Source organism: Cloacibacterium sp. (genome assembly GCF_047601505.1).
In the GTDB taxonomy this organism is placed as follows: Bacteria; Bacteroidota; Bacteroidia; order Flavobacteriales; family Weeksellaceae; genus Cloacibacterium.
Map to the genome: position 1 here is coordinate 1,786,010 of NZ_JASGJD010000001.1, position 57,671 is coordinate 1,843,680.

The following is a 57,671-nucleotide window of genomic DNA, read 5'->3' on the forward strand; positions in this document are numbered from 1 at the left end:
TTGGTAGAAGATTTTTTAAATTGACAGAATGTTGTAAATCTACTTTGAAATCTTTTAAGTTTCGGTTGTTAATTCCCACTAAATCTATTTCAGAATTAAAATGTTTCAGTTCTTCTTCGGTGTGAATTTCTAACAAAACCTCCAAATTCAGTTGATGAGCCAATTCAGTAAATTCCTGAACTTGACTTGGAGAAAGACACGCTGCAATTAACAAAATAACATCTGCTCCGATGGATTTAGCTTCATAAAATTGATATTCATCTATCATAAAGTCTTTCCTTAAAATCGGAATGTTTACAGAATTTCTAACGCTTAAAATATCCTCGAAACTGCCTCCAAAAAAATCTTTATCCGTCAAAATCGAAATTCCACTTGCTCCAAATTCTTCGTATTTCGTTACAATTTCTAAAGGCAAAACTTTATTGTTGATAATTCCTTTTGAAGGCGATTGTCTTTTAAATTCGGCAATAATTCCGTTTCTGGATTTTACCGATTCTTTCAAAGAAAAAGTTTTTCTTCCGAAAAATTCTGAATCTTTCAGCTGCTCTACAGAAATTTTACTTTTTGAAAGAGCAATTTCTTCTTTTTTTCGAGCTATTATTTTGTCTAATATATTCATTTCATTAATTTGTAAAATGTATTAAGTACAAAGTATAATGTATTTTTTTATTTGAAATACATTGTACATTTTACACTGTACTTTGTACAAGTTTATTCAAACATTCTAGCGCTTTTCCACTTTCTAAACTATCTTTTGTGGCAGCCAAACTTGTTTCATAATTTTCAAATTTCCCTGTGTTTTGTAATGCTTTTGCAGCATTAGCAAGAACTACAGCTTTTTGTTCGTACGTTCCTTTTCCTTCTAAAATATTTCTGAAAGTTTTTGCAGCTTCTTCTTTGGTGCTACCTCCGAAAATGGTTTCAGGGGCAATATTTCTGAATCCTAATTCTTCGGCAGAGAAAATTTCTTCACCATTTTTATTGAAAATTTTAGAATCGCTTGTCAAAGAAATTTCGTCGTAACCGTCTAAAGCGTGAACTAACATGAAATCTTCGTTATTTTTTTGCAAAATATATTGATACAATCTCGCAATTTCTAAACTGTAAACTCCAATCATCGAAAATTTTGGTTTTGCAGGATTTACCAACGGACCTAAAAGATTGAAAAATGTTCTTAATCCCAAACCTTTTCTCAACGGAGCAACAGATTTCAACGCGGGATGAAAAAGCGGAGCATGAAGAAAACAGATATTGGCTTTTTCTAAATCTTTCTTTAAATCTTCTTGATTATTTTTGAATTGATAACCCAATTCTTCCAAAACATTAGAAGAACCAGAAATTGCCGAAACACCATAATTGCCGTGTTTAGCTACTTTTTGTCCGGTTCCAGCCACGATAAAACTCGCCAAAGTAGAAATATTAAAGGTGTTTTTTCCATCGCCACCAGTTCCTACAATGTCCACCAAATCGTGCGTTCCTAAATCTACTTTCACCGCCAAATCTAGCAATGCCTCTCGGAAGCCTTGCATTTCTTCTAGCGTAATGCTACGCATCATAAAAACGGTGATAAATGCTGAAACTTCTGTTTCGTTGAATTTATTTTGTGCAATTTCAATCATAATAGCCTTTGCTTCTGCTTTGGTTAAAGTTTGATGATTGAAAAGGTATTGTAATATTTGTTTCATATTTTGTTGTCCGAAGTCAGATGTCCGAAGTCGGAAGCTTTTTTTGGTTATATTTATTCTTCTGACTTCTGACTTCCGTCTTCCGACTTTAAGAAATTTTCTAAAATCTGTCTTCCATTTGGTGTTAAAATACTTTCAGGGTGATATTGAACAGCGTGAACATCGTATTCTTTATGTTTCAAACTCATTATCATTCCAGAATTATCAACCGAGGTAATTTCTAGTTCTTCAGGGAAATCTTCGGGATTTACTGCCCAAGAATGATAACGCCCAACTTCTAAAATTTCGGGTAAATTTTCTAGAATTTTATGAGGTTTTACTTGTTTAGCTTCGGTAGCAACACCGTGATAAATTTCAGAAAGATTGATTAAACTTCCACCAAAAGCTTCGGCAATCGCTTGTTGACCAAGACAAACTCCGAAAATTGATTTTGTAGGTGCGTATTTTTTAATGACTTCTAACAAAATTCCTGCTTCTTCGGGAATTCCTGGTCCTGGAGAAAGAATGATTTTATCATATTGATTGATGTCTTCCAAAGGAATTTCATCATTTCTAAAAACATCTACTTTTTCCCCTAAAATTTGTTCTACAATTTGAACAAGATTGTAGGTAAAACTATCGTAATTATCGAAGACCAGTACTTTAGTTGATGGTTGATGGTTGATAGTTGATGGTTCTTTTATATTATTTTTCATTATTTATTTTTGTAATAATTTATAAATCCGTTTAATAATTTTTTGCAAAGTATAACTTGAGATAGAATATTTTCAAACTCTTCTTTTTTAATGTAATTTTGATCAAGTGATAAATAAAGTTGAGTTTCTAATTCATAAATGGAACCTCTTGAAATAAATAGAAAATGTATCGTTTCTTTAGAAGTGTTTCTTCCGCAGCCTTCTGCAATGTTAGAAGGAATAGAAACTGCACATCTTCTAATTTGGTTTGTTAATCCAAAAATCTCTTCTTTTGGATAATTTTTAGTTAAATCATAAACAAGTTTTGTAAGTTTTCTTGCTTCAATCCAAACATCAAGGTTTACATATTCCATTTTTGTGTTTTTTATTTCTATCAACCAACAACTATCAACCAACAACTAAATTTTTGTTGCTTTTTTTACTGCCATTTTCAAGGCATTTAATTTGTTATTTACTTCTTGCAACTCGCTTTCTGCGGAAGATTTGGCTACAATTCCAGCGCCAGCTTGATAGAAAAGAGTGTTGTTTTTGCTTAAAAATGTTCTAATCATAATCGCTTGATTGCAACTTCCGTCAAAACCTACAAAACCGATGCAACCACCGTAATAACCACGAGAAGATTTTTCGTAAGCGTCTATTAATTCTAGCGCTTTGTATTTTGGAGCGCCACTTAAAGTGCCTTGAGGAAATGTGGTAGCAATCATTTCATAAGGATTGGTGGTTTTTTCTAATTCTGCGGTAACTTCTGAAACCATGTGAATTACGTGCGAAAACAACTGGATTTCTTTGAGTTTAGAAACGGTTACATTTTTTCCTAATTTGCTCAAATCATTTCTTGCTAAATCTACCAACATGGTATGTTCGGCGTTTTCTTTTGGGTCTTTTTTTAAAGTTTCTACCGATTGTAAATCTTTTTCGGTGTCGCCAGTTCTGCGGAAAGTTCCTGCAATTGGATGAATTACAGCTTTTTGATTTTGAATAATCAACTGACTTTCTGGACTTGAACCCATTAATTTGTAATCTCCGTAATCAAAGAAAAATAGGTAAGGAGAAGGGTTGATGTTTCGCAAAGCTCTGTAAACATTGAATTCGTCGCCTTTGAACTTTTGCTCGAATCTTCTGCTGAGAACCAATTGGAAAACATCGCCACGGAAACAGTGTTTTTTTGCCAATTCTACCAAATTTCTGTATTCTTCATCAGTTAAATTTGACGATTCTTCGTCTATTTTTTCGAAAGGATAGAGTGCAACATCTTTGTTTTGAATCATATTTTCAATTTCTGAAATTTCAGATTTCAAACCCTCGATTTTATTTTCGATAAGAAACATTTCATCGTTAAAATGATTGATGGCAACCACGTATTGATACAATCTGTAACGTAAAAAAGGAATTTCTACTTCTTTGCTTTGAGGTTTAAATTTGATGGTTTCGAAGAACTGAACTGCATCAAAACTGGTATATCCAAATAAACCTTGTGCCATTTTTTCAACTGGATTTTTCGCTGTTTCGCATTCAAAACTTTTAGAAAAATTCTCTAAATATTCTGTAATGCTAAAGTTTTCTGGGATTGCAGATTTTTCGGGTGCTGTTAATGGAAATTTTACTTCCATTTCTTGTAGATTTTTAATTTCTACACCTGCAATTGCATTAATGGCGATGTAAGAAAAACTATTGTTATTTACGTTATGGTCTGCACTTTCCAAAAGAATGGTATCTCTGAATTTATCTCTTAATTTCAAGTAAATTCCCATTGCGGTATGAAGGTCTCCCATCAAAGACTTGGAAGAAGTTTTTATTTTTAGTTTTGAGTTTTGCATTTTTTTAATAATCAAATTTTTTATAATATTAGGTTTGCTTCGCTATGCTCGCAATGACAAAAAAAAGACTTCAACGGATAAATCGCTGAAGTCTTCTTTTATGAAATTAATTTACGTAGAACGTTTCCATAGCAGTTTAGCTTAGACTCAGCGAAGAGTATAAGTGCCACCACCAGTTTTTGTTCATTGTTGATTTCATTGGTACAAATATATAAAGTATTTTAATTCTTGCAAATATTTTTAAGCATTTTCTGAATTTAATTTGCTGTGTTTTTTTCCGTAGAAGAAATAAATTCCTAGTCCGATGATAAACCACAGACCAAACCAAAACCAGTTGTTATGCGTCATTCCGGTTAAAAGATAAAGACAAGAACTCAATCCTAGAAGCGGAATTAAAGATAAATTTTTAAGGTAAGAAATTACTACCAAAATTAAATTAATAATGATGTAAATAATGATAGAAAGTCTGAATTCGCCTTGTTTTTCATCTGAAATATTCCATAAATCGTGGAAAAATTGAGGTTGCCAAAAGTGAAAACCTATTAATCCTCCGATAAACAAAACAGGGAAAATGTATTTTGAATTGATGTATGGAAGATGGAAATTTCCTTTTACTTTTTCTCTTGCTGGCATCAATAATATTCCTCCGTTTACCAATACAAATGCGAAAATAGTTCCGATACTTGTAAAATCTAAAATGAAAGATTTATCGGTAAATAAAATTGGTAAACCTACTGCTACACCTGTAATGATGGTAGAGAAACTTGGGGTTTTGTATTTTGGGTGAACTTCTGCGAATTTTTTAGGTAAGAGACCGTCTCTACTCATGCTCATCCAAATCCTTGGCTGTCCCATTTGGAATACTAAAAGTACTGTTGTAATGGCAATAATTGCAGTTACGGAAACGATAAATTCCATCCAAGGGATATTTCCGTTTTGAGGTGCAAAAATAAATGAAAGAGGGTCTCCAACGCCTTCAAATTTTCTATAATCTACAATTCCGGTTAATACCAATGTTAAAACCATATAAACCGCTGTACTTAATACCAAAGAAAGAATCATTCCTTTTGGAAGTGTTTTTTCTGGATTTTTGGTCTCTTCTGCGAGAACACTTATGGCATCAAAACCAATATAAGCGAAGAAAACACCGCTTACAGCAGCCATTACTCCTGCAAAACCATTTGGCATTATAGATTTTACTCCTTCATTATTAGTAGGAACCCAATTGTCTGAATTAATATAGAAAACTCCAACGGCAATAATTAACAGAATTACAGCTAATTTCATTATAACTAAAATATTGTTGAAATTTCTACTTTCTTTAATACCTATGTAAACCAACCATGTAATTAATGCATTAATAACCAAAGCAGGAATATCTATAATAAATTTAAAGCCAGCAATAATGGGAGCTGTTTTCCAAGCGGTTATTAATTCTTTATTTTCTGAACTAGAAAGAAAAGCTTTTTTGGCTTCTGTATAACTTGTGGTAAGAAAATCTGGTATGTCAAAACCTATTCTTTCTATAAATGAGGTAAAATAATCACTCCAAGAAAAGGCAACATAGATATTCCCAAAACTGTATTCCATAATGAGAGCCCATCCAATAATCCAAGCGATAATTTCTCCGAAACTAGCATAAGCATAAGTATATGCACTACCTGCAGTAGGAATTCTGGTTGCAAATTCGGCGTAAGACATTGCGGTAAATCCACAAGCTATACCACAGATAATGTAAAGAGTAATAACACCAGGTCCGCCTCTAAAAATTGCTTCGCCTAAGCTACTGAAACTTCCAGCTCCAATAATTGCGGCTAATCCAAAAAATACAATATCCCAAAGTCCTAAAGCTCTTATTAACCCAGAATCTTTTTTGTTAGTGAAAGTTTTCTTTCTAAAAAGTTGGCTCATTAATTAAGTTTTTTGTCAATCAAAGTCACAAATGTAATCATTTTTGTGCTTAAGTGCTGTTTTAAATGGGGGTAAATGTTTAAATTTTTATTTTCAAGAAGAATTTTAGTTCTAGTTGTATTTCCAAATAAATTATTACAAGTCTAAAAACTTGTTTCTACAATAAGTTTTTGTTATTTTCGTTCTAAATAAAGCATTTTAATTCATCCTCAACCAATGAATAGTACACAAAAATTTATATTGCTTTCTGCAATTTCAGTTTGTGGCGTTTCTGCCGCCCAACAATCTCAATTTTTCGCAGACCAAGAACTTTATCGATATAATTTAGCTGAAAATCTTTATCAAAATAAAATTTATGCAGCATCACAATACGAATATTCCAGACAGTATTTTTTTAATCAAAATCTGGAAAATTCTAAGAAAGAAGCCGCGTTGTTTTTCAGTAATGTTATAGGCGTAATTCTTGGGCGAAATCATGCAGAAGAAGGTTTAGATGCCTTTATTAAAGAATATCCAAAATCTGCACTTTTTGCACAGGCAAATTTACCTTTGGCAGATTATTATTTGGCAAAAAAAGATTTTCCTAAAGCGTTGGAAACCCTGCAGAAAGTTAATCAGTATCAACTCGATAAAGAAGAAAATACGCAGTATATCTTAAAATTGGGTTATGCCAAGTTTATGACGGGAGATTCTAATGGAGCTATTGAAGCGCTGGAAGAAGCGTACAAAACCGCCGAAGATAAAGGTGATATTGCGTATATGCTCGGACATTTGTATTATGCAAACCAACAAAGTGATAAGGCTTTTCAGTATTTTGATGAAATTAAAAATCAAGAAAAATATGCCAAATTGGTAAAACCTTATTACGTGCAATTGTATTTTAACCAGAAGCAATATTCACAGGCAATTTCTGAAGGAAACGACTTATTAAACGAAGATATTTCGGCAGATTATAAAGCCGAGGTTCATAAGATTATTGGCGAAAGTTATTTTATGCAAAAACAATATTCTGAAGCATATCCTCATTTGAAAGAATATTTGCAAACTCAACAAAATCCTTCTGAAAGTGATTTATATGAAATGGGTTTTGTAGCTGCAAATCTTCAAAAGTTTGATGAAGCTATTTCTTACTTCAATCAATTGCTAAATTCTCAATCTGCATTGGCGCAAAATGCTTATTATCAGTTAGGTAATGCTTATTTGGAAGTTGGTAAAAAGCAAGAAGCTTTGGCGGCGTTTCGTTCGGCGAAAGAAATGACTTATGATAAAAATGTCTCAAAACTAGCACACGAACAATATGCAAAATTGAGTTACGATATTGGTAATCCTTTTGAAAGTCCGCAAATTGCCATCAAATCTTACCTCGAAAAATATGGTTATTCTAAAGAATTAGAACAACTTTTGGTAAAATCTTACTTGTATTCTGGCGATTACAAAGGTACGATAAAAGCGATTGAAGAATTAACTGGCGTTGATTCTCAAACGGAAAAAATCTACCAAGAAGTGTTGTTTTTATACGGAACGGAGCTTTTTAACAAAGGCGAATTAGATGCTGCGGAACAAAATTTCAAGAAAAGTTTAAAATATAATCTTAATAGAACGTTCAACTTAAGAGCTCAATATTGGTTGGCGCAAACGTATTATCAAAAAGGAGATTATGCTACTGCAATTTATGGTTTTGAAAAGTTGGATAGAAATGCAGAAGAATTTCCAGAGAAGCAACAATTGAGTTATGATTTGGGTTACGCTTATTTCAAATCGAAAAATTTTGTAAAAGCTAAAGAATATTTTAAAGAATATCTTAAAAATCCAAAATCTGAATTTAAAAACGATGCAGAATTGCGTTTGGCAGATACCTATTACGCGGGTAATGAATTGAATGAAGCTATTGCAATTTACAATAAAACAGAAGGTGCAAACGATTATACTCAGTTTCAAAAAGCAATGGCAATTGGTTTCAAAGGAGATACAGAAGCAAAAATTGTAGAATTAAAGAAATTGATTTCCAATTTTAAAAATTCTGAATATCAAGATGATGCGTATTATGAATTGGGAACGGCTTATGCTTCGATAGACCAATATCAAAATTCTAGCGATGCTTTTTCTCAAGTAATCAAATTGAGTACGGATAAAGATTTGGTTGCCAATGCTGAAATCTACAGAGCGCAGAATTATGAAGATTTAAACCAACCTGAAAAAGCTTTATCTGAGTTGAAATCTCTCGGAAATAAATATAAAAATACGGCGTATGCAGAGAAAATTGTTGCTGCTGCAAAGCCTATTTATCTAAAAAATGGCGATTCGGTTGGGTATCAAAATTTTGCCAGAAATTTAGAAATCAATATTTCTCAAACAGATTTAGATGAAATTAATCTTTCTTTGGCTCAACAACAATTTGCAAAGAAAGAATACGCAAAAGCAATACCGAATTACGAGAAGTTTTTAACTCAAAATCCTACAGGAGAAAAATTCTACCAAGCGCAATATGAATTAGGCGAAAGTTATTATCAAACCAAAAATTTAACGAAAGCGAAATTGGTTTTGAATGAAGTTGCTAATGCTCAAAACGATTATCAGGAAGATGCTCAAGTGAGGATTTCTCAGATTTTGTTGAGTGAAAATAACACTTCGGAAGCTAAAATTTATTTGGAAGGACTTGCAAATTCTTCGAATGTAAATATTAAGAATTTTGCTAGTTTGGAATTGATGAAGATTTATGCTGAAGAAAAGAATTTCTCTCAAGCAGAAAAATTTGCGAACGAAGTTTTGAAAAATTCTAAAAATTCTGCTGCGGTTTTAGAACAAGCGAAAGTGATAAAAGCCAGAAGTTTGATGAATCAAGGTAAAGATAAAGACGCGCAAACGGCTTATTCTGCATTAGAAAAATCTGCAAATACAGAAGTTGCAGCAGAAGCACTTTATGCAAAAGCTTTTTATCAAAACAAAGGAAAAGCCTTCAAATCTTCTAACGAAACGATTTTTAAACTCGCAAATAATTATGCTTCGGAAGAGTTTTGGGGCGCAAAAGCTTTGGTGTTGATGGCTAGAAATTATTTGGCGCTGAAAGACAATTATCAGGCAAGTTATACTTGTGACCAAATTATAGAAAACTACCAAGATTTTCCAGAAATTGTTTCAGAAGCGAAGGAGGTGAAGAAGTTGATTAAATAATCCTGTTGGATGATTGATGAAGGATGCTGGAAGTTTGAAAATTTTGCTCCGTAGGAGCAAAAGGTTTGTAGAAATCATTTTGTAATATTAAAAAAAGCTCCGTAGGAGCGAAACTCTCGTAACACAAAAAAAATGAACAAAAACATAAAAATATTATCTCTCGTTTTAGTAGGAATTTCGCAGTTTTCTTTCTCTCAAATTAAAGAAGAAAGACTGATTTTGGATAGAAAACGCGAACCTGAAGTAAAGAAAATCGAAAAGAAAAAAACTTCTGTTGAAACAGAGAAAAATTATCCACCAAAAGAAAAATCTCAAGAACCTGTAGAGTACAAAATTACCAATGTTCCTGCGGTTTCAGATTTCAAAACTTCTACCATTCAAGGAGAAGATATCTCTCCGAAATTCAATAATGACAGTCAGAGGAACTATTTTCAGGCGGGTTTTGGTAATTATTCTAAATTTTTAGCAGATGCCAATATCTCTTATGAAATAGATGATAAAACGGAAGTTGGTGTAGATTTGCATGGCTTAACAACCAATGGTTTAACTAAAGATTTTTCTTGGAATTCTAAAAGAAGCGATTTCAATGCTGCTGCGTTTTTAAATTCGTTTTCGGATAAAGGAAAATTGAATATTACCGCAGATTGGGGCAATCATAATTATAATTATTACGGAATTTATGCTTTGCAACCGTCTTCTGATATTGATTTGAAGCAAAGCTATAACCAATTGAAAATTAATGGTTTTTATGATTTTTACAACAATGATATTTTCAATAATGTAAAATTCAAATCATCGTTACTAACAGACCATTTCGATGCGAGAGAAAATCTAGGTTCGGCAGAACTTAACCTTTCAAAATACGATTTGCCGTTTTTTTCGGCTAAAGACATGAAAATAAATGCTGATTTAGGCGTTAATTTAAGCACTCAAGATTCTAAATTTTCTTTGTTAAATGAAAATCAATCTAACTTTTTATTAACGAGTTTAAAACCGAAAATTTCTTTCTACAAAGGCAATTCTTATTTAGCAATTGGTTCAGATTTTTCTTTTGTAAATGCTAAAATTTGGGACAAGAATACGCCAGAAGCCAAAACGAATGATTTCAAGTGGTTTCCTTTTGCGGAAGTGCTTTTTGAAGCTACAGAACAATACAAATTCTATGCAGGAATTGATGGCGGTGTACAGTTGAATTCTTATGCCGATTTGTTGCAACAAAATCCTTATTTGGTTTCGGATGTTATGTTGAAACCTACAGAAACTAAATATCATTTTTATTTTGGTTTGAAAGGAGATATAGACCAAGAGTTGAAATATGATGTAAAAGCTGGTTTTAGCGATTTGAAAAATGCACAATTTTTCCGAGCGAATGATTTGTTTGATTATAATAACACGTTGAATCGTTCTGCGTACAATTTTGCCAATACTTTTTCTGCGATTTATGATGACGGAACTTTGAGTGAAGTAAAAGGAAGTTTGCAGTATTTTCCGTTGCAGAATTTGGTAATTGATGCGGAACTTCACTATATGAAATTCAATTTGAAAAACTTGAACGAAGTGTATTATAAACCCGTTTTACAATCTACTTTCGGGGCGAAATATTCTTTATTAGACAGAAAGTTAAATCTAGGTTTTAAAGGAATTTTTGTTGCTGAAAGAAAGACTAATGCTTATCAAATTGATATAGATGGAGTAGTGCCAAATCAATTTACTTCTACTGAAAATGCCAAAAAATCTCTTCCAGCATATTTGGATTTAAACCTTAATACAGATTATAAAATCAATAAAAACTTTACGGTTTTTGTGATGGGAAATAATCTTTTGAACAAAAAATACGAACATTATTTAGGCTACAAAGTTTTGGGAGCTCAGGTTTTAGGTGGTATTAGAATTGCTTTTTAAAAGGAAACCATTATTTTTGTAATCTAAAATTTAAAATCATAAATCGTAAATCAAAAATAAAACAGGCTGTATAGTTTAACGGATAGAACTACGGATTTCGGCTCCGTCAGTGAGGGTTCGAATCCTTCTGCGGTCACAAAGCTTCCTTCTTGGAAGCTTTTTTTTGTTTATAATTTTAATTTTTAAAGGGGTTTTGGTTGAAAAAATAACTTTTTTATTAAAATTATTTAAAAATATAGGGGTTGTGTTTTAAAAATTATTACTTTTATTTAAAATTACCTATTTTTTAATAGGGTTTAAAACATAAGTGTATGATTTTTGAAGATTTTAATAGAGCTTATTGCAGGTCTGAAAACGTTTGGGATGAAATGTTTTCGCAAGAAGGGGTAAGAGAGCATTACGCACTTTTTCTTAATGGTTTAAAACAGATGGGAAAAGAAGAATTGGCAAATCGAAATGAATTGGCTAAGAAACTCTTTATGACCCAAGGAATTACTTTTACTGTTTATGATAATGGAGAAGGTATAGAAAAGATATTTCCGTTTGATGTAATTCCCAGAATCATTCAGCAAAGAGAATGGAAAACTATTGAAGAAGGTATAAAACAAAGACTTAAAGCGCTTAATATATTTTTAAAAGACGTATATCACGGGCAATTTATTATAAAAGATGGCATTATTCCTGCGGAATTGGTGTATTCGTGTCCTTATTTTCTCAAGCAAATGGTAGGAGTAGATGTTCCTTACAATGTTTATACTCACATTGCAGGTGTAGATTTAATAAGGTCTAGCGATGGGCAATATTATGTTTTGGAAGACAATCTCAGAACGCCTTCAGGTGTTTCTTATATGCTGGAGAATAGAAATATTAGCAATAGAATATTTCCTAATGCTTTGAGGAATAATAAAGTGCAACCGGTAAGAAATTATCCGGATTTGTTGCTCAAGAATTTACTAGAACTTTCTAATCTTCAAACCAGTAAGCCAGAAGTGGTTTTGCTTACACCAGGAATTTACAATTCTGCATATTTTGAGCATTCTACTCTTGCAAAATTAATGGGAATAGAATTGGTAGAAGGTAGAGATTTGGTGGTAGATAATCTGAAAGTGTACAAAAAAACAACCAAAGGTTTGGTGCAAGTAGATGTAATTTACAGAAGGGTAGATGATGAGTTTTTAGACCCATTGGTTTTCCGTCCAGACAGTCAGTTGGGAGTTGCAGGTTTGTATTGGGCATATAGAGCGGGAAATGTAAATATTGTAAATGCAATAGGGAACGGTGTTTCAGATGATAAAGCAATTTATGCTTACGTTCCAGATATGATTAGATATTACCTTAATGAGACACCTATTCTTAATAATGTGCCAACATATCACATGGAAAACGAAGACTACAGAGAAATGGTTTTTGGTAAAATGAACAACATGGTGATTAAACGTACCAACGGAAGTGGAGGTTATGGAATGTTGATAGGAAATAGTGCTACAGATAAACAAATTGATGATTTTAAAAAAGCAATTACAGAAGCACCAAGAGATTTTATCGCACAGCCAATTATTAATCTTTCTTCTTCGCCTTGTTTTATTAATGATGAGCTTTCGCCTCGTAGAGTAGATTTGAGACCTTTTGCGCTGTACGGTCCGAGAGGAATTGATATTGTACCTGGAGGATTAACCAGAGTTGCTCTAAAAGAAGGTTCCTTGGTGGTGAATTCTTCACAAGGTGGCGGCAGTAAAGATACTTGGGTTTTGAGTGATTAAAAAAATGCAAAGTACAAAGTATAAAGTACAAAATACAAAGTAACAATTATCAAATCATTAATTAGATTTAAACTAAAAATATGTTAAGTAGAGTAGCAGATTCTATTTTTTGGATGTCCAGATATATGGAACGTACCAAATCCGAAATAAAATTATTGCAAACCAATTATGTAGCATTGCAAGATAATGCCATAAAAGACAATTGGAAATTTATTGTAGAACAATACGGTAGCAAAGATGTTTTAAAAAATGATGAATTAAACGATTGGACATATTCTGATGCTTTAATTTATCTCATTACAGACAAAAATAATCCTTCGTCTATCATTAATAATATTTTCTACGCCAGAGAAAATGCCAGAGCTACGCAAGACCACATAACCAAAGAAATGTGGCAAACGCTTAATAATTTTTATCATTTTGTTCGGAATGATAAAATTAACAGGCAATTGAAGTATCAAGATTCTGTAGAAGTGATGGATGCCATTATGCAACAATCTGTTCTGTATATCGGGATGATTAGTACTACAATGGATAGAGGCGTTGGTTATTCTTTTATGAGTATTGGCAGGCATATAGAACAAGCTTTGCAAACCTTGAAAATCCTTTCGGTTAAAATTAAAGAAATAGATTACAACATTACCAACGAACACGAAGTCAATTCCTTTAGATATCTTTTGTATTCGCTTTCTGGTTATGAATTGTACAATAAAACTTACCGAGGCGAACTCACTTTGCAGAATATCATTCATTACGTTTTGTTCAATCCTATTTTTACAAATTCGGTGTATTATGCACTCAACAGAATTAAAACAAGATTAGAGCGAATAAGAGAAGATTCTACCGCCGAAGCCTTCAATACCGTTCAGTTTGAAGTAGGTAAAATTTTAAGCAAGTTTCAGTATTCTAAACCAGACTTGCAAGATGGCAGAAAGTTGCTTCTTTATCTGGAAGATATAGAAAAAGACATCAGTTATTTATCCAATTTATTTTCTAAATTCTATTTCGGTTATTTATAAGTTATGGCAAAGTACAAAATAAAACACATCACACATTATTTTTATAATTCTCCGGTTTACGAATCTATCAATCAAATTATGCTTTATCCGATACAAGATTTGCATCAGACTTTGCATTTTCAGTCTATAAGAATTACAGATTCGCCAAGTATAGAAGTTTTTAAAGACCATTATTTTAATCAGTTGGGGATTTTTAATATTCTAAAACCTCATTCAGAATTAAGCATACAATCTAATATTGTGGTAGAAGTAGTTCCTATAGAAATTCCAAATCTTGAGATTTCCATAGCACAACAGTGGGAAGAAATAGAATTGTTGAAGAAAGATTTTACCTTGAAAGATTTCCTCGAATTAGAAGAATTTAAAGCTAAAGAAGAGATTTCTAACGTTGTAAAATCTCTTATTGATAAAGAAAAATCTGTTTTTGAGAACGCTTTTAACGTTTCTAAATTTATTTTTGAAAATTTCACGTATAAACAAGGGGTTACCACCATAGAATCTGATATTGATGAAGTTTGGAGTTTGAAAGCAGGCGTTTGTCAGGATTTTGCACATTTGCTGTTAGAGATGCTTCAGATTGCAGAGTTGCCATCAAGATACGTAAGTGGTTACATTTGCCCGAAAAATCACGATTTAAGAGGCGAAGGCGCTACGCACGCTTGGGTGGAAGTTTTCTTGCCAACCTACGGTTGGATAGGCATAGACCCTACTAATAATTGCCTTGTTTCAGATAGGCATGTAAGATTGGCAGTTGGTAAAGATTTTCACGATTGTACCCCTGTTAAAGGGATTTATAAAGGAAGTTTAGAACACAGATTAGAAGTTACCGTGGTAGTAGAAAATACAGACAGTCATATTTCTACACTTTATAATGATTTTTTCAATGATAGAGTAGAAAAGCCGTCTTTTGTAAGCATTAATGAGATTCCTGAAGATGTAGAAAGTAACAATTCTTATTGGCGAAATATGCAAATGCAACAGCAACAACAGCAATAGAGCGGTTTTTTCTGTTTTTTATGGAGTGATAATTTTCATGTTTACACTAATGAAATAATTCGTTAACTTTAATGTATTAAACAATTTAAAATTTTAAAGTCATGGAAAATCACACTATTACTCAAGAATTTCCTGAATATGCTGATAAAATCTCAGAGCTAAAAATTTCAGATGCACAGTTTTTAAAATTATTTGTTAATTATGAAGAAGTGAATGCTTTGATTTTGCATTACGAAGACGGAGAACAAAGCCATACCACAGATGAACATCTGACGGATTTAAGGAAAAAAAGAGTACATCTAAAAGACGAAATTTATCAGTATCTACATCTTAATTAGTTAATTTATAGTACAATAATACCAAAAGCGACCGATGAGGTTGCTTTTTTTTATGGGTTTGTATTTTATTATTTTTTTATTAATAATTAATTATCCTTGTTTAATTTATAATAATGATTATCTTTGAATAAAGCTAGAATCATTTACTATAAATATATATCATGAGATTAAAAATTATTTTCTTTGCCTTTGTCGCAAATATTTCGGCGATAAAAGCACAAGAATCTGTTAATCCTTCTGGAGGAAATTATTCAGGATCTTCTGGAGGAGTTACCTATTCTATAGGGCAGGTTTTTTATGAGACACTTTCGTCTCCCAATAATGCAAGTATATTGCAAGGGGTACAGCATTCTTACGAGATTTCAGAAACTTTGGGGAGTAATGCTTTTGAGATAAGTTTAAACTTAAAAGTGTATCCAAATCCTACTACAGACGAATTGAACTTAAATCTAGATTTAAGCGATTTCGCAAAATACAGCTATGAGTTGTATACTAATTCTGGGAAGCTTTTAAGCGCTAAAAAAATCAATTCTAAGATAACCAGTATTAATATGGTTTCTTATCCGGCATCTATTTATCTATTAAAGGTAATTAAGGATAACGGACGTGTTAAAGTATTTAAAATTTTGAAAAAATAATTAAAAAACAATGAAAAAAATCTATTTTCTATTCAGTATTCTATTTTCAATGGTGCTATTAGCTCAAACTCCAGAGGCTTTTAGCTATCAGGCAATTATTAGAAATTCAAGCGGTGAGCTTGTTAAAAACCAAAACGTAGGCTTTAAATTTTCTATTTTAAAAGGCTCTGTTAGCGGTGCAGTTGTTTATTCTGAATCTCAAAATAAACTTACAGATGTTAATGGATTAATTACTCTAATGATAGGGGCGGGAAGTCCTATATCAGGTTCTATGTCTTCAATAGATTGGAGTACCGATATTTATTTTATGAAATCTGAAGTTGATGTAGCAGGAGGTACATCTTATACAATTAATGGCACATCTCAAATGCTTAGTGTACCTTATGCATTATATGCTAAAACATCGGGAAGTTCTATTCCTGGTCCAATGGGGCCTCAAGGTGTTACAGGTGCTACTGGGCCTCAAGGAGTTGGTTTTAGTAACGGAACATCAGGAGGGCAAGTTTACCTCACGTCTTCAGTGTCTCCATTTTCTCCTCAAGCACCTCAGAATTTAACTGGGGATTTTAGTATTAGCAGTTCAGCAGTAGCTAGCTTAAGTGCTAATTCTGCCGCTACGGGTAATAATATTGTTTCAGCTATAAATTCTACAAATGGAGCTAACACAGGGGTTGTTAAACCTGCTCGTTTAGGAACTGGCACAGCATCTTCATCTACATTTTTAAGAGGTGATGGTACTTGGGCAACTCCAGCATCAGGAAGTAGTGGTTCTCAAAAAATTCAAATTTTAACGCTTTCTGAAAATGTAATTTCTGATTTATCTGTGAGAACAATCCTTTTTAATCTTAATGGGAATTCTCCAACAGCAAGAAGTATAACAATTCCATCATCATCAAGTTATGAGGCAGGAACAATTTTATATTTTAGTATATATAATTTTACAGGATCAGCTTCTACTTGGATTATCACTTCACCTAATTCAACCTTATACTCTGGAAACGCATCTACTAGTAATGGAGTTTCTATGTCAAGTGGAGCTCCGTTAGGTAATGCTCTTTCTGGATTTAGATTATTAGCAGATGGCAATGGTAATTGGATAAGGTTATTATAAATGTTATTAGATAACCTGTAGTGCATTATCAAAATTCATTCAGATGATTCATTAAAAGTAAAATACGCAAAGGCGCAATTAAAATTTTCATTGAAACTGTCTTTAAGGCGCAAGAAAATCAAAGATTATCAATTTTAACAAAGTTAAAACTTTGCGCTTTAAAGACAGTTTCAATGAAAATTTTAATTGCGCCTTTGCGTTTAATTTTTTATATAATGCACTAGAGGTTAAGATATTACTAATATAGACAAGTTTCCCAAAAAGGAACTTGTTTTTATGTGTAAAATCTTCATTCTCAACCTCAACCTTAACCTCAATCTCATCCTCTACCTTAAAGAATCATCGTCAATTGTATTCTTTTTCTCTGCTCATCTATTTCCAGCACTTTTACCTGAACGTGTTGGTGTAGTTTTACCACTTCGTTTACATCAGACACAAAACCGTCTTTCAGTTGAGAAATATGCACCAAACCACTTTCTTTAATCCCTACATCTACAAAACAGCCAAAAGCGGTAATGTTATTCACAATTCCTGGTAGAATCATGCCGATGTACAAATCTTTGATGGTTTTTACATTTCGGTCAAATTCAAAAACTTTGGCAGATTTTCTAGGGTCTAATCCAGGTTTTAAAAGCTCTTTTAAAATGTCTTTAATTCCCAGAATTCCAATATCTTCGGTAATGTATTTTTCCGGATTAAGTAGGTTTATTTTTTCTTTATTGGCAATCAATTCTTCGGTTTTCAATCCCAAATCTTTTGCCATTTTTTCTACTGTTTTGTAAGCTTCAGGATGCACCGCCGAATTATCTAGCGGATTTTTTGCATTTTTTATCCTTACAAAAGCTGCTGCTTGTTGATAGGCTTTTTCTTCTAATCTGGGTATTTTTTTCAAATCTTTTCTCGAGGTGAAAGCTCCATTTTCAGCTCTGTAATTCACAATGTTTTCTGCCATTTTTTCGCCAATTCCAGAAACGTAACTTAGCAAAGATTTACTGGCGGTATTCAGGTTAATTCCTACAGAATTTACACATCTTATTACCGTGTGGTCTAATTCTTCTTTCAGTTTGGTTTGGTCTACATCGTGCTGATATTGTCCTACACCAATAGATTTAGGGTCTATTTTTACCAATTCAGCCAAAGGATCCGAAAGTCTTCTTCCGATAGAAACCGCACCACGAACCGTCACATCATAATTCGGGAATTCTTCTCTTGCAATTTTACTCGCCGAATACACCGATGCGCCCGCTTCGGAAACCACAAAAACTTGTAAATCTCTATCGAAACCAATTTTCTTGATGAACTGCTCCGTTTCTCGGCTCGCTGTTCCGTTTCCGATGGAAATGGCTTCTATATTGCAAGAATTCACCAAAGATTTTATCTTCTTCATGGCCATACCTGTTTCGTTTTGAGGAGCGTGCGGAAAAATAGTTTCATTGTGAAGTAAATCTCCTTTTTCGTCTATGCAAACTACTTTACAACCCGTTCTATAACCTGGGTCTATTGCCAAAATCCTCTTTTCGCCGAGAGGTGCTGCCAATAATAATTGTTGAAGATTTTCTGCAAAAACTTCTATTGCTTTTTGGTCGGCTTTTTCTTTGGCTTCCTGCAATGCTTCGTTAGAAATGGCAGGCTCTAACAATCTTTTGTAAGCATCTGCAATGGCTAATTTTATCTGTTTAGCACAATCGTTATTGCTTTTTAGGGTTGCATTTTCTATAATTTCTAAAGCTTCTTCTTTGTCTATATCTACCGAAACTTTTATAAAACCTTCGTTTTCGGCTCTCAGCATGGCGAAAAGTCTGTGAGAAGGTGCTCTGTTCAAGGGTTCTTGCCAATCAAAATATTGAGAGAATTTTTGGGCTTCTTCCTCATTTTTTTTAGCTTTTACCACTTTTGTAGAAATCACCGCTTTCCTTTGGAATGTTCTTCTAAGATTTTTTCTGATGTAAAGATTTTCGTTCAGCCATTCTGCAATAATATCTCTTGCCCCTTGCAAAGCTTCGTCGTCATCGGCAACATCTTTGTTCAAATATTTTGAAGCGAGATATTCTATATCGTCTGACTTTTGAGACATAATAATTTTTGCTAGCGGTTCTAAACCTTTTTCTCTTGCAGCATCTGCTTTGGTTTTCTTGCGTTTCTTGTACGGAAGATAAAGGTCTTCTAGCTCTTGCAAATCAAAACTTTGAGTAATTTTATTTTGAAGTTCTGGCGTTAAAGCATTCTGTTCTTCAATAGATTTTAAAATGCTTTCTTTGCGCTTAACAATTTCGTCAAAGTTTTTGTTGAGTTTATAAATTTGTTCTATGGCTACTTCGTCCAGATTGCCAGTTTTGTCTTTTCTGTATCTTGCGATAAAAGGGATGGTGCAATCTTCAGATAGAAGCTGTAGTGTGCTTTCTATGCTTTTGCTAGGGATTTGTAAACGTTCTTGGATGTATTGTTCTACGGTCATTATCTCAATTTTCTGACTGCTAAAATACGAGGGATTTATGGAATAATCAATTTTAGGTTTTTATTTATGTTTTTAATTATATTTGAGAAGAATTAGTGGCTTGCGCAAAGTCTCCTGACTTTGCGTAGCGGGGTGTCAATTCACTGTTGTTTCCCAACAACTTTTCAAAAAAAATATGTTTTTCCATATTTCTATATAAATCATATTTATTACATTTGTTTTAAACTAATGTATGAATACTCAAAATAAATTGCAAATCAAGCACTTACAGATGTTTACAAACGGTTTATTTGTTTATAACCAATGTTTAAGTACTTCATTTCGTCTATTTGGGTGTTGCCTACAATTCATAAACTTACGTCACAAAATGAAAAATGAAGTTTCAAAACTTTTTGCATCAATAATCTTAGCTGTCATTATTGTAGGTATAGGGTATTTCATTCTTATGGGTATTTCAAATTATGTTGGTTGGTATGGTTATGAAAAATGGAAGTATAGAGTTGGAACAGATAGTATAGAGAACTCTAAAAAAAGAAATGTCTTCGTTAAAGAATTAAATTATAAAATTATTGATGGAAAAAATCTGAACGACTTTAAATTTACACCTTATATCGAAAGAGCATTTCGATATGGAAAACATTCGAGTAGAGAAACGGTTATAGATAAATACACTAAATTTCCATATAATCTAAGTTACGAGCGGAATAAAAACGACTCTATTGCTCTTGATATTATTAACAAAGAAAAACTTGATAGTTCAAATGTTGTTTGGGGATACTTGAAAAATCCAAGTTTAAAAGATACAATAATTATCAAAATTGAGGGAGCTAAGGATAAAAACAATGAAGAAAAAAGTGGAATTATTAAAATATGGTAAAAGAACTGCCCCTGCTGGCGCGAGCGTCACGCTCGTGCCCATAATAATAAAAAATGAGTAGAAAGTATAAACTTTTAAAATTAATGAAAATTAGTAATGTGGACACGAGCAAGATGCTCGCGCCAGCCTTTAGATTTGCATAACAAATAAAATACTTAGTTTTAATAAAAACAACCAGACCAACAAAGTGCCCCCTGCTGGTGCGAGCGTCTCGCTCGTACCCATAACAATAAAATATGAGCAGAAAATATAAATTTCACGAAAAAGATGGTGCTTATTTTATAAGCTTTGCTACCGTATTTTGGATAGACCTTTTTACGAGGATGGAGTATTTTGATATAGTAATAGCATCTTTAGATTATTGTAGAAAAAATAAAGGAATGATAATTTTCGGATATTGTATTATGCCGAGTCATATTCATTTAATATTTCGTTCGGCTGATGGAAAACCATCTGAACTGATAAGAGATTTTAAAGGCTTTACTTCCCGAAAGCTTATAGAAGCAATAAAAGAGAACAACCAAGAAAGCCGAAAGGAATGGTTATTATGGATGTTGAAAAAAGCTGGAGAAAGAAATTCTAACATAAAAAATTATCAGTTATGGCAACAAAATAATAAACCAATTGAAATATGGTCATTAAAAGTATTTGAACAAAAATTAGACTATGTACATCAAAACCCCGTAGAAAGTGGATTTGTGATAGAACCTTGGGAATGGAAGTATAGCAGTGCAAGAAATTATTGTGATGATTATGAAGAAATTTTACAAATCGATGTTAATAGGTAGAGCGGACACGAGCAAGATGCTCGCGCCAGCGAGGGGCGAGCGTCCCCCGCTGCGCAAAGTTTGCAACTTTGAGCAATGCTAAAATATAAAAACTAATAACCAAGAAAATTTAAGTAAAAATAAGACCCGCTACACAAAGTTTGCAACTTTGAGCAATGATAATATTAAAACCAATAACAAAATAAATTTATATGGATATAGAATTTTTAAAAGTATTACAGAATAATCCAAATTTAGAAATTAATAACTCCGCTACGCAAATTTTGCAACCTTCATCAATGTTAAAAAGTAACCTTTTAAATTTTGTACACAGCGCAATACCCCAAGTACATTATACCTTTAACACTCAAAAAAATACTGTCAAAAATCATTAGAAGAACTTCATAAAAACAAATTATAAACTAAAACATAATGGTAAATTTGAAAAATTTTAAAAATAGAAATTTTACAATTAATAAAGTTTATAAAACATAAAAGAAATTGATATTAACATGAAAAGAGTATTAGTAGCAACAGGGGGTGGAGATTGCCCAGGATTGAATGCCGTAATGAGAGGGGTAGTAAAAAGAGCTTCTCAAGAAAAAGATTGGGAAGTAGTAGGCAGTATCAATGCATTCGATGGAGTTTTGAAAGAACCCACAGAGATTATGGTCTTGGACGATAAAACCGTTGCCGGAATTCATAAAGACGGTGGCACAATTATAGGAACTACCAACAAAGGAGGCCCTTTTGCTTGGCCTTATAAAAATAAAGACGGAATTTGGGAAGCTGTAGATAGATCAGATGAAATGGTTCGCAAATTACAATATCTAGGCGTAGATGCCGTAATTAGTATTGGTGGTGATGGTTCGCAAAGAATTTCTCAACAATTATACGAAAAAGGACTCAACATTATCGGCGTTCCAAAAACCATTGATAACGATTTATCAGCTACCGATTTTACCTTTGGTTTCCAAACAGCTGTACAAATTGCTACAGAAGCTGTAGATAGATTGGTAACTACCGCAGCAAGTCACAACAGAGTGTTGGTGCTAGAAGTAATGGGTAGATATGCCGGATGGATTGCTCTTCACGCTGCCATTGCTGGTGGTGCAGAGGTTTGTTTGATTCCAGAGATTCCTTACGATATAGAAAAAGTGGTGAAAAAACTCAACAGCAGATTCAACAAAGGAAAAGGAAACGCCATTGTGGTAATAGCAGAAGGCGCAATTCCGAAAGGTGGTAGTCTGCTTTCTGAAGTAAGCGATGAAGTAGGATATGAAAATTTAAGACTAGGAGGCGTAGCTCACAAATTGGTTCACGATTTAAAATCTATTGGCTTTGAAGCAGATATGCGCGAAACAGTTCTAGGGCATTTGCAAAGAGGAGGTACACCTACAGCTTATGATAGAATATTAGCAACTCAATTTGGGGTAAAAGCATTCGAGATGGTGTTGAATGAACAATATGGAGAAATGGTAGCTTATCGCCACCCTAATATTATTTCTGTACCATTTAAAGAAGCGATAGACCGTCCTAATTTTGTAGACCCTAATTGCGATATGGTAAAAACCGCAAAAGGTGTAGGCATTAGCTTTGGCGATTAAATTGCCTCAGAAATCTTTGGTTTTTTATACCAATAAACCCATAAAAGCCAACTTCATTGTTTTGAAGTTGGCTTTATTTTTTTGATAAGATGATGCAAGATAGATAATTTTTTTGTGTTTTATTTTTCCGCCAGTAGTTACACAAAGGTATTTATAATGTATTTATAATGTATTTATAATGTATTTTAATTTAACAACGATTGTACAAAATATAGCCTTTAAAAGAATTACTCAACAGTAATTTAACTTCGTTTTGTTCTTCTGGTTTTAGGTTTTCTTTGGCTCTAAGTTGCAATCCCACAGCTTCGAATCTATCCAAAACAAATAAATTTAGGGAATAGAGTAATTAGGGTAAGTAATTGGGCTTAAGGTCAGGGCATTTTTTGCAAAGGGAGTGATAAACAATAATAAATTTATAGAAAAATAGAATGATTAGTTTGACCAGAAATGATCACGATTGACCAGATTTGACCATGTTTGTCTACGTTTGTCCACGTTTGACCACATTTGACCACCCTTGTATTAGAATCCTTCGGGTCTTCTTCGATACTTCTTCGGGTCTTCTTTGAGAAAAGAGGTATTTTTCCGAAGAACCCCCGAATAAGACCAAAAGAAAAGCAAGAGAATTTTTTGTTTTTTAGGTGAGAAAAATCAATACAATGAAAAATAGTTGCATAGCCATCTTTTCTTTGCCGTTTTTTTATTATTTTTATCAAAAAGTAGAATTCGTAAGATTCAATATTCGAATAGATAAACGTAAAAAATATCCAATGTATTATTTATTATTAAATGTTAATTAACAATGTATTACATCCTTAAATCTAGTGTTTTTATATGATAAATAGGAATGCCAATCTGCAAATTGATGTTAATAGATAATGTGGACACGTGCAAGATGCTCGCACCAACCGATGGGGAAAATGCGTACATTTATCCTCAAGTTTTAATTCTCCAATATTGGAAATATTAGACCATTTTAATTTCGCATATACCAATGTACCACACATTAAAAATGAAAATAATTTTCAAAACCCGCCTTATGAAAGACAGTTGTATTATCCACAATTGGATGCTTATGACTATATGTCTCACTAGTTTATTCATGCTTTTTTCTTGTCAAAAAACAAAATTTCAATGGGAACCAGGTATTTCTGCCCCCAAATATTACCTTGTAGGAGATGTGAAAATTGATTTTGGTAATGCTGGGCATGGAAGTTTAACTAATTTTGATCCAGGTTGGGGAAATATTTATGGAGCGGTTTCTTCAGGTGATATATACAAAGAAGCTCCTAAAGAAGTTTTGATACATTATGCCAGTTGTGCAGAGAACTATACTTATGAAGGGAAAGTACTACTTCCGCAAGAAAGAATAAGGAGTTTATTTGAAAAATATAATTTAGATAAAAAAGGAAACAGTGGTAATTTAGTGGTAGGTATGGCGCCAGGCGGTTGGATACGGGTATGGTTTCACACTCTAGATGAAAAAGCAAATGATTTAGTAAATATAGAAGTAGCAAAAGCACAATTGAAAGGGAGCTATGATGATACCGCAAATGAACGCTACAAAGTAAAGAATTTTGAGAATTGGGGGAAATATTATACTTATTGGCAACACCACGGCATACCTTATGAAGCATGGGCAAATAATGAAAAAGAGTATGATATGTATTTTGATTTTAATAAACCTAATAAGCGTGAAATACAATTCAGTTATATCTCTTCTGATGGTACTTTTTATCAAGGTGAGCAAGGTGATGTAGAAATAAAAGTACATCAAAAACTTCCTGTTCAGATTGAGCAAATGCCTTGGTTAGCTAAATCAGGGAGCTCTTATTGTTGTAAAGTTCCTTTTCCTAAAAATTTTAAAAAATATATTGAACAAAAAAAATTAAGAGAAATAAAATTTCGATTGGAAATAGAAAAAGATGATGAGCATGCTATAATGTATCTGATTACAAAAGGCACCAAAGAAAAAATAGTAAGATTTAAGAATAAGCAACCAACTCAAAAAGAAATTGAAGAAGTTGATTATGATTATGCTACAGAAGTAGAATATTTTATAAAGTAAACTTCAAAGGATGAGAAATAAGCTGAAGCAATCGTTTCGCTTGTGCTTACAAAAATAAAAGATGAGCAGAAATTGGTAATGTGGACACGAGCAAGATGCTCGCGCCAGCGATAAACTGAAATTGGTTTACACTGTCGGAACCTCCGACGAAGAAGATTGAAATTGGTTTGTACTGTCGGAACTCCCGACGAAGAGAACTGAACCTGGTTTGCGCTGTCGGAACTCCCGACGAGGAGAAATTATTCTTAGCTAAGGTTTTTCTTTTCAGAAAATAAAGCCCCTGAGGTTTGCTTTGTGTTGATTTTAATATATGCTACAAAAGAATTTTATAAGAATAACCCGTACTGAATTATTATAATTCATTCAGATTATTCATTAAAAGTAAAATACGCAAAGGCACAAGAAGTTTAAAGATTTTCAACTTTAACAAAGTTAAAACTTCGCGCCTTAAAAACGTAATCATTTGACAAAGCATCATTTGCGCCTTTGCGTTTAATTTTTTATATAATGCACTAGATGTAAGAATAATTTAACAAGCATTCCGTATTTATTTTCTTAATTTTGTATCTACAATTTTAAAACGAGTATTATGAATTTAAAAGGTAAAAATGCACTGGTAACAGGTGGTGGAAGAGGTCTTGGGAAAGCAGTAGCTGTAGCTTTGGCAAATGAAGGGGTAAATGTAGGGATTACAGGCAGAAATGAAGAGAGCCTAAAAACTACGGTTGCCGAACTAGAAAAATTAGGCGTTAAAGCAGCGTATTCTGTTTTTGATGTGGAAGAAATGGCTCAGGTAGAGCAAGGGGTAGCTTCTATCGCTTCTCAGTTGGGTTCTATAGATATCTTAATTAATAATGCTGGAGTAGGAGACTTTGGAAGTTTCGAAGAGATGCCTGTAGAAACTTGGGAAAAAGTAATGAAGGTAAATCTTTTCGGGGTGTATTATGTAGCGAAAGCGGTGTTGCCTTATTTGAAACAAAATAAAGAAGGAGATATTGTAAATGTAGCTTCTACAGCTGGTTTGAAAGGTGCGCCTAATATGTCTGCGTATTGTGCTTCTAAAGCTGCGGTAATTTCTCTCTCTCAGTCTTTGATGGCAGAACTTAGAAAATTCAATATTAGAGTAATTACTTTAACGCCAAGTACCATTGCAACAGATATGAGCATTGAAGGAGGATTAACCGATGGTAACCCAGAAAAAGTGCTTCAGCCAGAAGATTTTGCAGAGTGGGTGAGAGATATTTTGAAAATGAACAGAAGAGCAATGATTGCTAATGGCTCTATTTTCTCTACCAATCCTTAATAGCTATTTGCCAATACATATTATTAAAAACCATCTTTCTGAGGTGGTTTTTTTGTTTAAGGAAACAGTGAAATGGATTAAATTTCAAGATTGTTTGTAAATAGTTGCGTATTTTAGTAAAGTCTTCGACTCCGCTCAGACTGACATTTCTGTATGAACTATTCATAATTAACTACCCGTAGTGCATTATAAAATTCATTCGGATAATTGATTAACAGTAAAATACGCAAAGGCGCAATTCAAATTTTCATTGAAACTGTTTTAAGGCGCAAGAAAATCAAAGATTTTCAATTTTAACAAAGTTAAAACTTCGCGCCTTAAAAACGTAATCATTAGACAAAAACATCATTTGCGCCTTTGCGTATTTTTATTAAAGTCTTCGACTCCGCTCAGACTGACATTTCTGTATGAACTATTCATAATTAACTACCCGTAGTGCATTATAAAATCTATTCGGATAATTGATTAACAGTAAAATACGCAAAGGCGCAATTCAAATTATCATTGAAACTGTTTTTAAGGCGCAAGAAAATCAATGATTTTCAATTTTAACAGAGTTAAAACTTCGCGTCTTAAAAACGTAATCATTAGACAAAACATCATTTGCGCCTTTGCGTTTAATTTTTTATATAATGCACTAGAGGTTACATTTAATAAATAACAACTTATTTGTTATAAATTTTAGGCAAAAGGATTGTGCTAGGAAGATTATCGTAGTTTGTAGATTTTCAAGGCACGAATGTATTTCTCAAAACAAATTCAGAATCAATATTTTAACGATTTGTTAAACTTCTGACTACATGCTTCCAACTTCCAACTTTTTTCCCTACTTTTGCACCTTCAAAAAATATATATGCAAAATATCAGAAACATCGCAATTATTGCTCACGTAGACCACGGTAAGACTACTTTGGTTGATAAAATTATCCATGCTACGCATGTTTTCAGAGACAACCAAGAATCTGGAGATTTGATTATGGATAACAACGATTTGGAAAGAGAAAGAGGAATTACTATTCTTTCTAAAAACATTTCGGTGACGTATAAGGATACTAAAATTAACGTAATAGATACTCCTGGGCACGCCGATTTCGGTGGCGAAGTAGAGCGTGTGCTTAAGATGGCAGATGGTGTTATTTTGTTGGTAGATGCTTTTGAAGGGCCTATGCCACAAACACGTTTTGTTTTGCATAAAGCTTTAGAATTAGGTCTTAAACCAATTGTGGTAATTAATAAAGTAGATAAAGAAAACTGCCGTCCTGAAGAAGTTCACGATAAAGTTTTTGATTTGTTCTTCGCTTTAGATGCTACAGAAGAGCAATTAGATTTCCCTACGTTCTATGGTTCGTCTAAGCAAGGTTGGTTCAATACATCTTTAGAGCCTACAGATAGTATTTTGCCAATTTTAGATGGTGTTTTACAATATGTACCAGAACCAAAAGTAGAAGAAGGTAATCTTCAAATGCAGGTTACGTCTCTAGATTATTCTTCTTTCTTAGGAAGAATTGCTGTAGGAAAAGTAACCAGAGGTTCTATTAAAGAATCTCAATGGATTGGTTTGGCGCAAGAAGATGGTAAGATTTTAAAAGGAAAAGTAAAAGAATTATACGTTTTTGAAGGACTAGGTAAGAAAAAAGTTGCCGAAGTACAAGCAGGAGATATTTGTGCAGTGGTAGGATTTGATGCTTTCCAAATTGGAGATACTTTCGTAGATTTAGAAAATCCAGAACCATTAACAAGATTGTCTATTGATGAGCCTACATTAAATATGACATTCTCTATCAACAATTCGCCTTTCTTTGGTAAAGATGGTAAATATGTTACTTCTAATCACCTTAAAGAAAGATTAGAAAAAGAATTAGAGAAAAACTTAGCTTTAAGAGTAGAACAAACCGAAGATGCTAACACTTTCTTGGTTTTTGGTAGAGGTATTCTTCACTTATCTGTTCTTATTGAAACCATGAGAAGAGAAGGTTACGAAATGACGATTGGTCAGCCACAAGTAATTCTTCACGAAGTAGATGGAGAAAACCACGAACCTTACGAAAGTTTGGTAGTAGATGTTCCAGACGAATTTGCTTCTAGAGTAATAGACTTGGCAACCCAAAGAAAAGGAGACCTTCATATTATGGAAACCAAAGGAGAAATGCAACACTTAGAGTTCGAAATTCCTTCAAGAGGCTTAATAGGTTTGCGTTCTCAGATGTTGACGGCTACTGCTGGTGAAGCAATTATGGCGCACCGTTTTACAGATTATAAACCTTTTAAAGGTGCAATTCCGGGAAGAAATAATGGAGTATTGGTTTCTAAAACTCAAGGTCCATGTACAGAATATTCTATCGCGAAATTACAAGATAGAGGTAAGTTTTTTGTAGACCCAGGTGAAGAGATTTATGCAGGAATGATTATTGGTGAGCAAAACAAACCAGGAGACCTAGTGGTAAATATTGTTGAAGCAAAACAATTGAACAACATGCGTGCTGCTGGTAAAGATAAAGATGGTAGCATTGCTCCAAAAATCTTATTAACTTTGGAAGAATGTATGGAATACATCCAAGGAGACGAGTGTATTGAAGTAACACCAAACTTTATCAGAATGCGTAAAAAAATACTTTCTGAAGAAGAAAGAAAACGTTCTGAAAGACAAGCAAAATAAATATAAGAAAGGCGATTCTCTGTGAAGAATCGCCTTTCTTATTTAAAAACTAATACCAAAAAATACATTCTTTTTTTATTGGTAAATATCTGTTTATTTTTTGTTAGAAATAAGTAACTTTGTGTTATTCAGAAATCAAAAAACAATATGAACTATAGAAAACTATCCCTTTTTATTCTCCTTTTCTCTTTTTATAGCGGTTTTTCGCAAGTTTACGAACCAATTGATACAGCAGATTATTCTCTAAGAAATAATTATCTAAAAATTGCTAAAGACAAAAACAATATCCTTATTAAAGGGTTTAAAAATAAATACCAAGGCAAAGTTGGCAATAAACTAGAAAAATACTACACCGAATTCTTCTCTGAGTTTGAAAAAGATGTAAAGAACAAAGATTATACTTTTAAATCTGAATTTGATAAAGAAATAGACCAGATTATTGCTGAACTCAAGAAAAATAATTCGCAAATACCACAGAATTTAAAAGTTCTTATTGCTAAAGATAATATGCCCAACGCTTTTTGCCTGCCAGACGGAACTTTTATCATCAATATGGGATTGTTCAATTGGTTAGACAATAAAGACCAAGTGGCGAGTGTTATTTGCCACGAAATAGCACATAATATTTTAGAACACTCTCTAAATTTGTTGGTAGAACAGATACAAGAAGATACTTCTGATAAAACTACTTTAGAAACCCTTAAGTCTGTTACCGTAAATAAATCTAATACTGCGTTTGAGATTTTTAAAAATAGAGTTTACAAAAAAGGAATAGAAAAAAGACAACAAGAAGTAAAAGCAGATTCTTTAGGGTACGTTTTTTTTAAAAATTCGGGATTTAAGAAGATAGAATTTATAAATGCTCTTAATAATCTCAAAGACTTCGATTCTATATCTCCAAGAGAAATAAAAGTAGAAACGTATAAATTGCTTTTTGATGTTCCCAATCATCCTTTTAAAGAAAAATGGATGAAAACAGAAGATTTTTCTCTTTATAATTATGATTTTTACAAAGAAAAATTAGATAAAGATTCTTTGGCTTCTCATCCCGAAATCTCAAAAAGAATAGAGATTCTTCAAAAAAACTTTACAGAACTCAATACTTCGGAAGCGGCTCTAAAGCCAGATGTTAATTTTGAAAGTTTACAAAAAATTGCAAGAATGGAGATTCTTCCGAACTTGTTTCACTCCGAAGATTATGGTTTAGGAGTTTATGTTTCTATGCAGTTCTTACAAGATAAAGAAAACGAAGAATATTATAAGATGTGGCTCGGAAGGCTTTTTGATAAAATATATGAAGCCCGAAAAAACTATAATCTCAATAGATATTTAGATAGAGTAGAACCTAAAAAACAGAGCAAAAGCTATCAGCAATTTCTCAATTTTATGTGGAATCTAAGCATGGATGATATTAAGAATATTGCAGATTATTATAATAAAAAAGGAACTTCTTAGAAGCTCCTTTTTTTATGTGTTCGTTAGTAATTCAATCTTTCTAATCTAATTTTATTGAATTTTTCTTTTTCGTTGTATTCTCTTAAAAGGATGTATCCTTCTTTAGCAACGTAAGGGATAACAGTGAAATTGTCCTTCTCTGAGATTTGTACTTTTTCTTGATTAAACTGTCCGTTTATTAAAGTGTTAATAAAAAGATTCCAGTTTTTTTCTTTTGTTTTGTCATCTTTTTGTAAATCTCGATAAAAGAAAACTACATCTTTCCCGCTATTTAAATATTGAGAAAAAAGATAGTCTGCATTAATAGCCCATTTTGTTTTATCTTTTTTGAAAACTTTTGCTCCACTCAGTTTGAAATCTTTGTCGGTATAAGCATATACTAAATCGGTGGTTTTTGGAGCATTGTATTGTCCTTCTGGTTTAAATTTTTCCATTAAAATGCCTATGCTTCCGTCTTCTAAGAAATAAAAATCTCTAATATCTAGGTAATAGCCACTTTCTACATATCCGTTCTCATCAATTTCTGGGATGGCAGTTTTTAAATCAGAATAATTAAGCGTCTGGAAGTTGAAATCTAAGCTGTTTTTGTCTAAAATAAATCTCACAAAGCCAGTGTGTTTAAAATAATTAGAATAATTTTTAGAAACCATTACTATTTTATCATCAAAAGTTTTGTCATTATTTACAGTTTTGTAGTAAGAATATACAGAGGTCATTCTTTCCAAAGTTTCTTTAGAGAATCCTGTAATTGGTTTTTGAGAAACTACTTTGCCAGTTTTCATATCAATAATTTGCAAGAAAAAAGATTTGTCTCTTTTTACTTCTTTGGTAAGAATGGTGTAGATATATTTGTCGTCTTTTTCGAAAATCCTCATCGATTCAGAGTTCTTTTTGTCGCCTTCTGTATTGTATTTAAAAGTCCACAAAAGGTTTTTATTTTCGTCAAATCTTAACAGATTTTCGTTGTTGGTATAGCTTCCATAGTCGTTGTATTCAAAAACCAACAAGCCGCCTTCTTTTATTTCATACACTACAGAAACATAATTGTAACCTTTGAGTTTTTTTTCTGCTTTATCTTCTTTTTTAGAATCTCTTACATTCTTAGGCTCTGTTTCTTCGGTGAATTTTCCATCTTTATAATCGTAATAGATTTTGTTTTTGATAGAATTGTCGGAAAGGTTTATTTCTTTGGAACGAGGGTAGAAAAATTCTCTCCCTTTTACGGTATAATAATCTGGTGTAGGATACAAAACAAGCTTTTTTCTGAAATCAATATACCCAAAATAGTCTTGTGCCGTAGCATCTCCTTCAAATTCTTTGTTGGCGACAGGATTTAGGTTCTTGTCTAAAATTACATATTCAAATTTTTTGGTTTTGTCTCCAGATTTTCCATATCCGTACATTGCAACATAGCCATAGAGATTGCTATTGTCATCAAAAAGAGCATTAAATCCTAGGTAATCTCCTTTTGCTAGTGAATAAAGGTCTTGAGTTTGAGCAAAAATAAAAGCGCTGGAAAGCACTACTAAAAAAGATAAAATTTTTTTCATGGTTTTGATTAAAAGTATGTTCTCAAAGATATGAAGATTTAACGGTAAATTAAATAAAAACTACGGCTCTTTTTCTTTAATGAATGCTTTTTTACTAAATTTGAAATGCCAAGACATAAAAAAGAAGAAAAAATTAAAGATGGTGAGCTTTATTTCTTTGAAAATTAAATAGATATATAAATAATCAAATGCAAAAACATATCCTAAGAATCGCTTGTTCGGACGAGAAAGGTTTAATTTACAGAATTTCGAATGTGCTTTTTGAAAACAATTTTAATATTGATAGAAACGACGAATTTGTAGATTCTGAAAAGAATCTTTTCTTTATGAGAACCGAATTTTCTGGCGATTGTGATGTGCAAAATTTGAAGAATATATTGCAAGAAATTCTCCCCGAAGATGCTAAAATAAACCTTACGCAGAATAAGGTGAAAAACGTAGTGATTTTGGTAACCAAAGAACATCATTGTCTTTCGGATTTATTGATTAGGAATGAATTTAATGAGATGAATTTCAATGTTTTATCCGTAATTGGGAATTATGATATTTTAAAAGATTTAACAGGAAAATTCGATATTCCGTTTCATTATATACCTGCAGAAAATATTTCCAGAGAAGAACATCAACAAAAAATTGCAGAAATTCTAGAGCAATACGATTTTGATTATCTGGTTTTGGCTAAGTTTATGAGGATTCTTACACCAGAATTTGTAAAAAAGTTTAAACACAAAATCATCAATATTCATCACTCTTTTTTGCCTGCTTTTATTGGAGCAAATCCTTACAAACAAGCCCACGAAAGAGGCGTTAAAATGATTGGTGCTACTTCTCATTTCGTAACAGACGATTTGGATGACGGACCTATTATCTATCAAGATATTATCAAAGTAAATCATGCTCAAAATGCTAAAGATTTAGCCAAACTAGGCAAAGAAGTAGAGAAAAAAGTACTTGCCGAAGCTTTAAAATTGGTTTTCAACGACAAGGTTTTTATTGATGACAATAAGACGGTGATTTTTGAGTAAATATTTTATTGTAAATTAAAGATTTATAGAGGTAGAATTAACGATTTGAATATAATATTCAATTTAAAACGTTATCTTTGCAAACCTTCAAATTATTGGTTCAGAAAAACTTTGAACCTTGAACCTTAAACTTTGTACCTTATATATGAAATGTGGAATTGTAGGTTTACCAAACGTAGGTAAATCAACCTTATTTAACTGTCTAAGTAACGCCAAAGCGCAATCTGCCAACTATCCGTTTTGTACGATTGAGCCTAACTTGGGAACGGTTTCTGTTCCTGATAAAAGACTTTTTGAATTAGAAAAATTGGTAAATCCAGAACGTGTTTTGCCAGCTGTGGTAGAAATTGTTGACATTGCAGGTTTGGTAAAAGGAGCTTCTAAAGGAGAAGGTCTTGGGAACCAGTTTTTGGCAAATATTAGAGAATGTGAAGCGATAATTCATGTTTTAAGATGTTTTGATAATGGAAATATCGTTCACGTAGAAGGTTCTGTAGATCCTTTGAGAGATAAAGAAATTATTGATATTGAACTTCAATTAAAAGACCTTGAAACTCTTGGGAAAGCTGTTGATAAAGCTAAAAAATTCATTAAATCTGGTAAAAAAGAAGACATTCTAACTTATGAAACGCTTCAGAATTTGCAAAAATTTGTAGAAGATGGTAAAAATGTAAGAGAATTTCCAACAGACGATTTTACACAATCTATAATTGACGAAGTTCATTTGTTAACCAAAAAGCCAGTGCTTTACGTTTGTAACGTTGATGAAAATTCCATCAAAAACGGTAACGATTGGATTGCTAAAATTGAAGAAATGGCAAAAAATGAAAATGCTGAAGTGGTGGTTTTGGCAGCTCAAATTGAAGCTGATATTAATGAACTAGAAACTTTCGAAGAAAGAGAAATGTTTTTAGAAGAACTTGGTCTTGAAGAGCCTGGTGTAAACAGATTAATTAGAAAAGCTTATGATTTGTTGCATCTTCAAACCTATTTTACCGCTGGTGTAAAAGAAGTAAGAGCTTGGACAATAGGTAAAGGCTGGACGGCTCCTCAAGCTGCAGGAGTTATTCACACCGATTTTGAAAAAGGTTTTATTAGAGCTGAGGTAATTGGTTATGACGATTTTGTAAATTTCGGTTCTGAGGCCAAAGTAAAAGAAGCAGGTAAAATGAGAGTTGAAGGCAAAGAATACATCGTGAAAGATGGTGATATAATGCACTTTAGATTTAATGTGTAGAACATTAATTTTTAGATACAAAAAACGCTTCCAATTTCTGGAAGCGTTTTTGTTTTTGTTACTGTTGATTCAAAAGATTTTTTAAATCTTGTTTGGTTTTATTAATGTTGTCTGTAGTTGTTTTTTTAGCATCTTCTGCGGCCTTTTTTAGATTTTCATTGGTCTGCTTAATGCTTGTTTTGGTGTCTTCAATAGCAGTGTTTACTTTTGCTTTTTCTGTAGCCACTTTTGCATCTACTTTTTCAATAGTACTGCTTACTTTTTCTGAAGTTTCAGCAACGGTAGAACTTCCTAGGTTAGTAGCGGTTTCTTTAGTTTTTTCTAAAGTTTCTTTAGAAGAGGTAAGAATATTTTCATATTCAGTTTTTGCTTCACCACCATTAGTAACATAAGTATTTTTAGCAGTTTCGTATTTGGTTTGAGCTTCTTCTAATTGTTTTTTTGCAGCTTCAATTTTTACAGGGTCGTTAGACGCCAATGCTTCGGCGTAATTTTTTTGTGCGCTTGCAAGAGCAGAGGCAGCGTCTTCATAAGATTTTGTAAAATCTATTTTTGTGGTAGAAGTTTCGTTTTTGTTGCAACTTAGCGTAGTTGCTATTAAGCCAAATAAAGATAGGGCTAAGATAATTTTTTTCATCGGTTTTATTTATTGTTAACTATTTGTTGAGTGAGTTTTTCTAGAGCTGCATTTTCTTCTTTTTCAGACATTTGGTCGTTTAATCTTTGGATTTCAAGATTGTTAACTTGTTTTGCAAAGCCTAGATATTTTAAATATTTCTCCATGATAACTACTTTTCTTTCCGAAGTTTGGTTGGCAGCATTTGCGTTTTTAACAAAAGTATCCATGTTGTCACTACACAAAATGTATGCCTGAAAAGCGTTAGACGAAAAATAATCGCTAATTAATGCATTAGATTCTAGATTAGAATATAATTTTGGCAATTCTACAGGAGCATAAGTAATAATTTCGCTAATGTCTGTTCCTTTTTGAGCCGGAATAAGATACATACCTTTAGTTTTCATTTCGCTATTTTCTATAGCAAGATTGGTAGCGGTAAGGATTTTTACTAAATTTTTCTTCTGGTTTACTTCTCCTAAAACCGTATTTAAGCTTACTGCAATGAAAAAACCTATAAAAGTGGAAATTAATGAAATGAAAAATTCAAATGTTCTTTGGTTTTTACCTCTAAATTTATCAAATAAAGAAGAATTGATTAAAAATAAGGTGATAGCAATTAAAAAGAATGCTATTATGGAATATATCATCATAATGTAAAGTTTTCTGCAAAATTATGAATTTATAAAACCATCACAAATATTATAGACAAATGATTTGTTTTTATAGATAGATAATTTTTTTTGAATTTTTACTGTAACTAATTTTAAATTTCAAAAACTAATTGTGAAAACATAATTACAATGCAAAATCACGAAATAGATTACAAAATTCACGGAGAAGAGCTACAATGTGTAGAAATAGAATTAGACCCACAAGAAGCAGTAATCTCAGAACCTGGAAGTTTTATGATGATGACAGATGGTGTACAGATGCAAACTCTTTTTGGTGATGGTACAGAAACTGGCGGATTGATGGGGAAATTATTTTCCGCAGGGAAAAGATTATTAACTGGAGAAAATCTTTTTATGACGGTTTATACCAATGTTTCTAGTCAGAAAAGACAAATTACCTTTGCTGCGCCCTATTCGGGAAAAATTATTCCTTTGGATTTGTCAAAATTAGGAGGCAGAGTAATCTGCCAGAAAGATAGTTTTCTTTGTGCTGCAAAAGGAGTTTCTGTAGGAATTGAGTTTCAGAAAAAACTAGGAACCGGACTTTTCGGAGGTGAGGGTTTCATTATGCAAAAATTAGAAGGAGACGGAATGGCTTTTGTGCACAGTGGTGGTTATGTAGTGGAAAAAGAATTGCAACACGGCGAAATTTTAAAAATAGATACAGGTTGTATTGTTGCGTTTACCAACACGGTTTCTTATGATATTCAATTTGTTGGCGGAATTAAAAATACTATTTTCGGAGGCGAAGGATTGTTTTTTGCTCAATTGCAAGGTCCAGGGAAAGTTTGGGTTCAGACTCTTCCTATAAGCAGATTGGCGAGCAGAATTTTGCAATACGCAAGACCTGGCGGAAGAAAAGAAGAAGGCAGTTTGCTTGGCGGAATTGGAAATTTTTTAGACGGGGATGGATTTTAAGAAAGTCAATATTTAAAAATTGTAATTCAAAAGTATTATTTGAATGTTATAAAGCGGACGAAAGTCCGTTTTTTTTGTGGTATGTTTAGACTTGTGGTTCGAAATCTAAAAACTAAGTGCTGTTATTTCTCAAAACTTTTTTTATTTTTGTTAAAAACTGTTTGTGAGAAAAAACTATGAAGTAGCAATCATCGGAACTGGGCCTTCTGGTGCATTTGCGGCGTACAATCTAGCTCAAAAAGGAATTCCTACTGTAATTATCGATAAAGAAACATTGCCAAGGTATAAAATCTGTGGTGGTGGTTTGGTGTACAGAGGAAGAAAAATGCTCGATTTTGATATTGATGAAATTTTAGAAGGAGAATTCAGTCAAGTTGATATTTTTGTAAAAGACAAAGACGTACATTTTACACCATCAAGAGATTTTCCTGTGATTAGCATGGTAATGCGAGATACTTTTGATGAGCTTTTGGTGAAGAAAGCTCAAGAGTTAGGCGCAGAACTTTTACAGAATTCCGAAGTGAAATCTATAGAAAATGGTGTTCTGAAATTTGTAAATTCTGAAGACGAAATAGAAGCTAAAATTATTGTAATTGCTGATGGAGCTTTAAGTCCGGTTTCTAAATTAGCGGGTTTTGAAGATGATAGATTGCTTATTCCTGCAATAGAATACGAAATAGAAGTTCCCGAAGAAGATTTCAAAAGATTGTCAAAATCTGTTCGTTTTGATATTGATGCAGCACCTTTTGGCTATGGATGGTGTTTTCCAAAAAATAATCATCTTTCGGTAGGAGTTGGTGTTTTGAAAACCAAAGCAAAGGTTAAACTAAAAGATTATTGTGCAAGTTACATGAAAGATTTAGGAATAAATACAATAATTTCTGAAACTTCACATGGTTTTGTAATTCCGATAACGCCAAGAAATGAGCTGGTAAAAGGAAATTGTTTTGTGATAGGAGATGCAGCTGGTTTTGCAGACCCAATTGTTGCAGAAGGAATTTCTAATGCATTATTAAGTGGTAAAATAATTGCTGAAGCTATTTCTGATGGAAATTTAGAGGTAGAAAAAACCAAAGAAAAGTATATAGAAAAAGTAAACGAAAAACTAATTCCTGAGCTTAAAATAGGAATTAAATTGGCTAAGTTTTTCTACGAAAATACAACCATTAGAAATCTTTTTGTGAAAAAATTTGGTGCTTTAGCAGCCGAAAGATTAACAGATGTTTTCTTGGGAAAATCTACATACCCTTCAGATTACAAGAAAAAACTTCAAGAAAAACTAAAAATATCATTGTCTTGGATGTAATTCCTTATTATTTTTCCACAAAATTTTTTATATAAGTTTTGTTTCGTTAAATTTGTGAGTTATTGGTTTTTTAATCATTTAAGCCCAAAAGAAGGAATATGAGTGAGAATCTACAGGTAAACTACTCCGAAGATAATATACGTACGCTAGATTGGCAAGAGCACATTAGGCTTCGTCCTGGTATGTACATTGGTAAATTAGGCGACGGCTCTTCGGCAGACGACGGTATTTATATTTTATTAAAAGAAATCATCGATAACTCTATTGATGAATTTCGTATGAAATCTGGTAAAAGAATCGAAATAAAAGTAGATGAAGGCAAAGTTACCATTCGAGATTTCGGACGAGGAATTCCGTTAGGGAAAGTGGTAGATGCAGTTTCTAAAATGAATACTGGTGGTAAATATGATTCTAAAGCCTTCAAAAAATCTGTAGGTCTTAACGGAGTTGGTACCAAAGCAGTAAATGCGCTTTCAGATTATTTTAAGGTTCGTTCTTTCCGAGATGGAAAAATGAAAGCTGCAGAATTTTCTAAAGGTGTTATCCAAGAAAATCATACAGACGTTGACAGTTCAGACAGAAACGGAACGGAGATTTCTTTCGTGCCAGACCAAAGTATATTTTTGAATTTTAAATTCAGAAAAGAGTATATCGAGCGTATGCTTAGAAATTATACTTACCTTAATCCGGGTTTGAAAATTATCTTTAACGGAGAAACTTTTATTTCCGAAAACGGCTTAAAAGATTTATTGAATGAAGAGCTAGAAGGCGAAATTTTGTATCCTATTGTTCACATCAAAGAAGAGGACATAGAAGTTGCCATTACACATTCGGATAAATCTCAAACCGAAACGTATTTTTCTTTCGTTAACGGACAAAATACTACACAAGGTGGTACTCACCTCAATGCTTTTAGAGAAGCATACGTAAAAACGATTAGAGAATTTTTTAATAAAAATTTTGAAGCGGCAGATGTTAGAAAATCTATTATTGCTGCGGTTTCCATCAATGTAGAAGAACCTGTTTTTGAGTCTCAAACCAAAACAAAATTGGGTTCTAATGATATTGGCCCAAATGGTCCTACGGTAAGGACGTTTATTATTGACTTTTTAAAGAAAAAATTAGACGATTTCTTACACAAAAATCCAGAAGTTGCAGAAGCTATTCAAAGAAAAATTATCATTTCTGAAAGAGAAAGAAAAGAACTTTCGGGCATACAGAAATTAGCGAGAGAAAGAGCGAAAAAAGTTTCTCTTCACAATAAAAAATTAAGAGATTGCAGACAGCATTATAACGACCAAAAAGCGGTAAGAAAAGCTGAAACTCAGATTTTTATCACCGAAGGAGATTCTGCTTCTGGTTCTATTACCAAATCTAGAGATGTAGAAACGCAAGCTGTGTTTTCATTGAGAGGTAAACCGCTTAATTGCTATGGTCTTACCAAAAGAGTAGTTTATGAAAACGAAGAATTTAACTTTCTTCAAGCGGCTCTTAATATTGAAGATTCTATGGAAGATTTGCGTTATAACCAAGTAATTATTGCAACTGATGCCGATGTGGATGGAATGCACATCAGACTTTTGATGATTACTTTTTTCTTGCAATTTTTCCCAGATTTAATTAAAAACGGACACCTTTATATTTTGCAAACGCCTCTTTTCAGAGTGAGAAACAAAAAAGAAACTCGATACTGTTATAGCGATGCAGAAAGACTTAAAGCATTGGATGAATTGGGCAAAAATCCAGAAATTACAAGGTTTAAAGGTTTGGGAGAAATTTCTCCTGATGAATTTAAACATTTTATTGGAAAAGATATTAGATTAGAACCTGTTGTGCTAGGAAAAGACCAAACGATTGAGAATTTGCTAGAATTTTATATGGGTAAAAATACACCAGACAGACAAATGTTTATTCTAGAAAATCTAGTAGTAGAAGAAGCTAATTTTGATAAAAAAGAAGATATTCTGTAGATTAAAATTTTATTATGAGACTTAGTAACCGAAACAAAGCGCCTTTTTATAATTTTGTGTTGACACTCCTTAATGTAATTTTTATATTGGGAGTTTTCGCATATATTTTAGAAAAAACAAGGTTGGCAATGTTTGGTAATGAAGAACTTCTTTTCATTGTTATTCCAATTCTTTTGTTGTTTCTTTTTTTTATCAGAGGCAGACAAATTTTTGAATATGATAGTGATGGAGAAGCTGTAAATTTTAAGAATAGACATATTCTTCCTTTTATTGGAAAAGAAGCTAGAGATGAGTTTCCAAAATATAAAATTATTTCTTTTGAAATTGTAAATGCTTTAATTTTTAGAAAATTATATGTGAAAATTAAAAGTAAAAAAGATCATTCAGCAATTATTTTGAAGTACGATATTTCGTATCTCTCGGGCAGAGAAATAAAAGATTTGAAGATGTCTCTCAAAAAAATAGTGAAAGCAAATATAGAAGCAAAAATAGAAGGTAAAACGCAAGAACAATAATGGAAGAAAACGGACACAGAGAAGAATCATTAAAAAAAGTTTCAGGTTTATACAAAGACTGGTTTTTAGATTATGCTTCGTATGTAATTTTAGACAGAGCTATTCCGTCAATTTTCGATGGTTTTAAACCTGTGCAACGTAGAATTATGCATTCTATGCGAGAATTGGAAGATGGTAGATACAACAAAGTTGCCAATATTGTTGGGAATACCATGAAATATCACCCTCATGGTGACGCTTCTATTACCGATGCAATGGTGCAAATTGGTCAAAAAGAACTTTTGATAGATACCCAAGGAAACTGGGGAAATATCTATACAGGAGATTCTGCCGCTGCTGCCCGTTATATTGAAGCCAGACTTACTCCTTTTGCGCTAGAAGTGGTTTTCAACCCAAAAACTACAGATTGGGCTAAATCTTATGATGGAAGAAATAACGAACCGATAGACCTTCCCGTTAAATTTCCATTGCTTTTGGCTCAAGGTGTTGAAGGGATTGGAGTTGGACTTTCTACCAAAATTCTTCCACATAATTTTAATGAATTAATAGACGCTTCTATTAAATATCTTAAAGGCAAACCTTTTGAAATTTATCCAGATTTTCAAACTGCCGGAATGTTAGATATTACCAATTATAACGATGGTCATCGTGGTGGTAAAGTACGTGCCAGAGCCAGAATTATTCAAAAAGATAAACACACGCTTTGCATTAACGAACTTCCTTTTTCTAAAAATACAGGCGAATTGATAGACAGCATCATCAAAGCCAACGAAAAAGGGAAAATTAAAATTAAAAAAATTGAAGACAATACATCAGACAAAGTAGAAATTAATATTCTATTAAATAATGATGTTTCTCCAGATAAAACCATAGATGCGCTGTATGCTTTTACAGACTGCGAAGTTTCTATTTCTCCCAATGCCTGCGTAATTGTTGGAGATAAACCAGAGTTTCTTAATGTGTCTGAAATTTTGAGAAGAAATACAGACCATACGGTTTCTCTACTAAAAAAAGAGTTGGAAATAGAACTCAACGAATTAGAAGAAAAATGGCATTTTGCTTCCTTAGAAAGAATTTTTATTGAAAACGAAATCTACCAAGAAATTAAAGGTAAAAACTCTAAAGAAGAAGTTTACGCTTCGATAGACAAAGCGCTGAAACCTTTTACCAAAAACTTAATGAGAGAAGTTACGGTAGAAGATATTATTCGTCTTACAGAGCTTCCTTTCATGAGAATTTCTCGATACGATAGAGATAAAGCCGAAGAAAATATCTTGTCTCTAGAAGGTAAAATGGAGCAAGTGAAGCATCATTTGGCAAACTTAGTTGCTTATGCTATTGATTATTTTATCAATATTCAGAAAAAATTCGGAAAAGACAAAGAACGTAAAACCGAACTTAGAATTTTCGATACCATAGATGCTACAAAAGTGGTTCTAGCCAACGAAAAATTCTACATCAACAGAGCCGAAGGTTTCATAGGAACTTCCCTCAAAAAAGACGAATATGTTTTTGATTGTTCGGATATTGATGACATTATTACCTTTAGAAAAGATGGTACAATGACGGTAACCAAAGTAGAATCTAAAACTTTTGTGGGGAAAGATATTCTACACGTTGGCATTTGGAAGAAAAACGACAAACGTACCGTTTACAACTTAATTTATAGAGAAGGAAAAGACGGGCCGTATTACATGAAACGTTTCTCGGTAACTGGTGTCATCAGAAACAACGAATATAAATTAGCTTCAGATAAAAAAGGTTCAGAAGTGTTATATTTCTCAGCAAATCCTAATGGCGAAGCAGAAACGGTAACTGTTTTATTGAAACCGAATTCTAGAGTTAGAAAAACAAAAATAGATATAGATTTCTCTGAATTGGCGATAAAAGGACGAGATTCCAGAGGGAATTTAGTAACCAAATATGCCGTGAAAAAGGTAGATATGAAAGAAGAAGGCGTTTCTACTTTGGCACCAAGAAAAATTTGGTTTGATGAAGCGGTTCGTCGTCTCAATGCAGACGGAAGAGGTACTTTGCTCGGTAGCTTCAAAGGAGATGATAAGATTCTTACCATCAATCAAAACGGTGAAGCCAAATTGGTTTCTTTTGACCTGAGCAACAGATTTGATGATGAGTATTTAATTCTTGAAAAATGGAATCCAGAACAAGCGGTTTCTTGTATCTATTTTGATGGAGAAAAAGGCATTTATTTCATCAAACGTTTCTTGCTAGAAAATAATGTGAACGTTCAGACTTTTATGCCAAGCGAACATTCGAAATCTTTTATAGAATTTGTAGGAACTGCTGACAATTGTACAGCCGAAATTGTTTTTGCAAAAGATAAATCGGGCAAAGAAAAGGAAAATGAAATCATTAATATTGATGAATTTATTACCATTAAAGGTATCAAAGCGATGGGAAATCAGTTTGCTAAAGACAAAGTGAAAACCATTAATATTACCATTCCAGAGCCAGTAGAAGAGATTGAAGAAGAGCCAGAAATAGAAGAAATGGAATCAGACGGAGAAATTCCTGAAGAAGGAAAGATTGAAGATTTATTTTCGAGTGAAGAATAAAATGATTTACAATTTACGATTTTGGATTTACGAATTTATGCTTTATAGACAAAGAATTAAAATTTTTGCTTCAAACATCTAACATCTAACATCTAACATCCAACAAATAAAATATGCATCCAGTTTTAATAGCAGTTATAGCCATTACCGTAATCATTAGTTTAGCAGGTTTTCAAAACGCTGAAGTTTTTGAAAAATATAAATTTAATGTAAGCGCCATCAAATACAAAAAAGAATACATTAGACTGCTTTCTGCAGGTTTTTTACACGCAGATTGGGGACATTTATTTTTCAATATGTTTACATTGTATTTCTTTGGACCAATTGTTTTAGAAGCTTTTGATATAATAGGTTTTATTTTAATTTATCTAGGTTCTATCATACTGGGTAATTTATTTTCATTATATCTTTATCAAAAGCAAGGTTGGTATTCTGCTATTGGAGCAAGTGGTGGTGTTTCAGGGATTTTATTTGCTGCAATAGCTGTTTATCCAATGATTGGAATAGGAATTTTATTTATTCCAATACCTATTAAAGGTTATGTTTTTGGTTTATTGTATTTTTCTTACTCTGTTTATATGATGCTTAATCCTAAACCTCATGATAATATTGGTCACGCTGCGCATTTGGGTGGTGCAGCTTTTGGTTTGGTTTATGCGGTTGTAGTAGAGCCAGAAGTTGCTTTTAGCAATATTTATTTTTTAGGAGTAATGTCTTTGCCTTTGTTGTATATGGCATATCAGGTTTTTGTGAAGAAGAGAATTGGATAGACTTAGCCAAATAAATAGTTAACAATAATAAAAATATCCTGTAAAAACTATTGCAGGATATTTTTTTACTCTTCCTAATATGTTTTTAACTCCTCTGGATATATTTTTTACTTATCTCGGCCTTCAAATTACTATTCTGGATAGGTTAAGAAATACGCTGGATAGGTCTCGAAGTATTTCGTTGGGGTTCTATAACCTATAATTTGAGGTTCAGAACCCCAAAATTAGAGTCTAAAACCCTAAATTATGAGTTAAGGAACGTATATTTTTGGTTAAAGAACCTCACGAGATGAGTAAAAGACCTCAAAAGATGAGTTCAGAACCATATAATATGATTTCAAGACCAGAACGGTGGGGTTTAAGGCGTATATTTTACGGTTTTTCGTCCGTTAGTTCAAATCCCCAATCTTTGCCTTTTAGCGTAGAAGGAATCCCTCTGGTCATCCAAACTGGTGCTTTGGCATCTTTTAAATAATAATCAAAAAACTGTTGTTCACGAATTTGAATATCTTTTTTGTTTTGTCTTTTGGTCAGGTTATGGTCATCGTTATTGTAATTTAATAACCAAACTTTTTTGTCTAATCTGCGCAGTGCGGTAAACATTTCTATCCCTTGATACCACGGCACAGCACCATCTTTGTCGTTACTCATAATTACCACTGGCGTAGTTACTTTATCCAAATGGAAAAGTGGAGAATTTTCTAAATACAATTCCGGAGCTTCCCAAAGTGTTTTCCCAATTCTGCTCTGACTTTTCTCGTACTGAAACTGACGATTCATACCTGTTGACCAACGGATTCCGCCATACGCTGAAGTCATATTTACCACAGGAGCGCCTGCCCAAGCTGCAGCATACATGTTGTTTTGAGTGATGAGGTAAGAAACTTGGTAACCACCCCAACTTTGCCCTTGTATTCCTATTTTATCTCCGTTTACCCAAGAATTTTTCTTTAAAGATTCAACTCCAGAATTAATGAATTCTACAGCAGATTTGCCAGGATGTCCGTCTTCATAAGAAATATCTGGTGTGAAAACCAAATAACCATTGCTTACAAAAAACGGAATGTTTAACCTTGATGGAGTAGGTGATGGCGCAATGTATCGGTTTAATCCGTCTGAAAGTTTTTCGTAGAAATATACAATCATTGGATATTTTTTATTGGGGTCAAAATCTTCTGGTTTGTACAAAATTCCTTTAGATTGATAACCTTTTGGCGTTGTCCAAGAGATAAGTTCTGTAGTTCCCCAGTTGTATTGGTTTTGTTGAGCGTTGATGTTAGAAATTTTATTTTCAGTTTTGAAATTGTCTGAAACATAAACATTTGGTGCTTCCTGATAGGTTTCTTTGGTATAAGAATACACTTCTGCATTTTTGGCTTTCACTAAGTTTCTATAGCCGTAGAAATCGCCCAATTGCAATTGTTCAGGATTTTTGGCAGTAGCAATCTTTGTCTTGAAAATTCCAGATTGTTTATTGTCTTCATTAAAAGCAAAAAGATACATTTCTGCATTTCTATTGAAACTTCTAATGTCTTTATCGAGTTGATACGTGTCAAACGAAATCTTATTTTTCCTTCCGAAACCATTGGTAATGTTTTTCGGAGCAGTTTTTCCATCTAAATAGAATTCCCAAAAGTCGTATCTGTCTTTAATAATTACCGAAAAATCTTTGTCTGTAAATCCTTCCAAGCCATAAGAATTTGGATAATCTGGCATATCAAATTCTTCGTCTGTGAATTTTACTGCTAAACCTTTATTAAGTTGAGTGGTAGATTTTTTATCAACATTGTAAGCGTACCAATTGCCATCTTCTCTGTTAAAATAAACCATAAATTTCCCCAATGGCGAAGGGTAAATTCTTCCGTTCAGGTTTTTTAGAAATTCTGTAGCTTCTCCCGTTAAATTATTTACGATATAATAGTTTTTCTTTTCAGCACCTGTCCATTGTGATTCTGCTCTGGAAGCATTGTTCGAAATTCCTAAAGAAAAGAGTTCATTTCCTTCATTAATTATGGCAATAGAATCCATTTCTGGGCGAGAAAGAGCGGTAAATGTTTCTGGTTTTTCTGTTTGAAGAACGGCATCGTAAGATTTTTTCAAATCTTTATTCAGATTTTTAAGCTGAATGGTTTTTAGATAATCATCTTTGTAGCTCCAAACATCTAAAATAGCGTGGTCGTTTGCAATAAGAGCGGTGTCTTTTGCGATTGGTTTTGGCGTAACACCGAAATAAAGTTGCTTTCCGTTTTTGCTGAAATTAGGTGCTTGATTTTCAGAAATCACCCAATCTTTCGGCATTTTGGGCGATTTTTGATTGAGAACGGCTTTCTTATTTTTAGAAAAATAGTATAAATTATAATCTTTTACCAAATCGTTTTCGGCAGAAGTAGTACCAGTTAACGCAAATTGAGTGGCAGATTTATCAAACGTTAATTGAGCAAAATCTCCTTCTTCTTCCAATAATTTATTGACAGCAAAATTTTCTAAATTCACCAAATTAACACTTTGAAGTGCATATTTTTTTGGTTTAGATTTATCTTTTGGTTTGTCTTTTTCCTTGTCTTTTGGGTCTTTCTTTTCTTCTGGTTTTTGAGTTACAAAAGCCAATTGTTTACCGTTTTCGCTGAATTGATATTTTACTACATTTTGGAAACTTTGTTTCTGTCCGGTTGTTAAATTTATCACTACCAATTCAGATGGTTTTGCATTTTTGTCGTCATCATCTTTTGCATCATCTTTGTCATCATCTTTTGGAGAATCTGTAGATTTTTCTTTAAGATTTTCTAAGAGATATGCCACGAAAGAACCTCCTTTAAAAGGTGCTTTGTACGATTTTATATTGGCAATTTTTTCTATTTTGTTGTTCGAAAGATTTACCAAATAGAGAGAATCTTTAGCGAGTTTATCTTTTTTAAGTTTTTTATCTTTTACCGCTTTTATGTCTTTGTAGAAAGGTTTTACCGTAAAAATTGCAAATTTAGAATCGCTGGTTAAGAACAATTTGCTAGCTCTAGGAAATTTTTGTTGAGTTTTATTAATGGTAGAATATAAATAGAGATTTCCGTCTCCTTCTTGCGCATCTACATAATAACCAAGCCATTTTCCGTCATTAGAAATTAATCTGCTTCCTACAGATTCCCAAGCATCATAAACGCTGTGGTCTAAAGATTTTTTTTGAGCAGAAAAAAAATTAATAATGAGTAAAAAGGTACATAAAATAAGGGGTTTAAACTTCAGCATAATACTATTTTTGAAAGATTATGCTATAAAAATAGGGAAAACTTATCTAAAATGATTAAAAAATTAATTATTTCTTCGCGAAAACAAATCTGTCGTTTCCAGATAAATCTTTTATCAAACGAGATTCTGAATAATTACTGAAAAGTTCTAGCGTTTCTTTTCCTAATTTTTGATTGATTTCTAAGAAAATCATTCCGTTTTCTTTTAAATATTTTTCTCCGTCTTTTGCAATTTTTTTATAGAAAATAAGTGCGTCAGAAGTAGGAGAGAAAAGAGCGATATTCGGTTCAAAACCTTTTACAGAATCTTCAATTTCTATGTTTTCTTCAATACCAATGTAAGGCGGATTAGAAATGATGATGTCGTAATTTTCTTCTAATTTTGTATTAAGATAATCTTGTTGAATAAATTGAATATTTGCTTGATGAAATTCTGCATTTTTTTTGGCAATTCCCAAAGCTTTTTCAGAAATATCAATTGCTGAAATTTCCGCATTTGGAAAAAATCTCTTCAAAGTAATTGGGATAATTCCCGAGCCAGTTCCAACATCAAGAATTTTAAAATCTGGAATCTCGAATCTGGAATCTGGAATCTTATTAATTGCCAATTCTACCAATTCTTCGGTTTCTGGTCTTGGAATTAAGACATTTTCATCTACAAAAAACTTTTTCCCGTAGAATTCTGTATGTCCTAAAATTTGTTGGTAAGGTTTGCCCGTTTTTAGTTCTTCGATAATTTCGTTCAATTCTTTTTCGTCACTTATCAATAGCTCTTGGCTGGCAAATCTGCGTTGCTGAAAATTATCAAAACCAGTTTTTTCATACAAGAAAATAGAGTAGAGTTGGGCGCTTTCAGCATCATTGTAAATTCCCGAAAGTTCTTTTTTGAAATGTCTTTTAAATTCTAAAATCGTCATTTAATAAATTGAAAATTGTTTAAAATTACCTTACAAAAACCAATTTGTTTTCGGTAGATTTTTCTTCGTTTATTAAGTATCCTTCCAGATTGAAAGCTTTTACATCATTTAATGTTTTGGCTTGAGTTTCGGCGCAAAATCTTGCAACCAAACCTCTTGCGTGTTTGGTGTAAACAACAATGGTTTTTAGCTTTCCATCGGGCTGCATTTGGTAAAAATCAAAATCGATGATAGGATTGTTGAGTTTTTTTCGATTAATTACTTTTCCGTATTCGTTGCTGGCAAGATTAAGGATAATCTCATTTTTTTTCAATTCAGAGTTGAGTTGTTCTGTTACTTTGTCTTTCCAAAATTCGTAAAGATTTTTATAATTTTCAAATTCAAAATTTCTTCCCATTTCCAAGCGATAGAGCATTACTTTATCAGACGGTTTCAATAGACCATACAAGCCAGAAAGTATTCTGTGATTTTTTTGTAGATAATCTATTGCATTTTTATCAAGCGTTTTGGCATCAATTCCACGGTAAACTTCTCCTGTAAACGCAAAAAGTGCTGGACAAGATTCTTTGGCAGTTGGTTTAGGTTTCCACGCTTGGTTTCTTTGCCAGTTTTCGTCTGCCAATTTTGCAGAGATTTCCATGAGTTCTGATAAATATTTTGGAGATTTTTCTTTGAGGTAAGATTGTATAAAAGTTGCTTCTTGTATGAATTTTGGAGTGGTAGATTTCAATAATTCTGTAGAATTTTCTACATTCATCAATTTAGCAGGCGAAGTAATGATTTTCATGAAAATTTTAAATTATAAATTATAAATTTTAGATTTTGAAAGTTCAAAAATAAGACAAATTTTGATTTTTGTCGACTATTTCTATGATAGACGGAACTTGCGCCCCGAGTTGAGTGGAACTCTTTTTGCGAAATGTAATGGAGCAAAAAAGTGGGAACGGAACGAAGAAATTGGCGCCAAAGTTTTCGATTGTGTTCAGTCTGTTTTTACAAAATTCCTTTTCCTTCACGTAAAATTTCGGGTTCGCCACTTGTTAAATCTACAATGGTAGAAGCAACGTTGTCTCCGTAGCCAGAATCGATAACCAAATCTACCAAATGGTCGTATTTTTCGGCGATTAATTCGGGGTCTGTAGAATATTCTATAATTTCGTCGTCATCTTTAATAGACGTAGAAGCGATAGGATGACCTAGTTTCTCTACAATTAATTGCGGAATTGGATGGTCTGGAACTCTAATTCCTACGGTTTTTTTGCCTTTGTAAGCCAAAGGAAGATTTTTGTTGGCATCTAAAATAAATGTAAAAGGCCCTGGTATTTTAGATTTTAGCAATCTAAAAGTTGAAGTTTCTATAGGTCTGGTAAATTCGGAAAGGTGGCTGAGATTGTTACAAATTATAGAAAATTGTGCTTTTTCTAGAGTTGTATGTTTTAATCTGGCGAGTTTTTCCATGGCTTTGATGTTGTTGATGTCGCAGCCCAAAGCATATACCGTATCTGATGGATAGATAATTAATCCGCCATCTTCAAGAGTTCTAATAACCTCGCTTATGTAGTTTTCTTGAGGGTTTTCGGGGTATATTCTTAGAATTTTTGCCATATCTCAAATTTAGTGATTTTTAAATTTATTTAAGTGAAATTTGTTAAAATTTATTCTAAAGCTATTTTAAGAATTTCTTCAGGCTGATGAATAATATATTTTGGATGGCAAGATTTTAATTCTTCTTCGGAACGGAATCCCCATGTAACGCCTACAGCATCAATTTCTGCATTTTTTGCAGTGTTCATATCAACTGAAGTGTCGCCAATGTATAAAACCTCTTTTTTATCTGTGATGTTGCAAATTTTAAGAATATCCAAAACTATTGTAGCGTCAGGTTTTGGCAGATAGCCTTCTCGGTGTCCAAAAACCACGTCGAATTCTATTTCTGGGAAATAACTTTTTACAACTTCTAGTGTTGCTTCGTGATATTTATTAGATGCTACGGCAATTTTTATATTATTTTTCTTTAAATTTTTTAGAACATCTATAATTCCATTATAAGGAGCAGTAAAATCTTTGTTGTGGTCGTTATAATAAGGAACAAAAATTTCTCTCACTTTTTTCACATATTCTGGAGTTTTATATTGCTCTGGTAATGCTCTTAGAAATAGTTTATCAATACCATTTCCTACAAAAATTTTATAGGCATCTTCTGGGTGAGTAGGGAAGTTTAATTTTTCTAAAGCTAGATTGGTTGCATTTGCTAAGTCTGTAATGGTGTTTAAAAGAGTGCCGTCTAAATCAAAAATTACCAATTTTTTTGTCATTTTCTTTGTTTTTTGAAATAAAAAAGGAGAATTATGTTTTGTTCACTTTTTATTTTGATGTGAGAATATATTTGAGTTTTAAATTTATATTTTATCTTTTTTAGTAATTGAAAATCAGTTGTTTTTGTTTTATTTGTTTGATTTTCAATCTTTTAAAATTAATTGAAATACTCTTTAAAGTTGATGCAATAATACGTAATTCTTTTCTAATGAAAATTTGTAATCTTTACAAAGTAAAGTTTTATTAGTAATTTGAAAGGGAGTTTAGATTACATAAATGTTAATAATTTTTTATATTTCTTAATTTTCTGTCTCTTACATCGTGATAATGGTAATTTTTATAATCGTTTTTCTTTATGAAAATTAACAATTCTGAGTTGTTTTCTCTGTTTTTTAAGATACTATATTGTCAATTTACGATACTATATTATCTTAATTTGTTAATTTTTTCTAAATTTTTGGTTTTTCTTTACTTTAATTTTAACATTTTTTCAAATTTTCAAATTTTCAAATTTTCAAATTCTATATGGCGCTGTTTTACAGTGTTTTATTGTAGTTATTACTTATGGTTTTGTTGGTTCTTATTTTTGACTTATCATAATTTTTACCATAACTATTAATGATTCAATAAAATGTTTGACTGCTAATTATCATTTTTTAGAAATAGAAATTTTATTTACTATTGAAGTACAAATTATCATAAAAGATAAGATAAGTCTAAAGGGTATTAAAAAGGACTTTTTTTTCTATAATAATTTGAAAATATTTTGATTTAAGATGCCTCGATTTGATTTATGTTATATAAGAGAATCAAAATAAAAACTTAATAATTTATTCATTTATAAAAGATGAATAATAATCATGGAACCAATTATTAACCAATATATTAAAATCATGGAAAGAAAATATTGTAAACCTACAATTCTTCCCTTTTGGATGGCATTATCTTTCAGCTTATTTGTGCAGCAAAATGGTTACGCACAAAAAAAAGATACCCTTTCTGCTGAAGGAAAAGAGAGAAAAGAGACCGTCGATATCAAAGAAGTAGTTCTTATTGGATATGGCACTCAGAAAAAGAAAGTTTCTACGGCTGCTACGTCTGTAGTTGGTGGCAAAGATATTCAAAACGTAAGCAGTTTGGATGTTGTAAATGCTATACAAGGACAAAGTACTGGTGTTTCTATCACTTCCTCTTCTGGTCAGCCAGGAGCTGGTATGGTAGTAAATATTCGTGGTGTAGGAACCGCCGGAAATAGTGCTCCGCTATATGTAGTAGATGGAGTAGTGATTGATAACGGTATAGGATATCTAGACCCTTCTTCAATTGAGAGAATTGATATTTTGAAAGATGCTGCTTCTGCTGCAATTTATGGTGCTAGAGCTGCTAATGGTGTTGTGCTAGTGACAACTAAAAAAGGAAAAGAAGGTAAAATGAATTTATCTTTTAATTCTTTTACAGGTTTTCAACAGATTGCAAAACGCCTAGATTTGTTAAGTACTAGAGAATATACCACAATTATTAACGAAGCAAGAATAAATTCTGGTATGTCTCCTTTATATAGTGCACAACAAATTGCTGCATTTCCTAATACAGATTGGCAAGACCAATTGTTTAAACAAGGAGCTATAAAACAAAGTCACTCTTTAATGATTACAGGAGGTAGCAAACGTTCTACTATAGCAACAGGTCTTTCTTACTTTGGTCAAGAAGGTCTTATTGGAAGCAGAACAGACCAGTCTGATTATAAACGTTTCACTTTTAATGTGAATTCTACATCAGAAGTAATTGAAGATGTTTTGAAAATTGGAGAAAATTTCTCTTATGCAAACATCAAAGGTTCTGGTATTTCAGACGAAGGTATTTATAACAATAGTATAAGATCATTCCTTAATGCAGCTCCAATAGATGCCGTTTATGATGCAAATGGAGATTTTGCACATTCTGTTATTTCTTCTGATATTAGTAACCCACTTGGTTCTTTATATTACAACAACTTTAAAGAAAATAAAATTGATAGAATTGTTGGAAACGTTTTTGCTGAAGCTAAATTTTTGAAAAACTTTATTTTCAGAACAAGTTTTGGTGTAGATATTACCAATAGTAATTACCGTTCTTTTGCGCCAATTTATAGTTTGTCTTCTAATACAAATAACACAATTGGTAAAGTTACTCAATCTGCAAACAAAGGAACTGGTTGGATTTTTGAAAATACTTTACAATACAAAGGTTCTCTTGGAGATTCTCATCATTTTGATGTTTTGGTTGGTACATCTGCCAAAAAGAATAATTCAGATTATATGATGGCTTTAGGACAAGGGCTAAAAAGTAACGAATTTAAATACGCTTATCTAAGCAATGCTACTAAAACTACTCTAAGCACTGTTGCTGGTACAAGATCAGAATATGCAATGCAGTCTTATTTCGGTCGTTTTATGTATGATTATCAAAACAAGTATTTATTATCTGCAAGTATTCGTAGAGACGGTTCTTCTAACTTTGGACCAAATAATAAATACGCAGTTTTCCCTTCTTTCTCTTTAGGATGGAATGTTGATAAAGAAAGTTTCTTCCCAGAAAATAACGTATTGAAAACTTTAAAAGTAAGAGCAAGCTGGGGACAAAATGGTAACGACCAATTCCCACAAAGTTTTGTTTACATGTCTAGAATTAATACATACGACAAAAATTACCACTTTGGAACAGACGGAGAACTTGTTGTGGGTGCTAGTCCAGACGAATTAGCAAATCCAGATGCAAAATGGGAAACTTCAGAACAAACAGACTTTGGTATTGATGCTACTTTATTTTCTTCTGTAACCCTATCATTAGATTATTATAACAAAACTACCAAAGACTGGTTAGTAAGAGCGCCTGTTCCAGATATTGCTGGTGCTACAGCTCCTTATATTAATGGTGGTGATGTAAATAACAAAGGGGTAGAATTATCTTTAGGATATAAAACAACATTCGGGGATGGTTGGAGTTTTTCTGTAAACGCTAACGGTTCTTACAATAAAAATGAAGTTACAAGAATTGCAAACTCAGAAGGTATTATACACGGAGATTCTAACTTATTATTCCAAGGGATTGATGAGTTAAACAGAGTACAAGTAGGAATGCCAATAGGATATTTCTATGGTCTTAAAACTGCAGGAATTTTCCAAAATGCAACAGAAGTAGCAGCAGGGGTACAACCAAATGCTAAACCTGGTGATGTAAGATTTGTAGATTTAAACGGTGATGGAAAAATTGATGCCAACGACAAAACTAAAATTGGAGACCCAAATCCAGATTTTATGTATGGTTTTAATGTAGATTTATCTTACAAAGCTTTTGATTTGTCTATCTATACTTATGGTACAGCTGGCGGACAAAATATTTTTGGTTCTCATGATTATACACGTGCTTACAATAACTATACTACGGAAATTTTGAATAGATGGACAACAGAAGGAACTTCTAACAAAATACCAAGAGTTACTTACGGTACAGATGCAAACGGAAATTATACTCATTTCTCAGATTTGTATATTCAAGATTCAGATTTCTTTAGAATTAAAGCAATAACTATCGGTTGTGATATTTCAAAATTAACAGATAGATTAAAACCTTTTAATAAATTTAGAATCTACGCATCTGCAAACAACCTATTTACATTTACAAAATACAAAGGTATGGACCCAGAAATTGGTTTTGGTAATACCAACCAATCTTGGGCAAGAGGTATAGATGTAGGATATTATCCTCAGCCTAGAACTTATATGTTAGGTCTTAACGTTAATTTTTAATACTTAAAATCATGAAAAAATATATATATCTTACAGCAGTATCAAGTTTGTTTGTATTAGGAGCTTGTGCTGATGATTTCTTAGAAACCGAACCATATACAGAACAAGTAATCGAAAATTTTTATAAAACTCCAGAAGATGCTTATCAAGGTTTGGTAGCTACTTATGATATTTTACAAAGAGAAGCTTATGGAACAAACTTACTGATAAGCGAACAAGCTTCTGATGATTGCTTTGGAGGTTACGGAATTGCTGACGGACAAGCAGACTTAGAGTGGGATCGTTTTCAATATGTTACAGATAAAGACATGAATTCTTTAGTTTGGAAAACAGGCTACCAAGGTATCTACAGAGCTAATGTTTTGCTAGAAAATTTAGACAAAGTAAACTGGGGAACCAATACAGCTCTTAAAACTAAATATGAAGCTGAGGCACGTTTCCTTAGAGCGCATTATCATTTTCAAATGGCAAAAATGTTTGGAGATATTGTAGCATTAGACCATACTATTACTTCTGCGGAGTATTTGTCTCCTAGAAGTTCTGCCGAAACTACATACAAATTAATTGCAGAAGATTTAAAATTTGCTGCTGATAATTTAGGAAACGATAATTATTCGCAAAAAGGAAATGCAAATTTTGGAAGAATCACAAAATGGGCTGCAGAAGCTTATTTAGCACGTGTTTTCTTATTCTATACAGGTGTTTATAGCAAATCAGATTTGGCTGGTGTAGTTACAAAAGCTCAAGCTACTACTTATATTAATGATGCCGTAAACAATAGCGGACATAATCTAGTATCAGATTACAAAAACCTTTGGAGAGCAGCTACTACATCTACAGATTTTGCCGGCGAAGACAATACAGAGATGGTTTTTTCAGTTCGTTTTAATGGCTCTGGTAATGGAGATTGGAATTTACACGAAGGAAACCGTTTTCAAGTAGATATAGCACCTCGTGGTAGTAGTATTGGAAATTACTCTTCAGGTTGGGGCGGCGCAACTGTAAATCCTAAATTGGTAAATGCTTATCAATCTGAAGATACAAGAAAAACGGCTTCTTTTATAGATTTCGTTGGCGAAGGATTGGTTTATGATGCTGTAAAAAGAGAACAAAGACAATACACAGGTTATACATGGAAAAAATATTGCCCTGTTTTAGGAGAAGAAGCTACAGGAAATTTCCAAATAGATAATGTACAAGATTATGCAATCATCCGTTTTGCTGATGTTTTATTAATGGCTGCCGAATTAAATTTAGATTCAAACTCTGGTTTTGCTCAGACATGTCTAGACAGAGTAAGAGATAGAGCTTTTAAAGATACAGCTCACCGTGTAACTGTAACTAAAGCCACCGTTATGAACGAACGTAGATTAGAGTTAGCTTTAGAAGGTCTTCGTTATTTTGATTTACTGAGACAAGGTTTAGATGTTACAAAATCTGCAATAGATAATACAGATACTAATTCTGAGTTCAATGTTACTTTTAGAAAAGAAACATTAGGTTGGTTCCCATTACCACAATCTCAAATTATACTTTCAAACGGAGCTATTACACAAAATCCGGGTTGGTAATTAATAATTATTAAAATTTTAAATCATGAAAAGAATATTTCACATATTAATAACTTTGATGGTTTTGGGCTCATTTTTTTCTTGCGAACCTATAGAAAATAGAGATAGCCTACCAGAAATTAATAAGACGGCATCAAATTTAAATTTTTCAGTATCCATAGATGCTACCAATAAAAACAAAGTAATCTTGGTAAATAACGATTCGGATGTAATCCCTTATTGGAGCTATACAGATGCTCTAGGAAACGAAATAGCACATTATAATTCAAATAAAGTTGAATTTACAGTTCCTTTTGCAGGTACATACTATGTTCATTATACTGGTTATACTCGTGGAGGAGCTGTAGAAGCAGAAGCTAAAAAAGTGATAATTACTCAAAACGATTTATCTCTTTTTAATGATTCAAGATGGGATAAACTAGCTAATGGAACTAAAGGAAAAACTTGGGTTTTAAATATGGTAGCTCCTCTAGAATTTATAGGTGGTAACCGTGTTGATTATGTTAACAGAGCTGTTAGCGGACCTGGTTGGTGGCCTAATTTGTCAGATATTTCTTGGGCTGGTTTAGAAAATAAAGATTGGGGAGAAATTACTTTTGACTTAAATGGAGGTTATAATGTAACTGTTAATCAAACTAATCCTTTATTAGGAAGTACTATAAAAACAAAAAAAACTGGGACATTTAATTTTGCTCTTACAAACGGAGAAATAGATGATAAGATTACATTTAATGGAGGAACAGAAATGTTGCATCCTAATGAACCAAGTTATTTTAGCTCTTCGTTTAGTTTTACCAGTGTTAAAATTGTAGAGTTAACAGAAAATAGCTTATGTTTTATTGCTATAAGAGCTGATAATGATTATTTAATTTATCATTTGATTCCGAAATCATAATTCTCTTATTTATAATTTTCTCAGCTGTAATGTGTAAAAATTGCAGCTGAGATTTACTATATAGTATTAGTATTATAGCTGTTTTTCCCTTATTTTTAAATAAAAATCAAAAATATGATGCATGTAAAAAAAGCATTGATAAATAATTATTTATTATTTGCTATTTCAAGTGTTCTAACATTAAATTCTTGCGGAATAAGCAACGAAATTTATAATGAAAGAAAGATTTCTATTAATTCTGATTGGAATTTTCATTTAAATGACAGCATTAAAGACAGAGATACAATATCTGCCGCTACACAATGGCGAAAACTAGATTTACCTCACGATTGGAGTATAGAAGGACGATTTGACGAGAAAAGTAAAGCTGGTGTTGGAGGTGGAGCTCTAAACGGTGGATTAGGCTGGTATAAGAAAAATTTCAAAATAGAAGCCGAAGACAGCAATAAAATTACATCCGTAGTCTTTGATGGAGTTTATAGAAATAGTCAAGTTTGGATTAATGGCCATTACCTTGGCAAGCGCCCGAATGGATACATCACTTTTCAGTATAATCTTTCTCCATATTTGAATTATGGAAACAAAGAAAACGAGATTATTGTAAAAGTTGATAATTCTAAACAACCCAATTCTAGATGGTATTCTGGCTCAGGAATTTTTAGAAATGTATGGCTAGAAACTACAGATAAATTACACGTAGCACCTTGGGGAACCTATATTACAACTCCTGTTGTAAATAATGATAAAGCGAGCATTCTAATAGAAACTACAATTCAAAACCAAAATTCAACTTCTAAGCAAGCAACAGTTAACACTATTATTTTTAAAGGAAAGAAAAAAATTACTTCATTTTCTCAAAATATAACTGTTGAAGCTAATACCAACAAAGAAATAAAACAAGAAACATCTATAGAAAATCCAATTTTATGGTCTATTGAATCTCCAGAATTGTACACTGCAGTTACTGAAATTACCATAGACAATAAGATTGTAGACCAATATAAAACACCTTTTGGTATTAGAAGTTTTACATTTGATTATGACAAAGGTTTTATCCTAAATAACAAACAAGTAAAAATAAAAGGAGTTTGTTTGCATCACGATTTAGGAGCTTTGGGTTCTGCTATCAACACAAGAGCCATAGAACGCCAATTGCAAATAATGAAAGATATGGGAGTTAATGGTATCCGTACTTCTCACAATCCTCCCGCTCCAGAATTATTAGATTTATGCGATAAAATGGGCTTCATTGTGATGGATGAAGCTTTCGATATGTGGAAACTTAATAAATCTAAATACGATTATGGTAGCGATTGGGATCAATGGCACAAAAAAGATTTAGAAGACCAATTGCTTAGAGATAGAAACCACCCAAGTATTTTTATTTGGAGCATTGGCAACGAAATCTACGAACAATGGAAAGACGAAAGTGTAAAAATGTCTAAAGAATTAGCAGATATTGTTAAGAACTTAGACAAAACCAGACCAATTACAGCCGCAATGAATCCGCCTGTAAATATGAATATTGATGAGGTAACTCTTCAATTCGAGAAATCT

The 57,671-nt window shown here is 32.6% G+C and carries 44 protein-coding genes and 1 tRNA gene (2 of these 45 running past the window's edge); 28 read left to right on the forward strand and 17 right to left on the reverse strand.

The genetic code is table 11. From position 1 onward, the window contains the following. The 6 genes from trpC to QM746_RS08370 all read right to left on the reverse strand — a co-directional run. Positions 1 to 619: the 5' portion of an indole-3-glycerol phosphate synthase TrpC gene (gene trpC, locus QM746_RS08345; protein ID WP_414983793.1), read on the reverse strand. Its footprint begins 161 nt before the window's first position; the window shows 619 of its 780 coding nt (coding positions 1–619); the start codon lies at positions 617 to 619; the stop codon falls past the left edge of the window. Positions 620 to 689: 70 nt separating this feature from the next. Next, positions 690 to 1,685 carry an anthranilate phosphoribosyltransferase gene (gene trpD, locus QM746_RS08350; protein ID WP_414983794.1) on the reverse strand — a complete coding sequence of 332 codons (996 nt, stop codon included), beginning with the start codon at positions 1,683 to 1,685 and terminating at the stop codon, positions 690 to 692. Between the two features lie 53 nt (positions 1,686 to 1,738). Further along, positions 1,739 to 2,380, reverse strand: a complete 642-nt coding sequence (locus QM746_RS08355; protein WP_414983795.1) for an anthranilate synthase component II — start codon at positions 2,378 to 2,380, stop codon at positions 1,739 to 1,741. Then, positions 2,380 to 2,733 (reverse strand): four helix bundle protein, encoded by a 354-nt coding sequence (locus QM746_RS08360; protein WP_414983796.1) that lies wholly within the window; start codon positions 2,731 to 2,733, stop codon positions 2,380 to 2,382. The genes QM746_RS08355 and QM746_RS08360 overlap by 1 nt, the downstream gene beginning before the upstream one ends. A 45-nt stretch (positions 2,734 to 2,778) precedes the next feature. Then, the gene (locus tag QM746_RS08365) at positions 2,779 to 4,197 is read right to left on the reverse strand and encodes an anthranilate synthase component I family protein (RefSeq protein ID WP_414983797.1); all 1,419 of its coding nucleotides are present in this window, start codon (positions 4,195 to 4,197) and stop codon (positions 2,779 to 2,781) included. Positions 4,198 to 4,437: 240 nt separating this feature from the next. Beyond that, positions 4,438 to 6,108 carry an APC family permease gene (locus QM746_RS08370; protein WP_414983798.1) on the reverse strand — a complete coding sequence of 557 codons (1,671 nt, stop codon included), beginning with the start codon at positions 6,106 to 6,108 and terminating at the stop codon, positions 4,438 to 4,440. Between the two features lie 216 nt (positions 6,109 to 6,324). On the opposite strand from QM746_RS08370, the gene QM746_RS08375 reads away from it, so the two are divergent. The 9 genes from QM746_RS08375 (at position 6,325) to QM746_RS08415 (ending at position 17,043) form a co-directional block, all read left to right on the forward strand. After that, positions 6,325 to 9,279, forward strand: coding sequence for a tetratricopeptide repeat protein (locus QM746_RS08375; protein WP_414983799.1), 2,955 nt, complete (start codon positions 6,325 to 6,327; stop codon positions 9,277 to 9,279). A 132-nt stretch (positions 9,280 to 9,411) separates the two neighbouring features. Then, positions 9,412 to 11,181, forward strand: a complete 1,770-nt coding sequence (locus QM746_RS08380; RefSeq protein ID WP_414983800.1) for a TonB-dependent receptor — start codon at positions 9,412 to 9,414, stop codon at positions 11,179 to 11,181. Positions 11,182 to 11,245: 64 nt separating this feature from the next. After that, positions 11,246 to 11,317: transfer RNA gene (locus tag QM746_RS08385), tRNA-Arg, on the forward strand. 175 nt (positions 11,318 to 11,492) lie between these two features. Continuing rightward, positions 11,493 to 12,941, forward strand: coding sequence for a circularly permuted type 2 ATP-grasp protein (locus QM746_RS08390; protein WP_414983801.1), 1,449 nt, complete (start codon positions 11,493 to 11,495; stop codon positions 12,939 to 12,941). Positions 12,942 to 13,021: 80 nt separating this feature from the next. After that, positions 13,022 to 13,960 carry an alpha-E domain-containing protein gene (locus QM746_RS08395; protein ID WP_414983802.1) on the forward strand — a complete coding sequence of 313 codons (939 nt, stop codon included), beginning with the start codon at positions 13,022 to 13,024 and terminating at the stop codon, positions 13,958 to 13,960. 3 nt (positions 13,961 to 13,963) lie between these two features. Further along, positions 13,964 to 14,956 (forward strand): transglutaminase family protein, encoded by a 993-nt coding sequence (locus tag QM746_RS08400; protein ID WP_414983803.1) that lies wholly within the window; start codon positions 13,964 to 13,966, stop codon positions 14,954 to 14,956. Between the two features lie 101 nt (positions 14,957 to 15,057). After that, positions 15,058 to 15,294 (forward strand): YdcH family protein, encoded by a 237-nt coding sequence (locus QM746_RS08405; RefSeq protein WP_414983804.1) that lies wholly within the window; start codon positions 15,058 to 15,060, stop codon positions 15,292 to 15,294. Between the two features lie 161 nt (positions 15,295 to 15,455). After that, positions 15,456 to 15,932, forward strand: coding sequence for a T9SS type A sorting domain-containing protein (locus tag QM746_RS08410; protein ID WP_414983805.1), 477 nt, complete (start codon positions 15,456 to 15,458; stop codon positions 15,930 to 15,932). A gap of 10 nt (positions 15,933 to 15,942) precedes the next feature. After that, positions 15,943 to 17,043, forward strand: coding sequence for a hypothetical protein (locus QM746_RS08415; RefSeq protein ID WP_414983806.1), 1,101 nt, complete (start codon positions 15,943 to 15,945; stop codon positions 17,041 to 17,043). A 331-nt stretch (positions 17,044 to 17,374) separates the two neighbouring features. On the opposite strand, the gene QM746_RS08420 is transcribed toward QM746_RS08415, so the two are convergent. Then, positions 17,375 to 19,498 (reverse strand): Tex family protein, encoded by a 2,124-nt coding sequence (locus QM746_RS08420; protein ID WP_414983807.1) that lies wholly within the window; start codon positions 19,496 to 19,498, stop codon positions 17,375 to 17,377. A 367-nt stretch (positions 19,499 to 19,865) separates the two neighbouring features. On the opposite strand from QM746_RS08420, the gene QM746_RS08425 reads away from it, so the two are divergent. The 3 genes from QM746_RS08425 (at position 19,866) to QM746_RS08435 (ending at position 22,749) form a co-directional block, all read left to right on the forward strand. Then, positions 19,866 to 20,375: a hypothetical protein gene (locus QM746_RS08425; protein WP_414983808.1), complete on the forward strand. Its 510-nt coding sequence runs from the start codon at positions 19,866 to 19,868 to the stop codon at positions 20,373 to 20,375. 236 nt (positions 20,376 to 20,611) lie between these two features. Next, the gene (locus tag QM746_RS08430) at positions 20,612 to 21,163 is read left to right on the forward strand and encodes an REP-associated tyrosine transposase (protein WP_414983809.1); all 552 of its coding nucleotides are present in this window, start codon (positions 20,612 to 20,614) and stop codon (positions 21,161 to 21,163) included. A 491-nt stretch (positions 21,164 to 21,654) separates the two neighbouring features. After that, positions 21,655 to 22,749 carry a 6-phosphofructokinase gene (locus QM746_RS08435; RefSeq protein WP_414983810.1) on the forward strand — a complete coding sequence of 365 codons (1,095 nt, stop codon included), beginning with the start codon at positions 21,655 to 21,657 and terminating at the stop codon, positions 22,747 to 22,749. A 190-nt stretch (positions 22,750 to 22,939) separates the two neighbouring features. Here QM746_RS08435 and QM746_RS08440 read toward each other — a convergent pair whose 3' ends face one another. Further along, complete coding sequence (locus QM746_RS08440; protein ID WP_414983811.1) at positions 22,940 to 23,068, reverse strand: hypothetical protein; 129 nt, start codon at positions 23,066 to 23,068, stop codon at positions 22,940 to 22,942. A 693-nt stretch (positions 23,069 to 23,761) separates the two neighbouring features. On the opposite strand from QM746_RS08440, the gene QM746_RS08445 reads away from it, so the two are divergent. Next, a complete protein-coding gene (locus QM746_RS08445) occupies positions 23,762 to 24,817 on the forward strand; it encodes a DUF2931 family protein (RefSeq protein ID WP_414983812.1) in 1,056 nt (351 codons plus the stop codon). A 3-nt stretch (positions 24,818 to 24,820) separates the two neighbouring features. Here the strand turns inward: QM746_RS08445 and QM746_RS08450 are convergent, their stop codons facing one another. Continuing rightward, positions 24,821 to 24,925 carry a hypothetical protein gene (locus QM746_RS08450; protein WP_414985137.1) on the reverse strand — a complete coding sequence of 35 codons (105 nt, stop codon included), beginning with the start codon at positions 24,923 to 24,925 and terminating at the stop codon, positions 24,821 to 24,823. A gap of 481 nt (positions 24,926 to 25,406) precedes the next feature. Here QM746_RS08450 and QM746_RS08455 point away from each other — a divergent pair, with 481 nt between their 5' ends. From QM746_RS08455 to QM746_RS08465, 3 genes are all read left to right on the forward strand, one after another. Next, complete coding sequence (locus QM746_RS08455) at positions 25,407 to 26,120, forward strand: 3-ketoacyl-ACP reductase (RefSeq protein ID WP_414983813.1); 714 nt, start codon at positions 25,407 to 25,409, stop codon at positions 26,118 to 26,120. Positions 26,121 to 26,973: 853 nt separating this feature from the next. After that, positions 26,974 to 28,776, forward strand: a complete 1,803-nt coding sequence (typA, locus tag QM746_RS08460; RefSeq protein WP_414983814.1) for a translational GTPase TypA — start codon at positions 26,974 to 26,976, stop codon at positions 28,774 to 28,776. A gap of 147 nt (positions 28,777 to 28,923) precedes the next feature. Then, complete coding sequence (locus QM746_RS08465; protein ID WP_414983815.1) at positions 28,924 to 30,231, forward strand: M48 family metalloprotease; 1,308 nt, start codon at positions 28,924 to 28,926, stop codon at positions 30,229 to 30,231. 23 nt (positions 30,232 to 30,254) lie between these two features. Here the strand turns inward: QM746_RS08465 and QM746_RS08470 are convergent, their stop codons facing one another. Next, positions 30,255 to 31,781 (reverse strand): hypothetical protein, encoded by a 1,527-nt coding sequence (locus QM746_RS08470; RefSeq protein WP_414983816.1) that lies wholly within the window; start codon positions 31,779 to 31,781, stop codon positions 30,255 to 30,257. Positions 31,782 to 31,969: 188 nt separating this feature from the next. Here QM746_RS08470 and purU point away from each other — a divergent pair, with 188 nt between their 5' ends. Together purU and ychF are read left to right on the forward strand one after the other, a co-directional pair. Further along, on the forward strand, positions 31,970 to 32,806 hold the full coding sequence (purU, locus tag QM746_RS08475; RefSeq protein WP_414983817.1) for a formyltetrahydrofolate deformylase: 837 nt from the start codon (positions 31,970 to 31,972) through the stop codon (positions 32,804 to 32,806). Between the two features lie 145 nt (positions 32,807 to 32,951). Beyond that, the gene (gene ychF / locus QM746_RS08480) at positions 32,952 to 34,043 is read left to right on the forward strand and encodes a redox-regulated ATPase YchF (protein ID WP_414985138.1); all 1,092 of its coding nucleotides are present in this window, start codon (positions 32,952 to 32,954) and stop codon (positions 34,041 to 34,043) included. Positions 34,044 to 34,101: 58 nt separating this feature from the next. Here ychF and QM746_RS08485 read toward each other — a convergent pair whose 3' ends face one another. Beyond that, positions 34,102 to 34,680 carry a hypothetical protein gene (locus QM746_RS08485; RefSeq protein WP_414983818.1) on the reverse strand — a complete coding sequence of 193 codons (579 nt, stop codon included), beginning with the start codon at positions 34,678 to 34,680 and terminating at the stop codon, positions 34,102 to 34,104. A 5-nt stretch (positions 34,681 to 34,685) separates the two neighbouring features. Beyond that, positions 34,686 to 35,312 (reverse strand): hypothetical protein, encoded by a 627-nt coding sequence (locus QM746_RS08490; protein WP_414983819.1) that lies wholly within the window; start codon positions 35,310 to 35,312, stop codon positions 34,686 to 34,688. 150 nt (positions 35,313 to 35,462) lie between these two features. Here QM746_RS08490 and QM746_RS08495 point away from each other — a divergent pair, with 150 nt between their 5' ends. From QM746_RS08495 to QM746_RS08520, 6 genes are all read left to right on the forward strand, one after another. Then, positions 35,463 to 36,251 carry a TIGR00266 family protein gene (locus QM746_RS08495; protein ID WP_414983820.1) on the forward strand — a complete coding sequence of 263 codons (789 nt, stop codon included), beginning with the start codon at positions 35,463 to 35,465 and terminating at the stop codon, positions 36,249 to 36,251. Between the two features lie 163 nt (positions 36,252 to 36,414). Next, positions 36,415 to 37,557 carry a geranylgeranyl reductase family protein gene (locus QM746_RS08500; RefSeq protein WP_414983821.1) on the forward strand — a complete coding sequence of 381 codons (1,143 nt, stop codon included), beginning with the start codon at positions 36,415 to 36,417 and terminating at the stop codon, positions 37,555 to 37,557. A gap of 98 nt (positions 37,558 to 37,655) precedes the next feature. Next, a complete protein-coding gene (locus QM746_RS08505; protein WP_414983822.1) occupies positions 37,656 to 39,527 on the forward strand; it encodes a DNA topoisomerase IV subunit B in 1,872 nt (623 codons plus the stop codon). Positions 39,528 to 39,541: 14 nt separating this feature from the next. Next, positions 39,542 to 40,042 (forward strand): hypothetical protein, encoded by a 501-nt coding sequence (locus QM746_RS08510; protein WP_414983823.1) that lies wholly within the window; start codon positions 39,542 to 39,544, stop codon positions 40,040 to 40,042. Further along, positions 40,042 to 42,618, forward strand: a complete 2,577-nt coding sequence (locus tag QM746_RS08515) for a DNA gyrase/topoisomerase IV subunit A (RefSeq protein WP_414983824.1) — start codon at positions 40,042 to 40,044, stop codon at positions 42,616 to 42,618. Before QM746_RS08510 ends, QM746_RS08515 begins: the two co-directional genes overlap by 1 nt. A 113-nt stretch (positions 42,619 to 42,731) precedes the next feature. Continuing rightward, complete coding sequence (locus QM746_RS08520; protein WP_414983825.1) at positions 42,732 to 43,388, forward strand: rhomboid family intramembrane serine protease; 657 nt, start codon at positions 42,732 to 42,734, stop codon at positions 43,386 to 43,388. A gap of 372 nt (positions 43,389 to 43,760) precedes the next feature. On the opposite strand, the gene QM746_RS08525 is transcribed toward QM746_RS08520, so the two are convergent. The 5 genes from QM746_RS08525 to QM746_RS08545 all read right to left on the reverse strand — a co-directional run bounded on the left by QM746_RS08525 (position 43,761) and on the right by QM746_RS08545 (position 49,859). Then, a complete protein-coding gene (locus tag QM746_RS08525) occupies positions 43,761 to 46,628 on the reverse strand; it encodes an alpha/beta hydrolase family protein (protein WP_414983826.1) in 2,868 nt (955 codons plus the stop codon). 67 nt (positions 46,629 to 46,695) lie between these two features. Continuing rightward, positions 46,696 to 47,544: a peptide chain release factor N(5)-glutamine methyltransferase gene (prmC, locus tag QM746_RS08530; protein WP_414983827.1), complete on the reverse strand. Its 849-nt coding sequence runs from the start codon at positions 47,542 to 47,544 to the stop codon at positions 46,696 to 46,698. A 25-nt stretch (positions 47,545 to 47,569) separates the two neighbouring features. Further along, the gene (gene yaaA, locus QM746_RS08535) at positions 47,570 to 48,331 is read right to left on the reverse strand and encodes a peroxide stress protein YaaA (RefSeq protein WP_414983828.1); all 762 of its coding nucleotides are present in this window, start codon (positions 48,329 to 48,331) and stop codon (positions 47,570 to 47,572) included. Between the two features lie 206 nt (positions 48,332 to 48,537). Beyond that, the gene (locus QM746_RS08540) at positions 48,538 to 49,149 is read right to left on the reverse strand and encodes an L-threonylcarbamoyladenylate synthase (RefSeq protein WP_374364925.1); all 612 of its coding nucleotides are present in this window, start codon (positions 49,147 to 49,149) and stop codon (positions 48,538 to 48,540) included. Between the two features lie 50 nt (positions 49,150 to 49,199). Further along, a complete protein-coding gene (locus QM746_RS08545; protein WP_414983829.1) occupies positions 49,200 to 49,859 on the reverse strand; it encodes an HAD family hydrolase in 660 nt (219 codons plus the stop codon). Between the two features lie 861 nt (positions 49,860 to 50,720). Here QM746_RS08545 and QM746_RS08550 point away from each other — a divergent pair. The 4 genes from QM746_RS08550 to QM746_RS08565 all read left to right on the forward strand — a co-directional run. Next, the gene (locus tag QM746_RS08550; protein ID WP_414983830.1) at positions 50,721 to 53,648 is read left to right on the forward strand and encodes a SusC/RagA family TonB-linked outer membrane protein; all 2,928 of its coding nucleotides are present in this window, start codon (positions 50,721 to 50,723) and stop codon (positions 53,646 to 53,648) included. Positions 53,649 to 53,659: 11 nt separating this feature from the next. After that, positions 53,660 to 55,219 (forward strand): RagB/SusD family nutrient uptake outer membrane protein, encoded by a 1,560-nt coding sequence (locus QM746_RS08555; protein WP_414983831.1) that lies wholly within the window; start codon positions 53,660 to 53,662, stop codon positions 55,217 to 55,219. A gap of 25 nt (positions 55,220 to 55,244) precedes the next feature. After that, entirely contained in the window at positions 55,245 to 56,114 is an 870-nt protein-coding gene (locus QM746_RS08560; protein WP_414983832.1) for a hypothetical protein, read from the forward strand. Between the two features lie 114 nt (positions 56,115 to 56,228). After that, positions 56,229 to 57,671: the 5' portion of a glycoside hydrolase family 2 TIM barrel-domain containing protein gene (locus QM746_RS08565; protein WP_414983833.1), read on the forward strand. Its footprint extends 1,047 nt past the window's final position; 1,443 of the gene's 2,490 nt are visible here — the first part of the coding sequence; it begins with the start codon at positions 56,229 to 56,231; its stop codon lies off the right edge, out of view.

Bases quoted from the DNA above. Each gene is read 5' to 3' on its own strand.
- trpD (WP_414983794.1), bottom strand. From the start codon at position 1,685: ATGAAACAAATATTACAATACCTTTTCAATCATCAAACTTTAACCAAA.
- QM746_RS08355 (WP_414983795.1), bottom strand. From the start codon at position 2,380: ATGAAAAATAATATAAAAGAACCATCAACTATCAACCATCAACCATCA.
- QM746_RS08360 (WP_414983796.1), bottom strand. From the start codon at position 2,733: ATGGAATATGTAAACCTTGATGTTTGGATTGAAGCAAGAAAACTTACA.
- QM746_RS08365 (WP_414983797.1), bottom strand. From the start codon at position 4,197: ATGCAAAACTCAAAACTAAAAATAAAAACTTCTTCCAAGTCTTTGATG.
- QM746_RS08370 (WP_414983798.1), bottom strand. From the start codon at position 6,108: ATGAGCCAACTTTTTAGAAAGAAAACTTTCACTAACAAAAAAGATTCT.
- QM746_RS08375 (WP_414983799.1), top strand. From the start codon at position 6,325: ATGAATAGTACACAAAAATTTATATTGCTTTCTGCAATTTCAGTTTGT.
- QM746_RS08380 (WP_414983800.1), top strand. From the start codon at position 9,412: ATGAACAAAAACATAAAAATATTATCTCTCGTTTTAGTAGGAATTTCG.
- QM746_RS08390 (WP_414983801.1), top strand. From the start codon at position 11,493: ATGATTTTTGAAGATTTTAATAGAGCTTATTGCAGGTCTGAAAACGTT.
- QM746_RS08395 (WP_414983802.1), top strand. From the start codon at position 13,022: ATGTTAAGTAGAGTAGCAGATTCTATTTTTTGGATGTCCAGATATATG.
- QM746_RS08400 (WP_414983803.1), top strand. From the start codon at position 13,964: ATGGCAAAGTACAAAATAAAACACATCACACATTATTTTTATAATTCT.
- QM746_RS08405 (WP_414983804.1), top strand. From the start codon at position 15,058: ATGGAAAATCACACTATTACTCAAGAATTTCCTGAATATGCTGATAAA.
- QM746_RS08410 (WP_414983805.1), top strand. From the start codon at position 15,456: ATGAGATTAAAAATTATTTTCTTTGCCTTTGTCGCAAATATTTCGGCG.
- QM746_RS08415 (WP_414983806.1), top strand. From the start codon at position 15,943: ATGAAAAAAATCTATTTTCTATTCAGTATTCTATTTTCAATGGTGCTA.
- QM746_RS08420 (WP_414983807.1), bottom strand. From the start codon at position 19,498: ATGACCGTAGAACAATACATCCAAGAACGTTTACAAATCCCTAGCAAA.
- QM746_RS08425 (WP_414983808.1), top strand. From the start codon at position 19,866: ATGAAAAATGAAGTTTCAAAACTTTTTGCATCAATAATCTTAGCTGTC.
- QM746_RS08430 (WP_414983809.1), top strand. From the start codon at position 20,612: ATGAGCAGAAAATATAAATTTCACGAAAAAGATGGTGCTTATTTTATA.
- QM746_RS08435 (WP_414983810.1), top strand. From the start codon at position 21,655: ATGAAAAGAGTATTAGTAGCAACAGGGGGTGGAGATTGCCCAGGATTG.
- QM746_RS08445 (WP_414983812.1), top strand. From the start codon at position 23,762: ATGAAAATAATTTTCAAAACCCGCCTTATGAAAGACAGTTGTATTATC.
- QM746_RS08455 (WP_414983813.1), top strand. From the start codon at position 25,407: ATGAATTTAAAAGGTAAAAATGCACTGGTAACAGGTGGTGGAAGAGGT.
- typA (WP_414983814.1), top strand. From the start codon at position 26,974: ATGCAAAATATCAGAAACATCGCAATTATTGCTCACGTAGACCACGGT.
- QM746_RS08465 (WP_414983815.1), top strand. From the start codon at position 28,924: ATGAACTATAGAAAACTATCCCTTTTTATTCTCCTTTTCTCTTTTTAT.
- QM746_RS08470 (WP_414983816.1), bottom strand. From the start codon at position 31,781: ATGAAAAAAATTTTATCTTTTTTAGTAGTGCTTTCCAGCGCTTTTATT.
- purU (WP_414983817.1), top strand. From the start codon at position 31,970: ATGCAAAAACATATCCTAAGAATCGCTTGTTCGGACGAGAAAGGTTTA.
- ychF (WP_414985138.1), top strand. From the start codon at position 32,952: ATGAAATGTGGAATTGTAGGTTTACCAAACGTAGGTAAATCAACCTTA.
- QM746_RS08485 (WP_414983818.1), bottom strand. From the start codon at position 34,680: ATGAAAAAAATTATCTTAGCCCTATCTTTATTTGGCTTAATAGCAACT.
- QM746_RS08490 (WP_414983819.1), bottom strand. From the start codon at position 35,312: ATGATGATATATTCCATAATAGCATTCTTTTTAATTGCTATCACCTTA.
- QM746_RS08495 (WP_414983820.1), top strand. From the start codon at position 35,463: ATGCAAAATCACGAAATAGATTACAAAATTCACGGAGAAGAGCTACAA.
- QM746_RS08505 (WP_414983822.1), top strand. From the start codon at position 37,656: ATGAGTGAGAATCTACAGGTAAACTACTCCGAAGATAATATACGTACG.
- QM746_RS08510 (WP_414983823.1), top strand. From the start codon at position 39,542: ATGAGACTTAGTAACCGAAACAAAGCGCCTTTTTATAATTTTGTGTTG.
- QM746_RS08515 (WP_414983824.1), top strand. From the start codon at position 40,042: ATGGAAGAAAACGGACACAGAGAAGAATCATTAAAAAAAGTTTCAGGT.
- QM746_RS08520 (WP_414983825.1), top strand. From the start codon at position 42,732: ATGCATCCAGTTTTAATAGCAGTTATAGCCATTACCGTAATCATTAGT.
- QM746_RS08525 (WP_414983826.1), bottom strand. From the start codon at position 46,628: ATGCTGAAGTTTAAACCCCTTATTTTATGTACCTTTTTACTCATTATT.
- prmC (WP_414983827.1), bottom strand. From the start codon at position 47,544: ATGACGATTTTAGAATTTAAAAGACATTTCAAAAAAGAACTTTCGGGA.
- yaaA (WP_414983828.1), bottom strand. From the start codon at position 48,331: ATGAAAATCATTACTTCGCCTGCTAAATTGATGAATGTAGAAAATTCT.
- QM746_RS08540 (WP_374364925.1), bottom strand. From the start codon at position 49,149: ATGGCAAAAATTCTAAGAATATACCCCGAAAACCCTCAAGAAAACTAC.
- QM746_RS08545 (WP_414983829.1), bottom strand. From the start codon at position 49,859: ATGACAAAAAAATTGGTAATTTTTGATTTAGACGGCACTCTTTTAAAC.
- QM746_RS08550 (WP_414983830.1), top strand. From the start codon at position 50,721: ATGGAACCAATTATTAACCAATATATTAAAATCATGGAAAGAAAATAT.
- QM746_RS08555 (WP_414983831.1), top strand. From the start codon at position 53,660: ATGAAAAAATATATATATCTTACAGCAGTATCAAGTTTGTTTGTATTA.
- QM746_RS08560 (WP_414983832.1), top strand. From the start codon at position 55,245: ATGAAAAGAATATTTCACATATTAATAACTTTGATGGTTTTGGGCTCA.